We start from the raw sequence: 51,076 nt of genomic DNA, 5'->3' as shown, positions 1-51,076 counted from the left end.
GCCCCGGTCGGGTTCACGCACCCCTTGTGCTTATCGGCCACACCCCTAAATACTTACATCCGGTCCCGCCCCCCGCTTGCTGCGACGCCCGGGGCCCCGCCGACGGCCCTCGGGCCGTCGCCAGGGCCGGGTCAGGACAGCGGCTGCACCCAGACGTCGCGGAAGCGGACCTTGTTGCCGTGGTCCTGCAGCCGGATGGCGCCCGCGGCGGCCGACTCGGGGTCGCCCGCGCCCGTGGGACCGTCCACGGGGTACGCCTCGCCCTTCGTCTCCGTGCTGCCGCCCCAGGTGGTGATCGCGAGGCGGCCGTCGGGCAGCCAGTCCATCGCGGACACCTGCGGCTCGAGGCCCTTGGGCCGCAGGTCGGTCAGCTGGTACCCGGGGTTGACGTCGGTGAGCGGCAGTCCGTCGCCGGGGGTGTCGTACGTCCCCTCGCACTCCTTGCGGCCGGGCGCCGTCACCCGTACGACACCGGCGTCCGTACTGAGCACGGAGTGGGGCACGGTGGTGAACCCGGCTGCTCCCGGCGGCTTCCACTGGAGCGTGACCTGCTGGTCGCCGCCCGCGTCGAAGTGGTCGATGCGCAGCGGGCGGTATCCGGCGTCGAGGGTGATCTCGCCGTCCTTGGGCTCGGCGCCGTGCAGTCCGTCGTGGTCGATGACCCGCTGCCCGCCGAGGGTGAGCCGGGAGCCGTCGTCGCTGATCAGCCGGAAGCCGTAGGTGCCCGCCTCGGGCACGTTCAGGTTGCCGGTGAGCTGCGAGACGAAGTTGTCGCTGAACCCGAAGCCGTCGGTGGACGTCCAGTCGGCCGTCGGGATCAGCTTGTCGACGTTGGGGGTCTGTGCGGGCTTGAGGTCGCACAGCTTCTTCAGCGGGGTCTGGACGTCGAACACCCGCAGGGTGACGCCGGGTTCCTGCGGCGGCAGGTCCGCGAACGGCCGCGGATCGTCCCGCGCGGCCGCCGCGGGGGTGAGCAGTCCGCCGCAGAGGAGTCCGGTGAGCAGCAGACCGGTGGATCTTCGGGCGCCGCGGTGGGACGGGCCGTAGGGGCGGGACGGGCCCGGCAACGGCGTGGGGCGTGGCTTCACTCTTCCTCCTGCGTGGTTCCGGCATGGGTTACGCAGATTTCCGTGGCAGAGCGACGCTCAGCGTAGAGACGGCGCCGGAGCGCGTCCATGCTTTGTCCTCGGAAAGGAAGAACTGTCTGCCGGGGCCGCCCTACGGCACGCGCGCGACGCCGACGTAGAAGCCGCTCAACTCCTCGGCGGGCGCGGGCGATTCCTTGTACCACCTGGTCGCCGTGACCAGCCCCGGGTCAAGGAGTTCCAGGCCCTCGAAGAACGGCTCGACCTCGGCGCGCGTCCGCATCCGCAACGGGATCTCGCCCTTGCGGTACGTGGCGGTCACCGACTTCACGAGGTGCGGGTGCTCATCGGTGGTGCCGTGGGAGAACATGAGGTAGCTGCCCGAGGGCAGCGCGTCGACGAGCGTCCTGGTCAGGCCGTAGGGGTCTTCCTCGTCGGTGATGAAGTGCATCAGCGCGATCATCGAAAGGGCGATGGGCCGCTCGAAGTCCAGGAACGTACGGGCGTGTTCGAGGATCGCCCCGGGCTGTCGTACGTCGGCCTCGATGTAGTCGGTGCCGCCTTCGGGGCTGCTGACGAGCAGCGCCTCCGCGTGCCGCAGCACGATGGGGTCGTTGTCGGCGTAGGCGATCCGCGCGGACGGCACGATGCCCTGCACGATCTGGTGCAGATTCGGCTCCGTCGGGATGCCCGTGCCGATGTCGAGGAACTGGTCGATGCCGTTGCCCGCGAGCCAGGCCGCCGCGCGGTGCATGAACGCCCGGTTGCGCATGGCGTTCAGGCGCGCTTCCGGCGGCAGCTTCTCGGCCACATCCTGGTCGACCGGATAGTTGTCCTTGCCGCCGAGGAGCCAGTCGTAGACGCGCGCCGGGTGCGCCCTGCTCGTGTCGATGCGGCTTCCGGAGGACGTAGACGTCATGCATGACTCCAGCGTGTGCGAGATCGCTGACGCGAGTGAGGCGGCAGAGGGCCCCGTGATTATGTCATTGGCCATACCGTCGCGCAGAGTAGCGGTCGGCGGGGAGCGGACGGCGGCGCGCTGTTCCGGGCGGCGGCCGAGACCGCCCGGAACCCTCACGACGCCAGGCCCGCACCGTGGAGCAACATCCCGCCCTACCGGGAGAGTTCGGCCAGCACGTCCATGCGCGTCAGCTTCTCCGGATTGCGCACCACATAGAGGCGGGTGATCCGCCCGTCCGCCACCTCGACGCTCAGCGCGGCCGGTACCCCGTCGAACGCGACCAGACCCGCGGGCTCGCCGTTGAGCCACACCGTCGTCGTCTCCAGCGCGTCCACCACCTGCTGGGCGCGCGCGAGCATCGGTGCCACCACGTCGGCCCCGTGGACCGGTGCCAGCACGGCGGACACGCGCCCGCCCCCGTCGGCGACCAGGACCACGTCCGGGGCCAGGACCTCCATCAGGTCCTGCAGCGTCCCCGTGCGCAACGCCGCCAGGAAGCGGTCCACCACCGCCCGCTGCTCCGCCCGGCTCACCCGCACCCGCGGCCGCCTGGCCGCCACGTGCTCGCGGGCCCGCCGGCCGATCTGCCGCACCGCGGCCGGGGACTTCCCGATGGCCTCGGCGATCTCCCCGTACGGCATCTCGAAGACCTCGCGGAGCACGAACACGGCCCGCTCCACCGGCCCGAGCGTCTCGAGCACGGTCAGCATCGCGATCGACACGCTCTCCGCGAGCTCGATGTCCTCGGCGACATCGGGGCTGGTGAGGAGCGGCTCGGGCAGCCACTCGCCCACGTAGTCCTCGCGGCTGCGCGCCAGCGTGCGCAGCCGGTTGAGGGACTGGCGGGTGACGGCGCGGACGAGATACGCCCGCGCCTCACGCACCTGGGAGCGGTCGACGTCGGCCCAGCGCAGCCAGGTCTCCTGGAGCACGTCCTCCGCGTCGGCCGCGGAGCCGAGCATTTCGTAGGCGACGGTGAACAGCAGGCTGCGATGGGTGACGAACGGATCATCGGTCATCACGTCATGAGACTCGTGCGGCATGCGGTCAGGCAACCTCGGCCGCGGCGGGACGCTCGGCCAGCGGGATCGTGCAGGACTCGGAGTAGCCCTGCGACGTGATCCCGTGCGCCGTGTTGACCCGGGCCGCGAGGTTGGCGAACCCGATGAACACGGTCAGCTCGACCAGTCCTGCCGGGCCGAGCTGCGTGAGCAGGCTCGCCGACAGCTCGTCCGAGACGGTCGGCGGCGTGCTCGACATGGCCTCGGCGTACTCCATCACCTCGCGCTCCAGCGGGGTGAACACATCGGAGGCACGCCAGTTCGGCACCTGGCTCGCCTTCGCCAGGTCGAGGTTCTGGTTCGACGCGGCGAAGTAGTTGATGTCCAGGCACCAGCTGCAGCCGATCAGCGACGCCACCGTCATGTGCGCGAACGTCTTGAGCCCCTCGTCGACGGCATCCCACTCCGCCACCTTCGCCGCGAACTCCTGGTTGGAGGTGGCGACGGCGGGGTTGTGGAACACCACCTCGAAGGGCTCGGGCACGGCACCGAGCTGCTTGATCAGGGCCTCCTTCATCTCGGCGGGAAGTTCGGCCTTGGGGATACGCGGTGTCATCGTGTGCTCCTTCGTCAGTGGCCTTCCGGCCTGTACGACATGAAGACACCGCCGCACCCCGGGATGTGACACCTCCCGTCCGGGAAGTGGCATCTCCCGTCCCATCCGCCCGGCGCACCGTGAGTTCCGCGATCCCCGGATGCTCCTTGGCCCCCTCCACGCCGCGCACCGTCACCCGCACGTACCGGGCGAGCCGGGTGTCACCGGGCCGCGCGCGGTGCCGTTCCAGGTGGGGGTGACCTTCTGGACGCGGACGGGCCTGGCGAGGTCCGTCGTCAGGTGGCCGCGCGGGCCGTCCGGGACCCAGGCCGTGGCCGTGCTGCCGTCGAGGGCGGCGCCCCAGACGTGAGTGGGGCGAAGGCACGGGGCCGGGGCACCAGAAGGCGCCCCGGCCCCGGGAGTCACCCGGTCGTCACGACCCGGGCAGTTCGCCGCGGACCGTGCGGGCGGCGGCGACCAGGTTCGCCAGGGACGCACGGGTCTCGGGCCAGCCGCGGGTCTTCAGGCCGCAGTCGGGGTTGACCCAGAGGCGCTGGGCGGGAATGGCCTCAAGTCCCTTGCGGAGCAGGGCGGCCGCCTCGTCCGCGTCGGGCACGCGCGGGGAGTGGATGTCGTAGACGCCGGGCCCGGCCTCGCGCGGATAGCCGTGCTCGGCCAGCTCGCGGGCGACCTGCATGTGGGAGCGGGCGGCCTCCAGGCTGATGACGTCGGCGTCGAGGTCGTCGATGGCCTGGACGATGTCGCCGAACTCGGCGTAGCACATGTGGGTGTGGATCTGGGTGTCGGGCCGGACGCCGCTGGTGGTGAGGCGGAAGGACTCCGTGGCCCAGTCCAGGTAGGCGGCGTGGTCCGCGGCGCGCAGCGGCAGGGTTTCGCGCAGGGCGGGCTCGTCGACCTGGATGACCGAAGTGCCCGCCGCCTCCAGGTCGTTGACCTCGTCGCGCAGGGCGAGGGCGACCTGGCGCGCGGTGTCGCCGAGCGGCTGGTCGTCGCGGACGAAGGACCAGGCGAGCATGGTGACGGGGCCGGTGAGCATGCCCTTGACCGGCCGGTCGGTGAGCGAGTTGGCGTACGACGTCCAGCGCACCGTCATCGGTTCGGGGCGCGAGATGTCCCCGGCCAGGACCGGCGGGCGCACATAGCGGGTGCCGTACGACTGGACCCAGCCGTGCTGGGTGGCGAGATAGCCGGTGAGCTGTTCGGCGAAGTACTGGACCATGTCGTTGCGTTCGGGCTCGCCGTGCACGAGGACGTCGATCCCGGTCTGCTCCTGGAAGGAGATGACCTCGCGGATCTCGTCCTTGATCCGCTCCTCGTACCCGGCGGTGTCGATGCGGCCCGCGCGTACGTCGGCGCGCGCGGTGCGCAGCTCGGTGGTCTGCGGGAAGGAGCCGATGGTGGTCGTGGGCAGCAGCGGCAGCTTGAGGTGCGAGCGCTGGGCGGCGGCCCGCTCCTCGTAGGGCTGCGAGCGGCGTCCTTCGGCGTCGGTGACGGCGGCGGCGCGGGCGCGTACGGCCGGGTCGTGGGTGATCGCGGAGCCGGTGCGCGACGCCAGGTCGGCGCGGTTGGCGGCGAGTTCGGCGGCGATGGTGTCGGTGCCCTGGGCGAGACCGCGCGCCAGGGCGACGATCTCGGTGGTCTTCTGCCGGGCGAAGGCCAGCCAGCGCAGGATCTGCGGGTCGATGTCCCGTTCGGCCGTGGCGTCGATCGGCACGTGCAGGAGGGAGCAGGAGGCGGCGACGTCGACCCGGTCGGCGAGCCCGAGGAGCGTGCCCAGGGTGGCCAGGGACTTCTCCAGGTCGTTGATCCAGATGTTGCGGCCGTTGACCACACCGGCGACGAGCCGCTTGCCGGGCAGGCCGCCGACGGCGGCGAGGTCGTCGAGGTTCGCGGCCGCCGCGTCGGTGAAGTCGAGGGCCAGGCCGTCGATCGGGGCCTTCGCGAGGACGGGCAGGGCGTCGCCGAGCCGGTCGAAGTAGGAGGCGACGAGGAGCTTGGGGCGGTCGGTGAGGGCGCCGAGTTCGCGGTAGGCGCGGGCGGCGGCGTTGAGTTCGGCCGGGGTGCGGTCCTGCACCAGGGCCGGCTCGTCGAGCTGCACCCAGGCGGCACCGGCGGCGCGCAGGTCGGCGAGCACCTCCGCGTACACGGGCAGCAGCCGGTCGAGGAGGGTCAGCGGCTCGAAGTCGGCGGCCACACCGGGCGCGGGCTTGGCGAGCAGCAGATACGTGACGGGGCCGACGAGGACCGGGCGGGCCGAGAGGCCGAGGGCGAGGGCCTCCGTCAGCTCGCCGACCTGCTTGGTGGAGTCGGCGGTGAAGACGGTATCGGGACCCAGTTCGGGCACCAGGTAGTGGTAGTTGGTGTCGAACCACTTGGTCATCTCCAGCGGCGCCACGTCCTGGGTGCCGCGCGCCATCGCGAAGTACCCGTCCAGGGTGTCGGCGTCGACGGCCGCCCGGTGCCGGGCGGGGACGGCGCCGACCATGACACTGGTGTCCAGGACATGGTCGTAGTACGAGAAGTCACCGGTCGGCACCTCGTGGATGCCGGTGTCGGCCAGGTGCCGCCAGGTGGAGCGGCGCAGGTCCGCCGCGGTCTCCCGGAGGGCGTCCGCGGTGACGCGGCCCTTCCAGTAGCCCTCGATGGCCTTCTTCAGTTCGCGGTTCTGGCCCTGGCGGGGGTAGCCGTACACGGTGGCCCGTGCTGCCGCGGCTGCGGACTTCGCTGTCACGGAAATCTCCTTCGCGAGATGACTCCTGAGCATCCCGGGACGGGACGCGGACGCGAAGGGGTGACGAACCGGACGGGCCGAACTCGCGCCGATGACGCCGTTCTCCGTCTGGTGTGTACGCCGACCCGCCCACGAGGTCACCGGGATGTCCGCACGTGATCGGTCACGTACGGGCAACGGGCAGGTCTTCGGACTCGTGGGCGCGTCTGCCGGGGCAGATTCCTACTGGCCGTCGCTTCCCGGATCCGGCGGATCCAGTGCGTATGACGGCGGTCGTTCCCACTCACCGCTGCGGGGCAGTCCCGGATTCCCACCGGGTTCCCTCTTGCGACGCGCCTGCCTGGCGGGCAGGGCGAACCAGCTGCACGGGCCACCCTAGAGGCCGGGCCACCGTCTTGGGCAGCCTTGATCACATTCCGGGACGGTGAGATGGGACACGGACCGGGCCAACTGCGCAGCCGCCGCGGCCCGTCGGGGCCGGAGGACCGGGCCGGGGTGGACTTACTAGGACGTCCAACTATATGGTCCTGGGCAAGGCCCGCGGTGTCAGGGAAGCCGGTGTGAATCCGGCGCGGTCCCGCCACTGTGACCGGGGAGTGCGTTCTCGCCGAACAACGCGCCACCGAAGGACGTCGTGTCCGTCGGGAAGGCGGGGGAGCGTGCGTCGATCCGGGAGTCAGGATACCGGCCGCGGGGTGTTCCGTGTTGTCCACGAGGATGGAGCAGACACGCATGGCACCGGTCCGAACCCACGACCCAGGTGATCCGGCGGAGCGAGCGGCGGCACCCGCCACCTCTTAGGACGACGTACGCCAACTCACCGGCCCCGCACGGGATCCCGGCCGCGGCGTACGCCGACCACATGCTCCGCGACGGCTCTTCGGCCTTCGCGTCCCGCGGCCCCGACCCGAACGCGCCCCACAGGGCGCCGTTCGCCGGTGCGCCGTGCCATCCCCGGATCCCCACCTGACGAGAGCAGGCTCACCGTGGTCCGTGAACTCACCCATTTCATCGGCGGCAAGCACACCTCAGGCACGTCGGGCCTCTTCGGCGACGTGTACGACCCCAACACCGGTTCCGTACAGGCCCGCGTACCGCTCGCGGGCCGGGTCGACACCGAGGCGGCGATCGCCGACGCCGTCGCCGCCCAGCGGGAGTGGGGCGCATGGAACCCGCAGCGCAGGGCCCGCGTCCTGCTGCGCTTCCTCCAACTCGTCGACCAGGAACGCGAATCCCTGGCGCGGCTCCTCTCGGCCGAGCACGGCAAGACGGTGGCCGACGCGCACGGCGACCTGCAACGCGGCCTGGAGGTGGTGGAGTTCGCCGCCGGGATCCCGCACCTGCTCAAGGGCGAGTTCACGGACAACGCGGGCACCGGCATCGATGTGCACTCGCTGCGCTCCCCGATCGGCGTGGTCGCCGGGATCACCCCGTTCAACTTCCCCGCGATGATCCCGCTGTGGAAGGCCGCGCCCGCCCTGGCCTGCGGCAACGCATTCATCCTGAAGCCCTCGGAGCGCGACCCCTCCGTGCCGCTGCGGCTGGCCGAACTGTTCCTGGAGGCAGGACTTCCGCCCGGTGTCCTCAATGTCGTCAACGGCGGCAAGGACGCGGTCGACACCCTCCTGGAGGACCCGCGGGTCGGCGCGCTCGGCTTCGTCGGCTCCACACCGATCGCCGCGCACATCTATGCCACCGCCGCCGCCCACGGCAAGCGCGCCCAGTGCTTCGGCGGCGCCAAGAACCACATGATCGTGATGCCGGACGCCGACCTCGACCAGGCCGTCGACGCCCTCATCGGCGCCGGATACGGCTCGGCGGGCGAGCGCTGCATGGCGATCTCGGTGGCCGTGCCGGTCGGCGAGGAGACCGCGGACCGGCTCGTCGCCGCGCTCAAGGAGCGCATCGGCGCGCTCCGCATCGGCCGTTCCGACGACGCGGGCGCCGACTTCGGCCCGCTGGTCAGCAAGGACGCCCTGGACCGGGTCCGCAGGTATGTGGACATCGGCGTCAACGAAGGGGCCGAACTCGTCGTCGACGGACGGAACTTCACCCTGCCGGGACACGAGAACGGCTACTTCGCCGGAGCCTCCCTCTTCGACCGGGTGAGCCCCCGCATGCGGATCTACCGCGAGGAGATCTTCGGCCCCGTCCTGTGCGTCGTACGCGCCGCCGACTACGAGTCGGCCCTGCGCCTGCCCAGCGAGCACCCGTACGGAAACGGCGTGGCCATCTTCACCAGGGACGGCGACACCGCACGCGACTTCACCCGCCGCGTCGACACCGGCATGGTCGGCGTGAACGTGCCCATCCCGGTCCCGGTGGCCTACCACACCTTCGGCGGCTGGAAGCGGTCCGGATTCGGCGACCTCAACCAGCACGGCCCGGACGCGATCCGCTTCTACACCCGCACGAAGACCGTCACCTCGCGCTGGCCCTCCGGGGTCAGGGAAGGCGCGAACTTCACCATCCCCACCATGGGATGAGCGCCATGACCACCACATCGCTCACCGAGGACCAGCAGGCCCTGGTCGAGACCACCCTGGACTTCGCCGAGGACCACCTGGCCCCGCACGCCGTGCGCTGGGACCAGGACAAGCACTTCCCGGTCGACGTGCTGCGCAAGGCGGCCGGGCTCGGGCTCGGCGGCGTCTATGTGCGCGAGGACGCGGGCGGCAGCGGCCTCACCCGGGCCGACGGGGTCCTCGTCTTCGAGGCCCTGGCCACCGGCTGCCCGTCCATCGCGGGCTACCTCTCCATCCACAACATGGTCGCCTGGATGATCGACACATACGGCGACGAGGACCAGCGGTCCCGGTGGCTGCCCCGCCTGTGCGCCATGGAGGACCTCGGCAGCTACTGCCTCACCGAACCGGGGGCCGGATCCGACGCCGGAGCCCTGCGCACCACCGCGGTGCGCGACGGCGACCACTACGTACTCGACGGGGTGAAGCAGTTCATCTCCGGCGCGGGCGCCGCGCAGGTGTACGTCGTCATGGCGCGCACCGACGGATCGGGACCCGACGGGGTCTCCGCCTTCCTGGTCGAACGGGACGACCCGGGCCTGTCGTTCGGGGCGAACGAGAAGAAGATGGGCTGGAACGCCCAGCCCACCCGCCAGGTGGTCCTCGACGGCGTCCGGATCCCCGCCGACCGGCTGCTCGGCGGGCCGGGCGACGGCTTCCGGATCGCCATGAACGGCCTGAACGGCGGCAGGCTCGGCATCGCCGCCTGCTCGCTCGGCGGCGCCCGCAGCGCCCTCGACCGCAGTCTCGCCCACCTCGCGGAGCGGGAGGCGTTCGGCGCCCGGCTGCTCGACGCGCAGGCCCTGCAGTTCCGGCTCGCCGACATGGCGACCGAACTCGCCGCCGCCCGCGCCCTGGTGCACCAGGCGGCGCAGGCCCTGGACCGCGGCGATTCCGGCGCGCCGCACCTGTGCGCGATGGCCAAGCGGTTCGCCACCGACACCGGCTACGCCGTCGCCGACCGTGCCCTGCAACTGCACGGCGGATACGGCTACTTGAGCGAGTACGGCATCGAGAAGATCGTCCGGGACCTGCGGGTCCACCAGATCCTGGAAGGAACCAACGAGATCATGCGTGTCATCGTGGCCCGCGGCCTGACGGAGGCGTTCCGATGACCGCCCCCGACGACCAGGTGCTGCTCAGGACCGAGGGCCGCGCGGCCCACATCACGCTCAACCGGCCGCGGGCGCTCAACGCCCTCACCCACGCCATGGTGCGCCGCATCGACGAGGCGCTGACCGTCTGGGAGCACGATCCGGCCGTGCGGACCGTGATCATCACCGGCGCGGGGGAGCGCGGGCTGTGCGCGGGCGGCGACATCCGCTCCATCCACGAGGACGCACGGGCGGGCGGCGGCGCGGCCTCGGCCGCCTTCTGGCGCGACGAGTACCGCCTGAACGCCCGCATCGCCCGCTATCCGAAGCCGTACGTCGCGGTCATGGACGGCATCGTGATGGGCGGCGGCGTCGGTGTGTCCGCGCACGGCGACGTCCGCATCGTCACCGAACGCTCCCGGATCGCCATGCCGGAGACCGGCATCGGCTTCGTGCCCGACGTGGGCGGCACCTATCTGCTCGCGCTCGCCCCCGGAGAACTGGGCACCCACCTGGCCCTGACCGGCACCGGGATCGGCGCCGCGGACGCCCTGCTGTGCGGACTCGCCGACCACTTCGTGCCGCACGACGACCTGCCCGCGCTCCTCGCCGACCTCGCCGAGCGGCCGGTCTGGGACGCGCTCAAGGAGTACGTGCGTCAGCCGCCGCCCGGTGAACTGGCGGGCCGGCGCGCCTGGATCGACGCCTGCTACGGCGCCGACACGGTGGAGGAGATCGTCGCCAGGCTCCGCGCCCATGGTGCGCGCGACGCCGAGGCCGCCTCCGACACCCTCGCCGCCAAGTCGCCCACCGCCCTGAAGGTCACGCTCACCGCACTGCGCAGGGCGCCGGGGCTCGGCCCGTTGGAGCGCGTCCTGGAGCAGGAGTACCGGATCTCCTGCGCCGCACTCTCCTCGTACGACCTGGTCGAGGGGATCCGCGCGCAGGTGATCGACAAGGACCGCAGCCCCCGCTGGACACCGGCCACCCTGGCAGAGGTCGACGGCGCGGACGTGGAGCGGTACTTCGGACCGCCCGCCGGGGGCGACATCCAGCTGGCGACGACCCCGCAGGAGGTGGCGTGGTGAACGGCACGCGCACGATCGCATTCATCGGCCTCGGCCACATGGGCGCCCCGATGGCCCGCAACCTCGTCGGGGCCGGACACCGGGTCATCGGCTACGACCTGCTGCCCCCACTGCTCGCCGGTGCCGTCGAGGCCGGGGTGGAGGCCGCGGGATCGGCGGCGGACGCGGCCGCCGCGGCGGACGTGGTGATCACCATGCTGCCCGCGGGACGGCATGTCCTCGGGCTCTACAAGGACGAGGGACTGCTGGCCGCGGCCCGCCCCGGCACGCTGTTCATCGACTGCTCGACCATCGACGTGGCCGACGCGCGCGGCGCCCACGAGGCCGCGGCCGGCGCCGGGATGCGCGCCCTGGACGCGCCGGTCTCCGGGGGAGTGGTCGGCGCGGAGGCCGGCACGCTCACGTTCATGGCGGGCGGCGGCGAGGCCGAGTTCGCCGAGGCGGAGGCGCTCCTCGCGGTCATGGGCAAGAAGGCGGTGCACTGCGGCGGGCCAGGCGCCGGGCAGGCCGCGAAGATCTGCAACAACATGATCCTCGGCATCTCGATGCTCGCGGTGAGCGAGGCGTTCGTCCTCGGCGAGAGCCTCGGCCTGTCCCACCAGGCCCTCTTCGACGTGGCCTCCACCGCGTCCGGCCAGTGCTGGGCGCTGACCGTCAACTGCCCGGTGCCGGGCCCCGTCCCGGCGAGCCCCGCCAACCGCGACCACCGCCCGGGCTTCGCGGCCCCGCTGATGGCCAAGGACCTGGGTCTCGCGGCGAGCGCGGCGCGCGCCGGGGGCGTCCAGGCCGAACTCGGCCTCAAGGCAGCCGAGTTGTACGCCGCCTACGCCGAAGGGGCCGGGAAGGACCGGGACTTCTCGGGGATCGTCACCACCCTCAGGGAGCAGTCCGCGTCGACCGCGGCGGGTGACCCGGGCGGCGCATGACGCGAGGCCGTCGCCGCGGTTCTACGATGAGGGCATGCCAGAGCGCGACATGACCTCACCTGCGACCGATGGGCATCAGCGTGCCGCGGGCAGGGAGCAGTTGGAGACCGCGGCGACGGTCTTCGCACTCCTTGCCGACCCGACGCGGCTGTATCTGCTGTGGCTCCTCGCCCAGGGCGAGGCCGATGTCACCGAGCTGGCGGCGGCCGGTGAGGCGGCCCGGCCCGCCGTCAGCCAGCATCTGGCCAAACTGCGCCTCGCCGGTCTGGTGCAGGCCCGCAAGGACGGGCGCCGCATGGTCTATTCGCTGCGCGACGGACATCTGCGCCGACTGGTCACCGAGGCGCTCAACCACGCGGACCACCAGGTCACGGGCAAGCCCTGGCATCCCTGAGCGGCCGTCAGGAGGAAGGCGGCCCGGACGCTTCACGCCAAACGTGTGCGCACGTGCGCACACGTCATCTATCGTGAGCGTGTCCGGGCCGCCGACCCAGGAGACGCCGTCATGCTCGTGCTGCTCCGCAACCGCACCTACCGCCACCTGTTCACCGCCCATGTGATCGCCCTGGTGGGCACGGGACTCGGGACGGTGGCGCTGAGCCTGCTCGCATACGACCTGGCGGGCGCGGACGCGTCCGCCGTCCTCGGCACCGCACTGGCGATCAAGATGGTCGCCTATGTGGGCATCGCCCCGGTGGTCGGCGCCTTCGCCGACCGGATCCCGCGCCGGGCCCTGCTCGTGGCGATGGACCTCACCCGCGCCGCCGTCGCGCTCGCCCTGCCGTTCGTGGACCAGGTCTGGCAGATCTACGTCCTGATCTTCCTGCTGCAGGCCGCGTCGGCGGTCTTCACGCCCACCTTCCAGGCCACCATCCCCGAGATCCTGCCCGCCGAGCGCGACTACACCCGGGCCCTCTCCCTGTCCCGGCTCGCCTACGAACTGGAGAGCCTGCTCAGCCCGGCCCTCGCCGCCGGACTGCTCGCCCTGATCACCTACAACTGGCTGTTCACCGGCACGGTCATCGGCTTCCTGGCCTCCGCCGCACTCGTCGTCCCCGTCGCCCTGCCCGCCCCCGCCCCGGTCGAACGCGGCGGCGGCATCTACGCCAAGGCGACGTTCGGCACCCGCCTCTACTGGTCCACGCCCCGGCTGCGGGCCCTGCTCGCCCTCGACCTCGCGGCGGCCGCAGGGGGCTCCCTCGTCATCGTCAACACCGTGGTGCTCGTCCGCGACCGGCTGGGGCGCGGCGCGGGCGACGTATCACTGGCGCTCGGCGCGTTCGGGGCCGGGTCCATGGTCGTCGCCCTGCTGCTGCCGCGCGTCCTGGAACGGTACGGCGACCGGGCGGTCATGCGGCCCGCGGGCTTCGTGCTCGCCGCGGCCCTCGGCCTGTTCACCGCGGGCCTCGCGTCCGGCACCGTCACTTGGGCCGGCCTGCTGGCGGCCTGGGCGGTCCTCGGCGCGGGCACCTCCATGGTCCTGACCCCGGCGGGCCGGCTGATCCGGCGCTCGGCCGCGCCCGCCGACCTGCCGGCCGCCTTCGCCGCCCAGTTCGCCCTGACCCACAGCTGCTGGCTGCTCACCTACCCGCTCGCGGGCGGCCTCGCCTCCGCCGCCGGAATGACGACGGCCGCCGCGGCGCTCACCACGCTCGCGCTCGGGTCCGCCGTCGTGGCCGTACGCCTGTGGCCCACCAGCGACCCGGGGGACCGGCCGATCTGCCAGGCGGATCGCACACCGGGGCTCGCGGACGCGGGGCCTTCCGCGGTGCACCCCCCATGAGCCTGAGCATCCGCAACCAGTTCGGGTGCGCCCCGAAGGGGCGCGGGGAACTGCGCGACCAGCCACGGCGCACCCGCAGATGCGGACCGTATGTCCCGCGGAGCGCCTAGCCCTTCACACGCTCCGCGTCGGCGGTCCGGGTCGCGCCGCTCGAAGCGACGACCCGGCCCGTGCGCGGACCCGAGAGCGCCGCGACGGAGACCGCCGCAAGCGCGAGCACGACACCCGCGACGGTGGCTGCCGTGACCCGGGTGTCGCCGTGCGGCAGCAGCAGGTCGAGGGCGAGTGAGCCGACCAACTGGCCGGTGATCGTGCACAGTCCGAGCACCAGGACGCCGAGCTTCTGCACGGTGGCGACCGCGATGGTGATGAAGGCGATGCCGACCAGACCGCCCAGGTAGAGGTACGGCTCGCTGGGCAGACCGGAAGGGACACCGGCCGCCGCGGCATGCACCAGGAAGATCACGCCCAACGCGGTGGTACCGGCCGCGAAGTTGAAGAACGTCCCCGCGTACGCGGAGCCCGCGGCGTTCTTCACATGGCCGTTGACCGCCTGCTGCCAGCTCACGCACACGCCCGCGACCAGCGGGAGCAGCAGCATCACGTAAGGGAATCCGCCGCCGAGTTTGTCGGCCATCGACAGGCCGACCGCCGCGAGCACGAGCACCGCGCCGACGACCCTGCGCCGTGAGGGCCGCTGGGGTCCGGCGGGCCCGAGCCCCATCCGGTCGAAGAGCAGCCCGCCGCTGACCTGGCCCGCCACGATCGCGACGGTGAACAGCGCGACGCCGAGCGCCCCGACGGTCAGCCCCTGGGTGAGCACGAAGGCCGCACCCCCGAAGCCGCCGAGCATCTGCCACCACTTGAGCCGCCCGCCGCGCACGTCCGCGAGCACCAGGCCCGCACCGCGGCGCGGCTTGCGCAGGAGGAGGAGCCCGAGGGCCAGCACCACGAACCCCGAGCCGAACGAGATCACCGCGGCCGCGAAGCCGTCGTCGCCGAGACCGGCGGCCAGCTCGCCGGTGATCCGTGCCTGCAGGGATATCAGGGTGCCGGAGAACACGGCGAGGAGCAGCCAGGGGGCTGCGGCGGCAGGCATCTGCGTACGACCTCTGGATCGGTGTGGAGGGTGGGCGGGGACCGTCCCGGGCGTCCGCGGGAGGACGACAGGACCCCTACCTTTCTAACTGATCAGGCCACCGTCGGACAGGGCGGGCCGGATGCCGAGACATCCGGGACAGGCAGGGCCCCGGTGCAGGTCACGGTCACGCGAGGTCGAGCAGCTGCTCGTAGAACCCGCCGAAGCCGCGCTGCTCGTCGACGAAGTGGAGCTCAAGGATCCAGTGGCAGACGCGGCCCGCGCGGTCGGTGCGGCGCAGCGGGGTGTCGTTCTCCGGGGTGATGTAGGACTCGGCCTTGGCCCCTTCGTTGGTCTCGTGCGGGAACTCCCCGACGAGATGCCCCGCGTGCCAGATGCCGAGGGTCCAGCCCGCCTCCGCGGCGAGCCGCTCGACCTCGGCGTGCAGCTGCTTGCCGGTGATGTCCGGATCGGCGGCGAACGCGGCGCGCCCGGCGTCGAAGACGCGCGGCAGGTCGGTGAGGAGCCGGTGCTTGTGCGGGTCGTCGCCGAACACGTAGGTGCGGCCGAAGTCCGCCTCGTACTCCTCGAAGATCGGCCCGAAGTCGGCGAAGGCGACGTCGTCCTCGCTGATGATCCGGTCCGGCGGGTTCTCCCGGTAGGGCAGCAGGCTGTTGGGGCCGGAGCGGATGATCCGCTTGTGCCAGTGCTTGGTCGTGCCGAACATGTCGTTCGCCAGATCGCGGATGCGGTCGCTCGCCTCCCGCTCACCGACACCGGGCGCGACCAGACCGCGCGCCTCCACCTCGGCGAACAGCGCGACCGCCTTCTCCTGCGCCGCCACCAGACCCGCGACGCGCCGCGCCTCGTCGGTCCCTGCCGTTGTGTCCGTCATGCCGAGAACCCCCACTCCCCGCTGTCGTACGGTGGCCCGCACCATATGGATGGCCACTGCATCTGCCACCCTAACCGACTCAAGATCCGCGCACGCACCCGCCATTGGCCGCCCATGGCCTTGCAACTGACAGCACTCTCCTGTGCCATCGACGCACCGGTGGACCGAAGGGGCGGGCGGGCCGCCGCTCGGCGCCGGGACCTGGAGGAACTGTGCTGCGACAGCTGGAGTATCTGGTGGCGCTGGCCAGGGAGCGGCACTTCGGGCGGGCCGCCGCCGCGTGCTTCGTCTCGCAGCCGTCGCTGTCGGCCGGGATACGCAAGCTGGAGGCCGAGCTCGGCGTACCCGTCATCCGGCGCGGGAGCCGCTTCCAGGGCCTGACGCCCGAAGGCGAGCACGTCCTTGCCTGGGCGCACCGCACCCTCGCCGAACGCGACGCCCTGCATCAGGAACTGGCCTCGCTGCGCGGCGAGTTGACCGGCACGCTGCGGATCGGCGCCATCCCGACCGCGCTCACCGTCACCTCGCTGCTCACCGCGCCGTTCTGCGAACGCCATCCGGCCGCGAAGGTGAACCTGGAGTCCCTGTCCTCGCGTGACATCAGCCGCCGCCTCGCCGACTTCGAGATCGATGCGGCGGTGACCTATCTGGACGACGAGGCACTGCGCGACATGCGCAGGCTGCCGCTGTACGAGGAGCGGTACGTGCTCCTCACCCCCGCCGACGGGCCGCACGCCGAGGACGCCGAGGTGGGCTGGGCGCAGGCGGCGGCGCTGCCGCTGTGCCTGCTCTCGCCGCGCATGCGCAACCGCCGCATCCTGGACGAGAACTTCGCCGCCGACGGCGCGTGCGCCACCGCCGCGGTGGAGACGGACACCGTCGCCGGTCTCTACGCGCACCTCGCCGCGGGCCGCTGGTCGAGCGTGATCTCGCACGCCTGGCTGCACATGTTCGCCACCCCGCCCGGCATGCGCGTGGTCCGGCTCTCCGGGCCCGACCACGGCCCGCGCGTCGGCCTGGCCTTCGTGGCACGGGACCCGCAACCCGCCATGGTGCGCGCCCTGTTGACGGCCGCACGGAAGGCCGGGGTGCACGACACCCTGGACACCCTGCTCCACGCCCACCTGGACTCATAGCCCACGGCTTGCCGCGGATAGAAGAGTTCACTTTGACCACGGGCGTGCCGGACGCGGACCGTGAGGGGCGTCCCGCACGCCCGCCCTCCCGAACGAGGAGCCGTGACCATGGCCAAGGTGCTCTGCGTCCTGTACGACGACCCCACCGACGGATATCCCACCGCCTGCGCCCGCGACGACCTGCCCCGCATCGACTCCTACCCCGACGGCCAGTCGGCGCCCACGCCCAGAGGGACCGACTTCACCCCCGGCCACCTCCTGGGCAGCGTCTCCGGCGAACTCGGCCTGCGCGCCTTCCTGGAGAGCCGCGGGCACACCCTCGTCGTCACGTCCGACAAGGACGGCGCGGACTCGGTCTTCGGCCGCGAACTGGCCGACGCCGACGTGGTCGTCTCGCAGCCCTTCTGGCCCGCCTATCTGACCGCCGAACGCCTCGCCGCGGCCAAGAACCTCAAGCTCGCGGTGACCGCGGGCATCGGCTCCGACCACGTCGACCTCGACGCCGCGATCGCGCACGGCGTGACCGTCGCCGAAGTGACGTACTGCAACAGCATCAGCGTCGCCGAGCACGTCGTGATGATGACGCTCTCGCTGGTGCGCGACTATCTCCCCGCGCACCGGGTGGCCCGCGAGGGCGGCTGGCACATCGCCGACTGCGTCGCCCGCTCGTACGACCTGGAGGGCATGCACGTCGGGACGGTCGCGGCGGGACGCATCGGCATCGCCGTCCTGCGCCGCCTCGCCCCCTTCGACGTCACGCTGCACTACACCGACCGGCACCGGCTGCCCGCCGCCCTGGAGGAGGAACTGGGCCTGGTCTTCCACGAGTCGGCGGCCGACATGGTCCCGCACTGCGACGTCGTCACCGTCAACGCACCGCTCCACCCGGAGACGGAGCACCTCTTCGACGCCGACCTGCTCGCCACCATGAAGCGCGGCGCCTACCTCATCAACACCGCCCGGGCGCGGATCGTCGACCAGGACGCGGTGCGACACGCCCTGGAGAGCGGCCGGTTGGCCGGGTACGCGGGCGACGTCTGGTATCCGCAGCCCGCGCCGCCCGACCACCCGTGGCGCACCATGCCGCACCACGGGATGACCCCGCACATCTCGGGATCCTCACTCTCCGCCCAGGCCCGCTACGCCGCGGGCACCCGCGAGATCCTGGAGTGCTGGCTCGACGGCACGCCCATCCGCGACGCGTATCTGATCGTCTCCGGCGGCGCCCTCGCGGGCACCGGCGCCCACTCCTACGCCGTTCAGACGCGGTCGTGAACCCCGGGTGACCGGCCGGCGGGGACCAGCGGCAGCTGCTGTTCCAGCTCGTCGAGTCCCGCTCGCAGGGTGGCGATGCGGTCCTGGAGCGTCGCCTGCTCGACCGCCGATCCCGGCTCCGGCAGCTGCTCGGGACCGGATGACGCGTTGAACGTTTCTTCGGACTCCCGTGCCTGGTCCAGGGAGTTGATGACGACACCGATCAGCATGTTCACCAGGAGGAACGAGCTGACCAGGACGTACGACGCGTAGTACATGAAGGACCAGGGGGAGATCACCAGGCCCGCGTGGACCAGGTCACCGAGTCCGTCGAGCGTCATGAGGACGAAGAGGGTGATCACCGCGCGGCCCAGTGAGCCGTAGCGCTCCGGGTCGGCCGTGGCGAAGCAGGTCCAGCCGATCATGGCGTACAGGTAGAGGACCAGCGAACCGACCAGCAGGAAGCTCGCCATGCCCGGCAGGCTCTTGCCGATCGCGTTGAGGATGATGCGCAGCTGCGGCAGGAAGCGTGCCGTGCGGATCACCCGGGCCAGCCGGAGCAGCCGCAGCACGGTGGAGTCCTGGCCGATGCCGGGCGCGAAGGCGCACAGCACGACCAGGGCGTCGAAGATGTTCCACGGATTGCGGAAGAACTCCGCCGGGTGGTCCGCGTGCGCCAGGGCCCTGAGCAGGATCTCGACGCCGAAGAGCGCGAGCAGCAGGTGCTCCACGATGCCGAGGGGGGTGGCCCAGCGGTCCGCGAACCCGGCGTAGGTCTCCACCCCCAGGAGCATCGCGTTGAGGGTGATCGCGCACACGGCCGTGTGGGAGAACCACGGAGCCTCGGTCAGGGGGCGCACCCGTTGTGCCACCAAGTGCCGCCGACCGGACAGGGTTTCGACGCCGGACGTCATTTCTGGATGTCACTCCTCGCGTAGTGCGGCCGAGTTCCTAGGTTCCGCGATCACATATCCGAGGAACGTGCGGCACACACCAGAAGGATCACTGAGCCCTTCTTGCGGGGGACGGGGTGAACAGATGCGCCAGCTCGTCCGGAGTGCGGGGCCCGTCGCCCGTGGCGGGCAGCAGGCCCTGGCCCTTGAGGAGTTCCCGGACGGCGACGCCCCACGGCAGCCGCAGCCCGGCCCGCGCGAGGAGTTCCCGGTCGGCGAGCAGGTCCGCGACCGGGCCCGTGCGGACGCCCGCCGGAGTGAGCAGCGCCGCGTCGTCGGCCCAGCGCAGGGCCAGGTCCACGTCGTGGGTGGCCATGACCACGGTCGTCCCGGCGTCCCGCAGCCGCCGCAGCGTGCCGAGGAGGCGTTCCTGGCCGTCGGGGTCGAGCCCCGCGGTCGGCTCGTCGAGGATGAGGACGCGGGGGCGCATCGCGACGGCGCCCGCGATGGCGGTGCGCTTGCGCTGGCCGTAGGAGAGCAGATGGGTGGGGCGGTCGGACAGGGCGGTGATGTCGAGCGCGGCGAGCGCCTCGGCGACGCGGGTGCGGACCTCCTCGTCGGACAGGCCGAGGTTCAACGGGCCGAAGGACACGTCCTGTTCGACCGAGGCGGCGAACAGCTGGTCGTCCGGGTCCTGCACGACCAGCTGGACGGTGGTGCGCAGCCGGGTCAGGCCCTTGCGGTCGTACGTCACGGGGGTGCCCCCGAGCGTCAACGCGCCCGCGGCCGGGCGCAGTCCGCCGCTGAGCAGCCGCATGAGGGTCGTCTTGCCGCTGCCGTTGCGCCCGAGCAGCGCGAGGGCCCTGCCCCCGGCGACGTCGAAGTCGAGGCCGCTGAGCACGGTGGGCCCCTCCTCGTAGGCGTAGGAGACACCGCGCAGCGCGACCAAGGAGTCGCCCGGCTCGCTCATGGCAGGAACCTTTCCAGGACGAGGGTGAGGGCCGTCAGGGCCGCGAGGAGGACCGCGCTCGCGGTCACGAAGCGCCCGGAGACCCGGGCTTCGGGCACGAGCACCCGCAGGGTGCCGTCGTAGCCGCGCCCGGCGAGCCCGGCCTGCAGCCGGCCCGCCCGGTCGAAGGCCCGCACGAACGCGGTCGCGCCGAGACCGCCCAGGGAACGCCAGGTGGCGGCCCGGGTGGTGTGGCCGAGCCGGGCGGCCTGCGCCTGCCGGATCCGGCCCATGGAGTCCAGGAGCAGAAAGCTCATCCGGTACGTCACGAGCGCCACGTCCACGACCGGCGCGGGCACACCGGCCCGCACCAGTCGGGGCAGCAGGTCCGACATCGGCGTCGTGAACGCGAAGAGCAGCACACCGAGTGAGGCCGCCGAGGTGCGCAGGAGCAGACCGCCCGCGCGCGCCGCGCCGCCGTCGGCGGGCGTGATGAACCCGTCGGGCCCGCCGACCTGGACGAGCAGGGTCAGGGCGCCGGTGACGCAGAAGCCGAGCGGGACGCGGTAGGCGCGCCAGAGTTTGCGCGGGGGCACACCCGCGGGGCCCAGGAGCACGGCGAGCGCGGCGGCCAGCACGAGGGCCGCGCCCGGCCAGGGCGGCAGGGAGATGGCGAGGACGGTGAGGCCGAGCCCGAGCACGGCCTTGTCCACGGGGTGACGGCGGCGCCAGCGGCTGCTGTGCGCCGCCGCATCGATGGGCAGCACTCCGGGTCAGACCTGTCCGGACTCGGGCCGGGCCGCGTCGGCCCCGGCGTCGGTGGCCTGCGCCAGGGCGCGCTCCTCGCCCTGGCGGCGCCCCTTGCGCAGCCCGAAGTAGTACGCGAGCACGCCCGCGCCGATGGCCGCCTGGAGGGCGAACAGCGCCGACTCGACCTCTCCGGAAGGCGGTTCGTACAGCGGCGAGAACCAGGGCTTGTAGTCCGGTTCGAGTTCGGTGATCGCACTCTCGGCCTGGGCGTCGGCCCCCGCGAACGGCTCTTCCTTGTCGTCGCCGAGCCCGAGGATCAAGGGCAGTGCCGCGAGCGCGGCGACGATGACGAGCAGCAGCGTGTTGATCTTCGCGTTCCGGCTCATCGGGCACCGGCCTCCGTCTCGGTCTGCTCCGTCGTACCCGTCGGCTGTGTGCTGCGCGGCAGTACGCCGAGCCGCGTCAGTTCCCCCTTGCTGGACTGCGTGAGCAGCCGCATCACCACGACCGTGAGCAGGCCCTCGCTGACGGCCAGCGGGATCTGCGTGACGGCGAAGATGCCGCCGAACTTGCCCAGGGCGCCGATGAATCCGCTGCTGGGGTCCGGGAACGCCAGGGCCAGCTGGACGCTGGTGACGCAGTACGTGGACAGGTCGGCGACGAAGGCGCCGCAGAACACGGCGACCATCAGCGGCACGTCGTACCGCTTGAGGAGCCGGTAGACGGCGTATCCCGCCCAGGGGCCGACGATCGCCATGGAGAAGACGTTGGCGCCGAGCGTGGTGAGCCCGCCGTGGGCGAGCAGCAGCGCCTGGAACAGCAGGGTGATGGTGCCGAGCACCGTCATGATCGGCGGCCGGAACAGGATGGCGCCGAGCCCCGTGCCCGTGGGGTGCGAGCAACTGCCCGTCACGGAAGGGATCTTCAGCGCGGACAGGACGAATGTGAAGGCCCCGGAGGCGCCGAGGAGCAGGGTGCTCTCCGGGTGTTCCCTGACCTCACGGGTCAGGGAGCGGACTCCGTGGACGACGAACGGCGCGGACGCTACGCCCCAGGCGATCGCGTGCGCCGGGGGAAGGAAACCCTCGGCTATGTGCATGGCTCGGCAGACCCTCTCCAGCACCTCGTGGATGGACAACGCGCCCTGGCCGGTCTCCTGGCTGACGGGTCGTACCGACCGGACTCCGCCTTCCCGGGTGCGTGCGCACCCAGTGGCTGCCGCGAGGGCTGGAGCCGGACTTCCCGATCACAGTGGCGAGGGCCGCACCGGCATCACACCGGATTTCCCGTTCACCAAGGCGTGGTGACAGTAATGCGCAATGATCAAACTGACAACCTGCACGTGGGGGGCGGTGCGGCGGTGCGCACGCGCGCACACCCTCGCGCGTCCGCACGGCGTACGCCCCGCGCGCCTTGGTGCCCCGTCCGGTCGTGGACCTTTCCGCGGCGCGGTGGATCTCGCATCCTGATGCCATGCGTCAGGGTGCGGCGGCGGCCGGTAGCGCGGTCTTCTTGGTGGTGGCGCCGGGGGTGGTGACGGGCCTGGTGCCGTGGTGGCTCTCGGACGGCTGGTCGGACGGGGGATCGTGGCCCTGGGCGGTGCGCGCGGCGGGCTGGATCGTGTGCGTCGGCTCGGCGGCGCTCCTCGTGCACTCCTTCGGCCGCTTCGTGGTGCAGGGCCTCGGCACGCCCGCGCCGGTGGCGCCCACCGCGCATCTGGTGATCACCGGCGCCTACCGCTATGTGCGCAACCCGATGTACGTGGCGGTGGTGGCGCTCATCCTCGCCCAGGGCCTGGTGCTCGCGCGCCCGCTGCTGCTCGGGTACGGCCTGGTGGCCTGGGCGGTGATGGCGACGTTCGTCCGCACCTATGAAGAGCCCACGCTGCGACGGCAGTTCGGGGCGGAGTACGAGGTGTACCGCGGGGTGGTGCGGGGCTGGATCCCCGGCCTTCGGGCGTACGACCCGGAACGTCCGGCGGAGCGGCCCTAGTTCGGCGAGGCGAGCAGCCACCTCGTCGTGCGTTCGTTGACGTCGGCACGGCTGCGGTCGCCGTTGTCGGCGAACAGGAAGCGGTCGGCGATGTACAGCGAGAAGGTGATCAGGCAGCGCGCCTCGACCTCGGTCTCGTCGGCGCAGAAGGCGCGGTACAGCGAACGCAGGTAGTCCATGTGGCGGTTGTCGACGCGTCGTACGCGTGCGGCGACCGCCGGGTCGCGCCGGGCCCAGTCGCGGATCGCCAGGTCGGTCGTGATGTCGGTGTCGAGCCCTTCGCCCGTGTCGACGATCGCGAACAGATGGCGCAGCCGGTCCTTCGCGTCGCCGCCCTGCTGCTCGACGCGGGCTTCCACTTCTTCGGTGACCTCGCGTTCCCAGCGGTCGAGCATCTCGTCGAGCAGGGTGCGCCGGTCGGCGAAGTATCCGTAGAAGCCTCCCTTGGAGACGCCAAGTGCCTTGGCCAGCGCCTCGATCTGCACGGCGTCGGGGCCGCCTCTCGCGAGCGCGTGCAGTCCTTCGTCGATCCACTTGTGACGTGGGGTGCGGGCCACCGCCATGTGCCGCTCCGTTCCGCTTCTCCGCCGGGACACCCATCTGTACGGCATCGTATAGATGGCTGCTAGGGTCCGATCCATACGACCCCGTATAGATGAGGGGTCGACGGAGCTGGAGGCACTGGATCATGGTCCGTACTGTTGTCCCCGTCGTGTTGGCGGCCGTCCTCGCGATCATCGGCCTGCTCCACTTCATCTGGGTGTTCACGCCCTGGCCGATGGCGGACGCGATGACGTTCACCAGGACGATCGCCGGCAGCGACGACGGCGAGATGCCGTCGGGACCGCTCACCGCCCTGGTGGGCCTCGCGCTGTTCGCCGGCGCCCTGCTCACCCTCATGGTCAACGGGTCCGTCCCGGGGATCGGCCCCGAGTGGCTGCGCCTCGCGGGCATGTACGGCCTGACGGCGGTGCTGCTCGTGCGCGGTCTGGGCGGGTACTTCATGAACTCCGGGGCCGCCGAGGAGTTCCAGCGGTGGAACTCGGCCGTGTACTCGCCCCTGTGCGTGGCACTCGCCGCCCTGGCCGGCACCGTCGCGGTGGCCGCGAGCAGGCGCTGAGCGCTCCGCGGGACGTGCGGTCCGGTCAGACGTTGTCCGACAGCGCCGCGATACCCGCGACGAGTCCGACGAGGGCGAGGATCGCCAGGGCGCAGACGAACAGCACGAGCCAGCCGGTGAGGATGCCCGCGAGGGCGAGCCCGCGTCCCTCGCCGGCGAGGCGGCGGCCACGGAAGCGGCCGACGTGCCCCGTGACGACGGCGATCAGGGCGCAGACGACGGCCAGGGCGATGAAGACGGGCGGGTTGAGCAGGGCGATGCCGGTCGCGAAGTTGCCGAGGAACGCGACGCCGCCGAGGGCGAAGAAGGCACTGACCTTCGCGGCACGGTTGCGCCCCGCCGGTGCCGGCGCGGCGTCCTGGGTCCCGCCGTCCCGCGTCCCCGCCGGTGTGCTGCTCACTGCCGTTCCCCCTGACCCGTCCAGGGGTGTCCTTGGTGCTCTTCGGTGATTGTCGCCCGACCGGGGATGCTACGCGGATCCGGATGATCGACGATCATCGGCATCTACAAACCTGTAGAGTTCGGGCATTCGACGCGGCCCGGCGGCCTGTGATGCCGTGTGACAGTCATGTGGCGGGCGAGATCAGGAGGTTCCCGGGTGGGTGGAAACGGCGCAGGCCGACGCGGACAGGGCCGGGGCGGCACGAGGAGAGGCCCCGGAAGCGGATCCACCCGGCTGACGCGGCGGGGCCGGATCCTGTTCTGGGTCGCGGCCACGTTCTCCGCCCTCATCCTCGCGGTGGCCGGGGTCGGCGCGTGGGTCTACACGGACCTCGACAACAACATCCACGCCGCGGACGTCGACAACAAGCTGGGCGGCGACCGCCCCGCCAACCTCAGCCCGGGCTCGAAGAACATCCTCGTCGTCGGCTCGGACAGCCGCGACGGCGCCAACGCCAAGTACGGCAAGAACCTCACGACCATGCAGTCGGACACGCTGATGGTCGTGCACATCCCGGCCGACCGGGAGTGGGCCACCGTCGTCTCCTTCCCGCGCGACTCCTGGGTGCAGATCCCCGCCTGCGAGAAGGGCGACGGCAGCACGTCGGCCGCCCATCACTTCAAGATCAACGAGGCGTTCTCGATCGGCGGCAGCACCGGCGAGGTCGCGGGCGCGGCGGCCTGCACCATCAAGACGGTCGAGGCGCGCACGGGCCTGCGCATCGACCACTTCATGTCCGTCGACTTCCAGGGCTTCAAGGGCATGGTCAACGCCCTTGACGGGATCGAGGTCTGCCCCGAGCAGCCGATCCACGACAAGAAGGCCCACCTCGACATGGAAGCCGGCTGCCAGACCGTCGACGACGAGAAGGCGCTGGGCTACGTCCGCACGCGCTACAGCGTCGGCGACGGCTCGGACATCGGACGCATCGGCCGCCAGCAGGAGTTCATGGAGGCCCTGGCCGAGAAGGCCCAGTCCAAGCTCACCAGCCCCAAGTCCCTGTACGGCTTCCTGCAGTCGGCCACCAAGTCGCTCACCACGGACAAGTCCCTGGCCGGTATCAAGCCCCTCTACGGGCTCGCCTCCGAGCTCAAGGGCATCCCGGAGGACCGGCTGACCTTCCTGACCGTGCCGAACTACCCGCGCCAGGCCGACGTGCCCACCGACAAGGCGAACGTCATGTGGCAATTCCCGCAGGCCGCCGACCTGTTCACATCCCTCGCCAAGGACCGGGAGGTCGGCAAGGGTGAGAAGAAGGACCTGGAGAAGGCCGCGAAGGCACCCGTGTACGCCTCGAAGGTGGGCGTGCGCGTCCTCAACGGCACCGGTGCATCAGGGCGCGCGGCCGCGGTCGCGAAGGAACTGCGCGATGCGGGCTTCACGGTCACCGGGACCGGCAACGCGCCCGCCGAGGCGGACAAGACCGGGATCACGTACCCGCAGGGCGCGAAGAGCCGGGCCAGGGTGCTCGCGTCCCGCCTGCCGGGCACCCGCGCCGTCCCGGCCGCCGACGCCGAGCCCGGCGCGGTGACCCTCACGGTGGGGAAGGACTTCGACGGGCTCCGGTGACCTCGGACGGGCCGCGGGGGCGTTAATCGCTCGCTCCCGCCCGGGGTTTGCGCTGAACTGGACGGAGTGCCACTGCGCCGCCGGACCGGGCGTCGCACCGCCACCGCACCAGTCAGGCTCATCTCTCCCAGGAGTAGCCGCGATGTCCGCTGCCGCGTCACAGCCGTCCGAGTCCGGGTCCGCTCCGGTGGTCCGCACCGCTGCCGGAGCGCTGCGCGGCAGCCGTGCGGGGGGAGTGGCGGTCTTCCGGGGGATTCCGTACGCCGAACCGCCCGTCGGCGCGCGGCGGTTCGGCCCGCCGCGGCCGGTGCGCCGGTGGGACGGGGTGCGCGATGCCGTCCGGTTCGGGCCGCCCCCGCCGCAGGCCGGGGTGTTCGGGATGGACGCGCTCGCGGGGGAGTCGCCGGGTGACGACTGGCTGACGGTCAACGTCTGGACGCCCGATCCCGGCGCGGGCGCGGGGCTGCCGGTGATGGTGTGGATCCAGGGCGGCGCGTATGTGATCGGCATGTCGGGGCTGCCCGAGTACGACGGCGGGCGGCTGGCCCGCGAGGGCGGCGTCGTCGTGGTGACCTTCAACTACCGTCTGGGACTTGAGGGGTTCGCGTGGATCGAGGGCGCACCGGCCAACCGCGGACTGCTCGACCAGGTCGCCGCCCTGGAGTGGGTCCGTGACCACATCCGGGCCTTCGGCGGGGACCCGGCGCGGGTCACGGTCTTCGGACAGTCGGCGGGCGGCGGTTCGGTCGCCGCGCTGCTCGCGATGGGGCACGGGGGCGGGCTCTTCCGCAGGGCCGTCGCGCAGAGCGTGCAGGGCACGTTCTTCACGCCGGAACTCGCCGCCGACGTCACCGCCGCCTGCGCCACCGATCTCGCGCTGCGGCCCACGGCGGCCGATCTGGCGGACGTGGACCCGATTCTGCTGGCCGCCGCAGGGGACGCCGTCACCGCCAAGCTCGGGCAGTGGGTGGGGCGTTGGGGGCGGCCCGCGCACCGGACGATCCCCTTCGCGCCGGTCGTCGACGGCGACGTCCTGACCGCCACCCCGTGGCAGGCGCTCGCCGACGGCGCGGGCCGGGACGTCGACCTCCTCGTCGGCCACACGCGGGACGAACAGCGGCTGTTCACCGCGGTCGAGGGGATGCTCGGCCAGGTGACCGAGGAGCAGGCGGCGACCGCTCTGCGGATCCTCGCGCCCGGCCCCGACGGGGCACGCCGCTACCGGGACGCGTTTCCGGCCGCGGGCCCTGAGGAACTGTACGAACTGGTCAACTCCGACTGGCTGTTCCGCATGCCGTCCCTCCGCCTCGCGCAGGCGCAGACCGACGCCGGGGGCCGCGCCCACCTGTACGAGCTGACCTGGTCCGCACCGGGCATGGACGGCGCGTTCGGTGCCTGCCACGGCCTCGACGTGCCGCTCGTCTTCGGCAATCTGGCACACGGCCAGACCGCCGCGCTCCTCGGCGAGCAACCCTCCCCGGACGCGGAGGAACTGTCCGCGCAATTCCGTGGCGCCTGGACGGCGTTCGCGACCCACGGCGACCCGGGCTGGCCCGCGTACGACACGGCACGACGCCCGACCCGGCTCTTCGACACCCACCCGACGGTCGCCCCCTACCCGGAGGAGACGTCCGGGCTGCTCTGGCAGGACCACGCCTTCGCACCGCTGCCGTTGGCCGACGGCTAGCGGCGGGCCGGGAATCAGGAAGGACCGATACCGCCAAAGGGCTGGCGAGTGGGCCGTGGAGGGATATCTTCGGAACCCAGAGCCATGGCCGGGCGGAATCCGACCCGGGCAGGGTCCATGGGGGCGACGGCGCCGTCGGACGCGGCGGCGGTCGTCGCGTGCTCGGGAGGACTCGCTCCCCTCAACAGCCTCCCGAGCGGGTGCCCGCCGTGGAGTGGGGGCGCGGGAATCCCCCACGCGCACGCGGCGGATGTGGCAGGAGCCGTGATGTCGGCGCCACGGCTCCAGCGGGTCATGCTCCGTGCGCCGCCGACCGGCCGGTCTTGGCCGCTCCCTTCCGGTGCCGCGCGAGATGCCCCTTGAGGGTGAAGCCCGGTGCGGCCGCTTCGTCCGGGCCCAACGGGATGCATCTGCCGAGGAGTTGGCGGGACGCGAGGTGGTCGCCGGGGCGGTTGACGGACTCGACGGCGCGCAGGTGTCCGCCGTCGAAGAGGAGCACGGAGAACGCGTCGGGCGGGTCGCCGAGCATCACCTCGCCGTCATGACCCTCGTCAAGTCCCGCTATCTGTACGGTGGTGGAGAACTGGTCGCTCCAGAACCAGGGCAGTTCGTCGTACGCGTGAGAGGCCCCGGTCAGCCGTCCTGCGACGAGCCGGGCGTGGCCGACGGCGTTCTGCACCGACTCGAGCCGCAGCGGATTCCCGGAGCGCACCTGAGGGAACGTCGCGCAGTCGCCGATGGCGGAGATGTGCGGATCGCCGGTCAGGAGGCGGGAGTCGACGGTGATGCCGCCGTCCACCGGGAGTCCCGCCACGGTGGCCAGGTCCGTGCGCGGGGTGACGCCGACGCCGGTCAGGACCAGATCGGCGGGGATCCTTCGGCCGTCGTCCAGCTCCACCGCCACCACCGCGCCGCGGCCGTTGCCGTGCACGGCGGCGACACCGTGACCGAACAGGAGGCGGGTGCCCGCGTTCCGGTGCAGCCGGGTGACGTGCTCGGCGGTCCGCGCCGACACGGCCCGGGCCAGTGGCCGGTCCAACGCCTCGACGACCGTCACCTCGCAGCCCGACTCCCGTGCCACCGCGGCGAATTCGAGCCCGATGAACCCGGCACCCACCACCACCGCGCGCCGGGCGGCGGCCAGCGAGGCCCGGAGTGCGGTGGCGTCCCGCGCGGTGCGCAGGGTGTGCACCCCGCGCAGTCCGGCGCCCGGCACGTCGAGCGTGCGCGGCCGCGCGCCGGTGGCCAGGACCAGATGGCCGTAGTCGTACGTGGAGCCGTCGGTGAGGCGGACCGTGCGGGCGCCCCGGTCGATCGCCGTCACGGTGCCCGCGACCAGGTCGATGGAGTGGCGTACGTAGTAGGTGGCGGGCCGCAGCCACAGCTGTGCGCCGCCCTCCAGATAGGCGTCGTCCTTGAGGAACTGCTTGGACAGCGGCGGACGTTCGTAGGGGAGTGCGTCCTCGGCGCTGATGAGCGTGATGCGCCCGGTGTAGCCGTACTCGCGCAGGGAAGCCGCGGTCTGATAGCCGCCCTGTCCGGCCCCCACCACGACGACGGAATCGGGTGACGTCGTGCCGTGCGTCATCAGTTCTGCCGTTCCGGAAGGTGGACGACGAGGCCGTCCAGGTCGTCGGTCACCTGGAGCTGGCAGCTCAGACGGCTGTTGGGCCGGCGGGGGCTCGCGGTGAAGTCGAGCAGGTCGTCCTCGTCGGGCCCGGTCGCGGCCAGCCTGCCGATGGTCGACTCGTCCACGTAGACGTGGCAGGTGGCGCACTGGGCGTTGCCGCCGCACTGGGCGACGATGCCGTCGACGTCGTTGAAGACGGCGCCGCGCATGACGCTCGTGCCGATCGGCACCTCGATGTTCCAGGTGGTCTCGTCGGCGGTCACATACGTGATTCTGGGCATGACGGAACTCCTCGATGGTGTCCGGAGGTTCGGGCGCGCGAGGGCGCGCCGCGGCACGGACGCCGGGCAAGTGGATGCAGGAAAGATGCGGGGGGACCAGTGGGTGCGCGGGGCGCCGTGGCCGGCCGGTGGGGGACGCGACACCCCTGCCGACTCGCCTTCACACACCGGCCGTTGCGACACGCGACGTCGTGGGCCAGGGGTATGGCGGCGTTTCGGAACGTACCAGAGGAGTCCGGTGGTGCGCCAGGACGGAGCTACGGGGCGTCGTGGTCGCGCCCGCGCCGCGGGTCGGGCAGGCGGTGGGTCATCAGCGGCCTGCTGGTGATGAACTCCCGCAGCCTCAGGGCGGCTTCGGACAGGTAGGCGTCGCGGTTCCACACCAGGGTGAGCACCCGGCTGCAGCCGGGCGCGTCCACATGCACCCAGGCCACCGGGACGGGCGTCTCCGTGCCGGCCTGCCGGGACATCGCCGGGATGAGGCCGATGCCGAGACCCGCGCTGATCATGTTCTGGCTCGCGGCCGGTTCGTTGCCCTCGCAGGACAGCACCGGCGTGAGCCCCTCGGCGGCGAACAGCTTGTCGAGCAGGGCGCGTTGCCAGTGGCCGCGGCGCGTGCTGACGAAGGGCTCGTCGGCGATCTCGGGAATCGTCACGCTCTCCCGGCCGTCGAGCCAGTGCCCGAACGGCACCGCGAGCAGCACCTCCTCGCGGGCGAGCTCGATCGATTCGAGGTTCGCGCCGGTCAGCGGCTGCGACGCGACACAGAAGTCGACCTCGCCCGCCCGCAGCTGACGGTCCATCTCCTCGGCGTCCGACTGGTAGAGGCGCACGTCGGCGCGGGGGTAGGCGGCCCGGAAGCTGCCGAGCAGCGGGCTGATCGTCAGGAGCGTCTCGGAGGCGATGCCGACCCGGCCGAGTCCCGTGTCGCGGGCGTCGCGCAGCGCCCTGCGGCCGTCGTCGAGTTCGCTCAGGGCGCGGTCGACGTGGCGCAGGAAGATCGCGCCGTACTGGTTGAGCCGGATGCGGCGGCCCTCGCGGTCGAAGAGCGGGGTGCCGAGGTCGGCTTCCAGGCGGGCGATGGTGCGGCTGAGCGAGGGCTGGGCGACGCGCAGCTCCTGCGCGGCGCGGCTGATGTGCTCGTAACGGGCGACTGCCTGGAAGTAGCGCAACTGCAGAAGATCCACGATCCACCTTCACTCATGCCTGTCAGGGCATCTTCACATGGCGAAACCGGTCTTGGAAATGCATAAGCGGTTCTCTCTACGGTCGTCATCGAGGCCACCGCGCAGATGACGGTCAACGGCGCCCGGCACCTGCACACGCGACGCGGTGGCCTCCCCTCCGTCCGATCCCGCACCCGACGTCCAGGAAGGTCGCACCATGAGCGCTGCGGATCTGGCCCGACTCCAGTTCGCGGCCACGACCGGCATCCACTGGCTGTTCGTGATCCTCACCATGGGACTCGTCCCTCTCGTGGCGGTCATGCACACCAGAGCCGCGTTCACCCGTGATCCCGCCAAGAGAGCCATCCGGGAGCGCATGACCCGCTTCTGGGGACAGCTCTACGTCATCAACTACGCGGTCGGCATCGTCACCGGCCTGGTCATGGAGTTCCAGTTCGGACTCAGCTGGAGCGGCCTGAGCAAGTTCGCGGGCAATGTCTTCGGCGCGCCCCTCGCCCTCGAAACCCTCATCGCCTTCTTCGCCGAGTCCACCTTCCTCGGCATGTGGATATTCGGCTGGGGCCGCATGCGCAGGGGCGTGCACGTCACGCTCATCTGGCTGGTCGCCCTGACCGCGTACGCCTCCGGCTACTGGATCATGATCGCCAACGGCTTCATGCAGCACCCCGTCGGCTACGAAGTGCGCGACGGCGCCGCCTACTTGACCGACTTCGGCGCGCTGCTCACCAACTCGAGCGCCCTGGTCGCGCTCTTCCACGTCACGCTCGCCGCGCTCACGACCGGCGGCGTCTTCGTCGCGGGGATCAGCGCCTGGCACTTCCTGCGGGGCACCAAGGAGACCGAGCTGTTCCGCGGCTCCCTGCGCCTGGGACTGTGGGTGGCCACGGTCACTTCCTTCTTCGTCGTCATCGTCGGCGAGATGCAGCGGCCCGTGATCGAGCGGACCCAGCCCATGAAGGACGCGGTCCTGGAGAACAGCGGCGTCGCCGAACTGCAGGCGCAGCTCGTCAAGGAGCACGGGCCCGGCGACTACGTGCCCTGGCAGGACACGATCCGGTTCTCGATGGACGCCATGACGCTCATCGGCAACACCGTGTCCACCATCACCCTCGTCGCCGTCGTCCTGCTGTGGAAGGACCGGCTGATCCGCTGGCGCTGGGCCTCATGGATCCTCGTCGCGACGGTCCCGTTCCCCTTCGTCGCCTCCGTGGGCGGCTGGGTCGTCCGCGAGGTCGGCCGCCAACCCTGGCTCGTCTATGGCGAGTTGACCGTCGACGACGCGCTCTCCCACGTCAGTACGGCCGCGCTCGCCGTGTCCTGCACCGTCTTCATCGCCATCTTCCTCGCGCTGGCCGTGACGAACTGGACCCTGATCACCCGCTTCGCCCTGCGCGGCCCCGACGCCACCCAGCTGGGCGCCACGGAACCGCTCCCCGCCGAGACCGAACCGGTCGGCGCCACCGCCGTGTAACTCCCCCTCCGTCACAGAAAGGTGAGCGAGATGAGTCTGGAGACCCTCTGGCTGGCCCTCCTCGGCCTGCTCCTCGCCGGGTACTTCGTGCTCGGCGGCTACGACTACGGCGTACAGATGCTGCACCCCTACCTCGGCGACCCCAAGGACCGGAAGGAGGCGCGCACACCCGGGCCCGAGGCCGACCGCAACGCCGCCCTCGACGCCATCGCGCCGTTCTTCCTCGGCAACGAAGTCTGGCTCGTCGCCTTCACCGGCGTCCTGTTCGGTGCCTTCCCGCACCTGGAAGGCACCCTCCTGTCCGGCCTCTACCCCCTGATCGTGGCGATCCTCGTCGGCCTGGTCCTCGGCAACGCGGCGATCCAGCTGCGCGGCCGCGCCCGCGGCGCCCGCGGCAGACGGTGCTGGGACGCCCTCATCGTGTTCGGCGGCGCGCTGCCCGCCCTGTGCTGGGGACTCGTCATCGGCCTGCTGCTCCACGGGGTGCCCCGCAGGTCCGACGGAAGCTTCCACATCGGATTCGGCGACGTGTTCACCCCCTTCGTGCTGGCCTGCGGCGTGACCACCGCACTGCTCTTCGCCGCGCACGGCGCATACTTCGTCGCCCTGCGCTCGGCCCCCGAACTCGCCACCCGGGCACGCCGAATGGGGGAGCAGCTGCTGACCGGCGCCGCCGCCGTGGGCACGCTCGCGCTGCTCCTGACGCTCTTCGGCGCGGGCGCCTCGATGACGAACCGCGCGACCTCGGCGGTCATCACCGCCCTGCTCGCCGCGGCGCTCGCCGGGGCCCACTGGTCCTCCTCGCGCGGACACCGCGTCCGGGCGTTCGCGGCCACCTGCTGCGCGACCGCGCTGCCCGTGCTGCTCGTGGGGGCGGGCCACTACCCGTACCTCCTGATCAGCCCGGCGGGCACCGGCCTGACCATCGACCACGCCGTCACCGACGGCGCCACGCTGAAGATCCTCAGCGTGTTCGGGGTCCTGGTGGTCCCGGTCATCCTCGCCTACCAGTCATGGAGCTGGTGGGCGTTCAGGGGGCGGACGGGCCGACGTCACCCCAGCTACTTCTGACCAGCCGCTGCCGAGAGGGCCCCACGATGAAACCCGTCGAACGCCGCCTGCTGCGCGAACTGCCGGTGCTGCGGCGCCACATGACGTACTCCACGGTGCTCGCGCTCGTCGGCGCGGGGCTCGTCGTCGCCCAGGCGGTGCTGCTGGCGACACTGCTCGCGGACGGCTTCGCCGGACAGCCGCCCCGCGGGGCGCCACTGGCCGCGCTGGCCGCCGTCATGGCGCTGCGCGCGCTCCTGGCCTGGGCCCGCGGCGGGCTCGCGCAGCGCGCCGCGGCCGACGCCAAACGCGCACTGCGCGAGCGGATCACCGGCCGCCTCGCGCACACGGGACCGCTGCGCCTCGCGGCCCGCAGACACGGTGAGACGGCCACGCTGCTCACCCGCGGACTCGACGCCATCGACCCGTACGTCGTCGGCTACCTGCCCACGCTGACGGCCACCGCGGTGGTGCCGCTCACGATCGTCGGCTGGCTCCTGTGGACCGACTGGACCTCGGCGCTGATCATCCTCGTGACGCTGCCGCTGATCCCCGTGTTCGGCGCCCTCGTCGGCATGCACACCGCCCAACGCACCGCACGGCAATGGCAGTTGCTCTCCCGGCTCGGCGGGCACTTCCTCGACGTGGTGGCCGGTCTGCCGACCCTGCGCGCGTTCGGCCGTGAACGGCACCAGGCCCGGGTGGTGGGCGAGATGGCCGACGCCCACCGCCGGGCCACCCTGCGGACGCTGCGCGTGGCGTTCCTCTCCTCCTTCGTCCTGGAGACGGTCGCCACCCTCTCCGTCGCGCTGGTCGCCGTCCCGGTTGGGCTGCGGCTGCTGCACGGCGGCGTGGACCTGCGCACGGCGCTCGTCGTCCTCTTCCTCGCCCCCGAGGCGTATCTGCCGCTGCGCGCGGCGGGCGCGGCCTTCCACGACAGCGCCGAGGGCATCGCGGTTGCCGAACGGGTCTTCGCCCTCGTCGACGACCCGGCGGACCCGCGCCGCCCCGGCGCTCCCAAGGACACCCCCGCCGCGACCCCCGACGCCCGCACGGCCCAGCTGCGCCTGGACGAGGTCACCGTCCAGTACCCGGGCCGCCCCGAGCCCGCCCTGCACCGTGTCTCCCTCACCGTCCGCCCCGGCGAACACGTGGCCCTGGTCGGCCCGAGCGGCGCGGGCAAGTCCACGCTCCTCGCCCTGCTCCTCGGCTTCGCCACCCCCGCCTCCGGCCGGGTCGAGGTCGACGGCACCGACCTCGCCGCCCTCGACCCCGACGACTGGCGCGCCCAGGTGGCGTGGGTGCCGCAGCGTCCGCACCTGTTCGCGGCGTCCGTCGCCGACAACATCCGCCTCGGACGGCCGGGCGCGAGCGACGCCGAGGTGCGCCGCGCGGCCCGCGCCGCGTCGGCCGACCTCTTCGTGGCCGAGCTGCCCCGGGCGTACGACACGGTGCTCGGCGAACACGGCGCCGGGCTCTCCGCGGGCCAGCGCCAACGGATCGCGCTGGCCCGCGCGTTCCTCAAGGACGCCCCCGTCCTGCTCCTCGACGAACCGACCGCCCACCTCGACCCCGAGAGCGAAGCCGCCGTCACCCGCGCCACCGTCGGCCTGATGCGCGGCCGCACCGCGCTCGTGGTCGCCCACCGCACGAGCCTGCTGCCGCACGCCGACCGGATCATCACGGTCCGCGCGGGCGGCCGCACCCTCCCCGAACCGGCGCCCGCGGAAAGCCTGGTGACCTCATGACCTCCCGCACCGCATCCCTCGCCGCGCCCGCCCGGCCGTGCCCCACCGTCCGGCTGCTGCGCCACCTCCTTCCGTACTGGCGCAGGCTGCTGCCCGCCGCACTCGCCGCGGCCTGCAGCGACCTCGCCGGTGCCGCGCTGATGGCCACCGCCGCCTGGCTGATCACCCGCGCCGCCGAACAGCCGCCGCTCGCCTCGGTGAGCCTCGCGATCGTCGCCGTACGCGCGCTGGCCCTGGGGCGGGGCGCGCTGCGCTACACCGACCGGCTGCTCGGCCACGACGGGGTGCTGCGGGCCGTCGCGGGATTCCGCACCCGGGTGTACGAGGCGCTGGTGCCGCTCGCCCCCGCGGGCACCCCCGCCTTCCGCGGCGGCGACCTGCTCACCCGCCTCGTCGACGACGTCGACGCCGCACAGAACCTGCTCCTGCGGGTCCTGATCCCGGCCGCTGCCGCCTGCGCGGTCGCCGCGGCCGCCACCGGCACGGCCCTGGCGCTGCTGCCGCAGGCGGGCGTCCTGCTCGGTGCCCTCCTCGCCGTGGCGGGGCTCCTCGTGCCCGCCCTGGTGCTCGCACTGTCCCGCCGCACGGGGCGTACGGAGAAGGAGGCACGGGCCGAACTCGCCGCCGTCACCGTGGACTTGACGCAGGGCGCGGCGGATCTCGCCGCGTACGGCGCCCGGGGCCGCACCCACGAGCGGGCCCGGCGTGCCGCGTCCCGGATCGCCGCGCTCGAACGCCGCGGCGCCCTGACCACGTCGCTCGCCTCCGCCGTGGTGCTGCTGCTCCAGGCCGGGGCGACGGCCGCCGTCACCTGGCTCGCGCTGCGCGCGCACGCGGCCGGTGAACTGCCGGCCGTGCACCTCACGGTCCTCGCGGTGCTCGCCCTCGTCTCCTTCGAGGCGCTCGCACCGCTGCCCGCCGCTGCCCGCCACCTCGTCCAAGTGCGGGCCTCCGCACGCCGGCTGTCCGACGTCCTCGACACACCGCACCCGGTCACCGACCCGCCCGCCCCGGTCCCGCTGCCCGCCGAAGGACCCGTCGGCGTGGAGATCACCGGGCTGCGGGTGCGCCACCACCCCGACGCGCCGCCCGCCCTCGACGGGGCGAGCCTGCGGCTGCCGCCCGGCCGCAGGGTCGTGCTCGTCGGCGCCAGCGGCTCGGGAAAGTCGACGCTGATCGCGGCGCTCATGCGGTTCGTGCCCTACGAGGCGGGGAGCATCCGGGTCGGCGGGCGTGAACTCGCCGACAGCGCGGGGGCCGACGCCCGCCGCCTGATCACCGGCATGACCCAGGACGCGCACGTCTTCCACACCACGCTCCGCGCGAATCTGCTCCTGGCCCGCCCCGACGCCAGCGACGCCGAGCTGCGCGAAGCGGCCCGCAGGGCGCGGATCCTGGAGTGGATCGAGGCGCTGCCCGACGGCTGGGACACCCTCGTCGGCGGGGACGGCGCCACCATGTCGGGCGGCCAGCGCCAACGGCTGCTCCTGGCCCGCGCGTTGCTCGCCGACCCGCCCGTGCTCGTCCTCGACGAACCCACCGAGGGACTCGACCCGGACACCGCGGCCGCCGTGCTCGCCGACATCCTCGACGCGACCCGCGGCCGCACCACGCTCCTGGTCACCCATGAGCACTCGGGCCTGGCCGCCGCCGACGCGATCGTGACCCTGGACCGGGGCCGGACCGCCCGCACGTCCCCCGTGGCGTGCGTCAGCCCAGCAGGAAGCGGTCGATCTCTTCCGGGGTCCGCGGTGTGAGACCGGCCGGTGTGAGCGCGAGGACCGCACGCCGGTGGTTGCGGATCTCCAGGGTGCTGTCGGCGGTGGCCTGCGGCAGCAGCCGCAGGGCCCGGTCCAGCATCGGCCGCGGATACACCTTGAACGTCTTCTCGCGCACGGACGTACGCCCGCCGAGTTCCGCGAAGCCGCCCTCGCCGCGCAGGTCGAACTTCAGGTCGAGGACGGGGCGGGCGGCCCGGTCCCAGGTGGTCGACGGCAGCGCGTCACGCCCCTTGATCCGCGCCTCGACCAGCGTCTCGGTGTCCTCGTCGGCGATCTCGCAGCCGTGGATGGGGAACGCGCCCGCGAGCCGACCGCCGTACCGCATGCCGTGCAGGGAAGGGGCGCAGAACAACACGTGGTCGAAGCCGCCGACGGGCGAGGGCAGCGCCGCCTTGTGGTGCGACCCGCCGTCGAAGGCCAGGCCCATCCGGGGCCGGACGAAGCCGAGGAACGCCGACACCAGCTCGGGCGTGTGCCCCGGCTGCTTCACGACGAAGGTCAGACCCCGCCGCTCGTCCTCGCCGATGACGAGGTAGTCGTAGAAGGGACCGGGGCCCGGGCCCGCCGGGGCGTCATGGAACTTCACGTACGTCCCCGGGTGTCCGGCCACGTCCTCGTATCCGCGCCAGAAGAAGTCCCAGGCCCCCGCGTACCGCTCGCCCTCCCGCGCCCGCATCACGTCGAGCAGCGGCGCGTCCGCCAGTGGGTCGGGGGCCTGTGCGGCCGCCGCGACGGCCGGGTCCCGCGCGACCTCGGCGTACCCCTGCCGCAGCTTCTCACTGATCTTCCTGCGGAAGTGCCGCACGGCGTGCGCCTCGTCGTCGAGCGTCGTGCTCGATCCCTGGGTGCGCCCGCCGACCCGGCCCCAGGCCAGGTGGCAGCGGATGCCCGCCCGGCTGATCCGCCAGTGCCGCACCACCGCGCCGTCGCTCTTCTCGAAATACCGCGTCTCCGACATAATCCGGCCACCCTCCCGTCGCCCGGGCGCGCCGCGCTGTCCCGTCGGCTGAGGATAGGCTGTTGATCTTTCGCTTCTGGAGGTGCAGGGTTCGTGGAGTTCCGGCTGCTCGGATCGGTGTCCGTGGCCACCGAGGCCGGTGACCTGCCGCTCGGCCCCGTCAAGCGGCGCAGCCTGCTCGCCGCGCTGCTGCTGCGGCCCAACGTCCCCGTCCCGGTCGACCAGCTCACCGCGGCCCTGTGGGACGACGAACCGCCGCTGCGGGCCCGCAGCGTCATCCAAGGGCATGTGTCGCACCTGCGGACGCTCCTGGAGACGACGGACGCCCGGATGTACGGCGTGCAGCTCGCCACCGAGGGCGCGGCGTACGCGCTGCGCATGCCGGAGACCCTCCTGGACGCCCACCGCTTCGAGGAACTGGTCACCCTCGCCCGCGGACAGCGCTCGGCGGGCGACGCCGTCGTCATGCACCAGGAAGCCCTCGCCCTGTGGCAGGGGCCCGCCCTGACCGGCGTCTACCCCAGCCCGCCCCTGCAGGCCGCCGCACACGCCCTGGAGGAGCTGCGGCTCGCCGCCGTCGAACAACTCGCCCTGGGATACGGCAAGTTGGGCGAGCACGCCAGGGCCGCCACCGTGCTGCGCGCCGAGGCCAGCGCCCATCCGCTGCGCGAATCCCTGTCCGCCGCACTCGTGACGGCCCTGCGGCGCGCGGGCCGCCGCTCCGAAGCGCTCGACTGGTTCCACCGCACCCGGCGCCTGCTCGCCGACGAGCTGGGCGTCGACCCCGGCCGCGAACTCGCCGAGGCCTACGCGCTGGCCCTGCGCGGCCAGCACGACGACGATGACGAGGACGCCGCACAGCGCGAGACGGCCGAGACCGTGCTCTCCGCCGCACCCGCGTCCGCCGTGTCCGCCGGCCCCGTCGACCTGCTGCCGCGCGCACCGCGCGGATTCCACGGGCGCGCCGCCGAACTCGCCGCACTCTCCAGGGCGGCCTCCGGCGAGGCGCCCGTATGCCTGGTCACCGGGCCCGCGGGCGTCGGCAAGAGCGCCCTCGTGGTGCACTGGGCGCACCACGAACGCGAACGGTTCCCCGACGGCAGGCTCCACGTCGATCTGCGCGGCTTCAGCGAGACGGGCGAGCCCGAACTGCTCGACGTGCTGCGCGAGTTCCTGCTCGCCCTGGGCGTGGCACCGCGCCGGATACCGGAGACGGTGAACAGCGCAGCCGCCCTGTTCCGCACGCTCACCGCCGAGCGCCGCATCCTCGTCGTACTCGACAACGTGCGCGCCTCCGAACAGGCGAGACCGCTGCTGCCCGGCGGCGCGGACTGCGTCACCGTCGTCACCAGCCGCCACCGGCTGCGCGGCCTGATCGCCTCCGACGCCGCCCGGCCCGTGCCGCTCGACGTCCTGGGCGAGGAGGACAGCACGGCCCTGCTCGCCGCCGTCCTCGGCCCCGAGCGGGTGCACGTCGAACCGATCGCCGCCCGCCGCCTCGCCAGGCTCTGCGACGGCCTGCCGCTCGCCCTGCGGGTCGCCGCCGCCCGGCTCGCCGACCAGCCGCACTGGACGCTCGCCGCGATGGCGGACGAACTCTCGGACGCGACGCGCAGACTCGGCCTCCTCGACGCGGAGGACACCGGCGTGCGCGCCGCACTCCAGCTGTCCCTGGACCGCCTCCCGCCGGGCGCCGCACACCACTTCGCGCACCTCGGCCGCCACCCCGGCACCCATGTCGACCGGCGCACGGCCGCCGCCCTCGCGGGCACCACCCCGGTCGCCGCGGAGGCCGCACTCGACCAGCTCGCCGCCGCGCACCTGCTCACCCACAGCGCGCCGGGCCGCTGGACGCTGCACGACCTCGTCCGCCTCTACGCCCGGGGCCTGGACGCCGACCCCGACGCCCTGCCGCGCGTGCTCGACCACTACATCGCCACCGGGCTCGCGGCCGCGCAGGCCGCCGAGCAGGACGGCGAACCGTGCTTCGGACTGCCCGAGGGGTTCCATATGCCCGTGGAGGTACGGGAGTTCGCGGACCGGGACACGGCCATGTGCTGGTACGCGGCCGAACGCGAGGACGTGATCCTCGCGGCGGGCGCGGCTGACGCCGCCGGGCTGCACGACAGGACGTGGCGGCTCGTCCTCGCCCTGTGGCCGCTCATGGTGTGGCGCGTCCTCGACGGCTGGACGCCGCTCCTGTACACGGCACTCGCCGCGGCGCGGGCCGACGACGACCGCCACGCCCAGTCACGGGTCCTCGCCCTGCTCGGCTGGGTCCTGACCGAGGAGGGCCGCACCGCCGAGGCGCTCCCGCACCTGGAGGCCGCCCCGAAACTGGCCGCCCAGGCGGGCGACCCGAGCGGCGAGGCCACCGCGCTCATCAACCTCTCCCTCGCGCAGGCCGCCCTCGGCGACCTGGACGAGGCGGCCGAGGGCTGCCTGCGCGCGGTGGACCTCTCCCGCACGACGGGCGAGCGCCACACCGAACGCCTCGCCCTCTACCACCTGACCCGGCACCAACTCGACGCCGGACAGTGGCAGTCGGCGCTCGCCACCGCGACGGCGGCCAGCGCACTCCAGCCGCCGGACGCCCCGGCATCGGCCCGGGTGCTGCTGCTCGCGGCGGCCGGTGAGGCGCTCGTCGGCCTCGGCGACGAGATCGAGGGCATCCGCTGCCTCGACGAGGCGGCCCGCGAGGCGGAGGCCGCCGGATACGACGACGGCGCGGTGCGGGCGCTCGGCGCGCTGCTCAAGGTGTCGGACGACGAGGGCTACCGCATGCGGCGCGACGCGGCGCGGGCCCGGCTCGCCACCGGGGCGTGAGGGGCGCGGGGCGGGGTGCGGCGCGGCTTCGTACGGGGAGTTCGCGCTGTCGTACGCGGTGACTTCCGGGCCTGACGCGACGGCACGAGGGAGCCTCACGGGGCGTCAGCGGAACGTCAGCCGCGCGTGATCGCAACGCCAGCAGATCCTGCCAAGGTGGGCACACCGCGACAAACCGCCGCGGCGACCGCACCGCCCAATCGGGGAGTACCACCATGCGCACGCACCGCATCCGCACCGCCGCCCTCACCGCGGCCACCGCCACCCTCACCCTCGGCCTGACCGGCATCGTCACCGTCGGCGAGGCCGGGGCGTCGCAGGGCGCGAGCCCGGCCAAGCCGACCGCCACGCGTGCGTGCAACGGCGACGAGATGTCGTACTCCGTGGTGCACCGCTTCGCCGGACAGCAGGGGGAGCACCTGCTCATCTCCGCGACGAACGCCGACGCCACGCCGTGCTGGGTCACCTCCTACCCGTCCGTGATGCTCGGTGACACGGTCGACGTGCTGCCCCACGCCGCCAAGGACGCCCCGGGCGGCAGCGCCCGCATCACCGTGCGGCCCGGCGCCAAGGTGTACTCCGCGGTGAGCCTCTTCCGCGACTCGGCCAGGACCCACACCTCCGGCGACCTGAGCATCGCCCTGCGCGACCGGACCGGTGACACCGGGCCCGGCACCGACCAGGCCGCCTTCGACGGCAAGGGTGTCCCCTCCAAGTTCACGTGGACCAGCGCGGACGTCACGAACTGGAACCCGACCAAGCCGTACGACTTCTAAGCACTCGGCGGGACGTCGGGCCCCGGCAGCCGCGCCTGGCCCGGCCGGGCGCGGAGCCCGTCGAGGACGATCGTCAGGCAGCGGCGCCACGGCCCGCCCGGGTGCCCGTCCGGCTGCTCGCCGGGCAGCGCCATGACGGCGTCGATCATCGCGACGACGGGCGTGATGTCCGCGGCGGTGACCCCGTCGCGCAGCGCGCCCTGGTCGCGCGCCCGCTCCACGAGGCGCTCGCAGTGCGCGGTGATCTCCTGACGCGCCCGGGCGGGACCGGTGTCCTCGACGGTGCCCTGGCGCATCAGTTCGCGCAGGCCGCGGTTGACCGAGGCCCGCGCAAGGGCCTGCTCCAGGAAGTCGGCCAGGGCGGCGAAGGCGTCGGCCGCGTCCAGCGCCTCGCGTGCCAGCGCCGCGATCTCGTCGAGTTCCGCGCCGAAGACGGCCTCCGCGAGTGCCTGCTTGTCGGCGAACTTGCGGTAGACGGTGCCGACTCCGAGCCCCGCGTGGTGGGCGACGTCGTTGAGCGTGGCCTGCAGCCCGCGCGCGGCGAAGACTTCACGGCCCGCCTGGAGGATGCGCCGCCGGTTGGCCTCGGCGTCCCGCCGCAGGGGACGCGCCGGTGCCGTGGCGGGGGGCCTGTCTCCCCTCGTACCGCCTGTGGAGGCGCTGTCCATTGGAGGCTCCTTCTTCGTCCGTGACCGGATCGACCGGCTACAGAGTAACCGGATAAAGGCTATCCGCTTCGTGCTACGGTCCCTCCCGTAAGCGGATAAGAGATATCCGCATAGTGCTTCCGGGCTGTCGCGCGGCGCATCGGCCGCACGGCCCGGAGGGGAGGAGAGCCGGCATGCGGACCGTGGTCATCACCGGAGGAACCGACGGAATCGGCAAGGGACTTGCCCTGCGCCACCTGCGCCAAGGGGACCGCGTGCTCGCCGTCGGCAGCACGCCCGCCAAGGGGGAGGCCCTGCTGGCGGAGGCGGCGGCCCTCTCGGCCGGTGAGCGGATCACCTTCCTGCGGGCCGACCTCACCTCGGTCGCGGCGGCCCGGGAACTCGTCGCCACGATCGAGAGCCGCTGCCCCTCCGTGGACGCACTCGTCCTGTGCGCACAGCGCTACCGCCTCTTCGGCCCGCGCACCCTCACCGCCGACGGCTTCGAGCACAGCTTCGCGCTCGCCTACCTGAGCCGGTACGTACTCGGTCACGGGCTGCGCGGGGCCCTGGAGTCCGCGCCGCGACCGGTCGTCATGAACGTCGGCACCCCCGGCGTCCCACTGGGCCGCATCCACTGGGACGACCTGCAGCTGACGCGCCGCTACAGCGGCACCAAGGCCACCCTGCAGTCCTTCCGCGCCAACGACCTGCTCGGCGTGGCCTTCCCCGTCGTGCACGCCGACACCCCGATCCGCTACCTCGCCTACCACCCCGGCGTCGTGGCGACCGGCATGCCCACCCACCTGCCACAGCCGCTGCGCTCCCTCACCAAGGCGTCCTTCGCCCTCTTCGCCACCCCGGTGGCCAAGGCCGTGGACCCGATGACACGCCTCCTCGACGACCCGCCGGGCCCGGGCTTCACGGCCTACCACACAGAACGCCAACTCCCGCTGAAGGGACCGGCGTTCGACGAGGAGGCCGCGCTGCGCCTGCACCGCCTCACGCAGGACCTGCTGGCCCGGCTGGGGGAGACGCGGCCGAGGTCGACGTAAGAGCCGACGTAAGAGCCGACGTAAGAGTCGGCGTAAGAGTCGGCGTAAGAAAAGAGATCTCCCCGGTCACACTTCCCCGCCGGGATCCGTCAGGGCAGTGAAAGCGATACGAAAGCCCGAAGGAGACGGCAATGGAAACGCGTTCGATCACGGCGGAGATCCCGACGGTTCCGCGGATGTCCGACGACCCCACGCAGCTGGTCCCCGAGGTGAAGGAGGTGTCGGCGGCCCTGCTCAAGGTCGTGGGCAACGGTGCGGTGCCGCGCGCCACGATCAGCCTGGTCCACCTGCGCGCGGGCCAGATCGTCGGCAGCACCTATCTGACCGTTCTGCACACCGGCTTCCTGCGTGCGGCGGGGCAGTCGGAGGAGCGCATCACCTCGGTGTCCTCCTGGCAGGACTCGCCGTACTTCACCGGTGCCGAGCGGGCCGCGCTCGCCCTCGTCGAGGCGGTACTCCGGCCGTCCACGGGCGGTGAGCGGGTCTCCGGCGAGCTGTACGACGAGGTGGCCGCGCACTACGAGCCCAAGGCGTTCGCCACCCTGCTGTTCGCGATCGGCCAGATCAACTTCTTCATCCCCCTGGCCCTGACCGCGAAGCCGGTGCCCGGCCGGTCGTTCGACGAACCGTGGAACTGACACGTCCAAGGCGGTGACGCGCCCAAGGCGGTGACACGCCCGCGGCGCACACGGGGGACGGCTCGTCCGTCGTCATGACGAAGGCCCCTTCTCGCATCCCGCGAGAAGGGGCCGCGCCGTTCGCTACGCCTCGCCCCAGGTGACGGGGAGCTTGTGCACCCCGAAGATGTTCATCCCGGTGCGCAGCGGCACCTCGTCGGCCGGGATCGCAAGACGCAACGTGGGGAACCGGGTGACCAGGGCGGGGAAGGCGGCCCGCATCTCGACGCGCGCCAGCTGCTGGCCCAGGCACTGGTGGATGCCGTGTCCGAAGCCCAGTTGGCCGGTCGCCGTGCGGCGCAGGTCGAGCACGTCGGGGTCGGGGTACTTCAGCGGGTCGCGGTTGGCGGTCTCGTGCGCCACGATGACCGTCTCGCCCGCCTTGATCAGCTCCCCGCCGAGCTCCACGTCCTCCAGGGCGGACCGCCCCCCGATCTGGGCGATCGTCAGATAGCGCATGAGCTCCTCGACGGCCTGGTCGGCGATGCCCGGATCGGCGCGCAGGGCCTCGAACTGCTCCGGGTTGCTGAGCAGCGCGAAGGTGCCGTACGCGATCATGTTGGCGGTGGTGTCGAGGCCCGCGCCCAGCAGGAACCCGGCGAGGCCGGTGAGTTCCTCGTCGGTGAGATCACTGGTCGTCAGGTCGCTGAGCAGATCGTCGGTGGGGGCGGCGCGCTTGGCGAGGACCAGCTGATGGAGGTACTCCTCCATCGCCGTCATGGCGGCGGCCCTCTCCTCCATGGTGGAGCTGTGGAGCATGATCGTCTCGGTGTTCTGCTGGAAGAACTCGTGCTCCGTGTAGGGCACGCCGAGGAGTTCGCAGATCGTGAGGGCGGGGATGGGCTGCGCGTACGCCTTCACCAGGTCCACCGTCGGCCCCTGCCGCTCCATGGCATCGAGGTGCTCGGTGGTGATCTGCTCGACGCGCTCGCTGAGCAGATTCATCCGGCGGACGGTGAACTTGCCTGCCAGCAGCCTCCGGTAGCGGGTGTGCTCGGGCGCGTCCATCCCGGTCATGTCGCCGATCGGCGCCGGTGGCATCTCGCCGGTGTATCCGGTCTCCATCGGCAGGTGGAGGAGTTCGTACCGGGAGGAGAACCGGGAGTCGGACAGGACCGCGCGGACCAGGGCGTGGCTGGTGGCCAGCCAGCCCACGTGCCCGTCGGGGAAGCTCAGCCGCGTGAGGGGGCGTTCCTCGCGCAGCCGCGTCAGCTCGGTGGGCGGGTCGAAGGGGCAGCCCGAGGGGCGCTCGACGGGCAGCCGGACCGGCTCCGCGGCTAACACCGCCTCATCGAGTGCCTTGGTGTGCGCGGGTGTCGACGATTCGTGCGGCATGGGGTCCTCCGGTGCGGGGCGACGTGCCATGGAAGATGCGCTGGTACGCGACGGTCGGGCGCCGTCGTGTACGGCGCCCAACACGCGGTGCCAGCATGGCACATGGGTAACGCCATGGCGAGCCAATCTGGCTCACCATGGCGTCATCTCGCCGTTCCGGCGATTCAGCTCTGCCCGGCCTTGCTGCCGTGGTTCGCCTTCTTCTTGCGACGGGCCTTCTTCTTGCGGGCTCGCTTGGACATGGGACAACTCCTGTACAGAGAAGGGGTGGACGCGGTGCCGCGGCGCGGAACCGCAGGAGAGGCAGTCAGGCCGCGGTGCGGCCCACGAGCAGATCGGCGAGCTTGTTGAGGCGCTTCACGGTGCGGTCCTCGGTCGCGGCGGCCGCCGGGGCGACGCGCTCGGCGCGGTCGTAGTAGGCGCCGTTGACGATCTCGACCGCCGGGTCGCACAGCCGCGCCACGTTGGCCGCGCCCTCGGTGGGCGTGACGCCTTCGTTGGCGTACAGCGGGAGCAGTGCCGTGGTGCACACGCCGGGGTGCACGGAGACCGCGGTGACCCGCGGGTCGGCGGCGAACACCGTCAGGGCCAGCTGCGACTGCGCGTACGCGGCGAGCCGCGAGTAGCGGCGGGCGCGGTTGGGGTCGCTCCACTGGATGGACGCGGTGCGGTGCAGCGACGAGGAGACGTTGACGACACGGCCGCCCGGGTCGCTGGTGAGCGCGGGCTCAAGCAGGCACGTGAGCAGGTAGTGCGCGAGGAAGTTGACCTGGAAGGCGATCTCGTTGCCGTCGGCGGTGACGGTGTGCCGCTCGGGGGCGGCCATACCGGCGTTGTTGACCAGGACGTCCAGGTGCGGGTGCTCCCGGACGATCCGGTCCGCGAGGGCCTCGACCTCCTCGAGGTGCGTGAAGTCGGCGGAGCAGGCCCAGAGTTGGTCCACGCCCACGCCGGTGGTGGCGACGAGGCGGTCGGCGGCGGCGCCGGCCTCCTCGGCGGTGCGGCCGTGCAGCAGCACGGTGGCGCCACGCTCGGCGAGCTGCCGCGCGGTCTCGTAGCCGATGCCGGAGGTGGCGCCGGTGACCAGGATGGTGCGGGCGGACAGGCTTGATTCAGACATGGGACATCCATGGGTGCGGGTACGCAGACGGAACCGGCGTACGACATGTGGGTATGGAGAGGTACGACGAAGGGGCGCCGTGTCAGGTCACGGCGCCCCGGAACTCATCGGGAAGCAGGCGTCAGCGGCGGGCGGACGCTTCCGTCAGAGGGCAGCGGGGCATACGACGGGGCGCCCGATGAGGGGGCCGGTCGAGGAGGAGCCACGCGCTGTTCACACGTCATATCGAAGCCGGGGGCGCGCCGCCGGGCAAGCGGGGTCGCCGGTTCCATACGCCGCTCTGACGGACGGCCGCGACGGGCGGCCCGGGCGCGCTGTCCTGCCGCGACCTGCGGAGGGCTCAGGCGGACCCCGTCGCATCGCGGCCGAAGAGCGGGCGCCGCACCAGTCCCGCGTAGACGGCGGAAGCGACGACCATGCCGACCGGAAGTGCCAGGTCCGCGCCGCCCAGGGCATGCGCCACCGGCCCGGTGTAGAGGGTGTTGACGCACAGCGCCGCCGCGGTGACGCCCGCGACGAGGGCCAGGGCCCCGGCCCGGTGCAAGCCGCCCGTGTACCAGAAGGGGCTCTCCGGGGACTCGTCGGTGAGCGCGAGGCCGTCGTAACGGTTGCGGCGCAGCGCGATGTCGGTGGCGTACAGGGCCATGGCGGGACCGAGCAGGACGACGGTGAGCTGGAGGACATTGCTGACGGTGTCGAGGAAGTTGGACACGAGCAGCGCGTACAGGGTCAGCGCGACCGCCACGGTGCCGTCGAAGAGCACGCTGACCGACCGCCGGATGCGCAGCCCCACGGCCTGCAGGGCGAGCCCCGCGCTGTAGGCGGTCATCGCGTTGATGGCGATCGTGCCGAGCACCAGGGCCAGCAGGAACAGGGGCGTGAACCAGCCGGGCAGGAGCCCTTCGAGCGCGGTCTGCGGATCGGTCATGTCGACCGTGGTCGCGGCGAACGCGCCCAGCGAGCAGACGACAGTGCTCGGCAGGAAGGCACCGAGCGCCGTCCACCCGGCGACCGCCTTGGCGGACGTCGTGCGGGGGAGATAGCGGGAGAAGTCCGCGCTGGTGGTGTACGACAGCGGGCCCGCGGCGATGAGCGTGACACCGGAGATCAGGGTCACCCACAGTTCGGTGCCGGTCAGCGGTTCGGCGGGCGTGTACGAGAAGTCGGTGTGCCCGAGCACGGCGACGGCGACGACGGCGAAGACCGCGGTGAGCGCGAGGGTGATCGGCAGGTAGAGCCGCACGATCGTCGCGTGCCCGTAGACGCTGATGGTCAGGGTGAGCGCGGCGACGACCACCACGACGGCCACCTGGACGCCGGTGTTCGCCGGGATGCCCGCCTTCTCGACCAGGGCGAAGGCGGCGGTCGCGGCGGCCGAGAGATTGAGGGCGAAGTAGCAGACCGAGATCATCCAGCCGGTGACCGCGTTGTTCACGCGGTTGCCGAGCACGCCGTATATCGCCCGGGTGATCACTTCGCTCGGTGTGCCCGACGCGGGGCCGGAGATCGCGAGCACTCCCGTGAGCAGCCAGAACAGATTGCCCACCACGATCACGGCGATCGCCTGCCACAGGCTCAGGCCCATGAGGACGAGCGCGCCGCCGATCACCAGGCTCAGGTAGTTGACGTTCGCCGCGGCCCAGACGGAGAACAGCTCCCGGGGGCGGCCGTGGCGTTCCCCGTCGGGAATGTGGTCGATGCCGTGGGCCTCGATGCGACCCGCGCGGTCCACGGTCGGTTCCGTCGCGCCGAGCGCGGTCCGCCGGCCGGGATGTGGGTCGGGAATCGTGGACGCCATGAGGCCCTCCGGATGCTGGGAAACCCGCCTGCTTGCTTATTGGTCGCACACTCAATAGCGTTGTGGTCATGTCGTCAAGCGTTCAGCGCAAGCGAATTCGGAAATCTCCGGCCGCCCGACGTGCGGAAATCGTCGCGGCGGCCGCCTCGGTCGCCCTGACCGAGGGGCTCGAGTGCGTCACCCTGCGGCGGATCGCCGAGGAACTCGACGTACGGCCGGGGCTGATCAGTCACTACTTCCCCGCGGCGGACGACCTCGTGGCGGAGGCGTTCGGCAGCGCGGCGAGCGGCGAACTCGACACGCTCCTGCCGGCCGAACGGCCCGACGGCACCCCGACCTCGCATCTGACGCGGCTCTTCGCGCATACGACGGGGGATTCGTACGACGGCATCAGCCGCCTCTGGATCAACGCGCGACACCTCAGCCGCTACCGCCCCGTCCTCCGCGACCGGGTGGCCGTTCAGGAGGCCGCCTGGCGCGGCCGGCTCGCCGGGCTCATCCGCGAGGGCGTCGAGCGGCACGAATTCCGCACGGACGACCCGGAGGTGACGGCCATTCAGATCCTGGTCGTCCTCGACGGGCTCGGTGTCCATGCCAGCACCGACATCAGCAATCGCCCTCCGGCGGTGGCGCGGATGGCCGTGGCCACGGCGGAGCGCGAACTGGGGCTCACGGAGGGCGTGTTGGGCTGACCCTCCTCCCTCCGCGCCCGTCCACGCCCTGGCAACCCGCGGCGTCCGCGCTCCGGCGACCCGGGCGTCTCAGACACACCTGTACGTACACCCCGTCCCAAGGAGCTCCTGTGCCGCGCACCCCGCTTGTCCTGCTCTCCGCCCGCCTCCTCGACCCGGTCACCGGAGCGTTCCTGCCGCAGACCGCGCTGGCCGTGTCCGAGGGGCGGATCCGTGCGCTGGGGGACGACCGGGAGATCCGGGCGCTCGCCGACGCGTCGACGACCGTGATCGACCTGAAGGGGGCCGTGGTGACCCCCGGCCTTGTCGACGGGCATCTCCATCCCGTCTCCGGCGCCGAGTTGACCCAGGGGCTCGATCTTTCGGGCTGCGCCGACCTGGACGCGGTGCGCGACGCGCTGGCCCGGGAGGTCCGTGGCCTCGCGCCGGGGGAGTGGCTGCACGGCTGGGGGCTCGACCCCAACGTCTTCGGGGACCGTCCCCTCGGCTCCGCCGCCCTCGGCCCGGTGCTCGACGGGGTGCCCGCGCTCCTCCAGCTCTTCGACGCCCACTCGATGGTGGCAAGCCCGCGCGCCCTCGAACTCGCGGGGGTCGACGGGCCGCGCACCTTCGACCAGGCCGCCGAAGTCGTCTGCGACACGGCGGGACGTCCCACCGGGCTGCTCCTGGAGGAGGCCGCCTGCGAACTGGTGGAACGCGCGGCGCCGCAGCCCACCCGCGCCGAACGCCGCGACCGGCTCGCCGCGGCCCTGCGCGGGATGGCCGCCGCCGGACTCACCGGCGGCCACGCCATGGACGCCAACGGCGAAAGCCTCGCGCTGTACGCCGAGTTGGACGAGGCGGGCGAGTTGCCGGTGCGGCTGCGCGTCGCTCCCTGGTGCCAGCCGGGCACGGACGCCGACGCGCTGCGCGCGCTCATCGAGCGGCAGGGCACGGGCGGCACCCTGTGGCGGACGGCGGGCGTCAAGCTCTTCATGGACGGCACCATCGACAACGGCACGGCCTGGCTCGAACACCCCGACTGCCACGGCGAGTCCACGCACGCCTTCTGGCCCGACCCCGCCGCCTACACGCGCGTCGTCGGCGAACTCCACAGGGCCGGGGTGCCCACCGCCACGCACGCCATCGGCGACGCCGCCGTACGGCATGTGCTCGACTCGGTCGAGAAGGCCCTGTCCGGCGGGCGGGGCGGGGTCCGGCACCGCGTCGAGCACATCGAGACGGTGCCCGACGACACGCTGCGCCGCTTCGCCGAACTCGACGTCGTCGCCTCGATGCAGCCCACGCACTGCTGCGACTTCACCCGGGCCGACCACACCGACAACTGGTCGCGCAGGCTCGGCGAGGAGCGGGCCGCGCGCGCCTGGCGCTGCCGCGACCTGTGGGACTCCGGCGCCACCGTCGTCCTCGGCTCGGACTGGCCCATCGCCCCCTACCCGCCGCTGGGCGTCATGGCGGGCGCCCGCCACCGCCGCCCGAGCCGCGATCTCGGCCAGGACCCGCACGGCCCCGAGCAGGCGCTCACCGCCCTGGAGGCGCTGCAGGGCATGACCGTCAGCGCGGCCCGTGCGGCGGGCGACGAGCACGAGGCGGGACGGCTCGCCGTCGGGTGCCGCGCCGATCTGACGGTCCTCGCGGAGGGCCCGCTGAGCACCGCTGCCACGGACCTGCCGGACGTGCCGGTCCTCCTGACGGTCCTCGACGGCCGCCCCACCCACCGCGACGAAAGCCTGTGAACTGCCGCTGTGCTCAGGGTGGTTGCTGGCCGGGTAATTGACGCTGTGCTCAGGGTGGTTGCTGCCCGGGTAACTGACGCCGCACGCAGGGTGGTTGCTGTCCGGGACCCTGGTGCCCCTCAGCGCTTGTTGCCCGCGAGCAGCCATTCGATGTAGTCGCGGACGGCTCGTCCGGTGTCGTACGTGGGGCGGTAGCCCGTGTCTTGCTGGAGGCGGCCTATGTCGAGGGCCATGGGCGCGGTGTCGCCTCCGGTGGGCAGGTCGACCGACGCGTCGGGGACCACCTCCTTGATCGCTTCGATGATCTGTCCATTGGTCGTGGCCCGGCCGGAACCGACGTTGTACGTACGGTGGTTCAGCTTCTCCGCGAGCTGGAGAAGGGCGATCGCACGCCCGGTGTCCTTCACATAGCTGAGGTCGACCCCGTCCTCGGTGCGGGCCGGGTACACGAGGTGGGAGAGGTCGGGGGCGGTGCCGTGGGCGGCGGCGTGGACGAGGGCGGGCGCGGCGAAGAACGGATCGGGGTGGCCGAGCGGGCCCCAGGTGCCGGATATGCGGTAGTCGACGATGTCGATGCCGGTGGTGTCGGCGAGGAATCCGCCGAGCAGCTCGCCGACCTTCTTGAACGTGGGGATCGAGACGGGCGAGTCCATCGGCAGCGGGGTGTCCTCGTGGAACGGTCCGTCGTTCCGCGCGCCGGAGTAGACCCCGATCGTGCTGGCCAGGCCGAGGC

At 72.4% G+C, this 51,076-nt stretch carries 44 protein-coding genes, 1 pseudogene and 3 riboswitches (1 of these 48 running past the window's edge); of the genes and pseudogenes, 22 read left to right on the top strand and 23 right to left on the bottom strand.

Annotated elements, in window-relative coordinates; translation table 11 throughout:
- Positions 1 to 203: 203 nt before the first annotated feature.
- From ACFWZ2_RS03420 to metE, 5 genes and pseudogenes are all read right to left on the bottom strand, one after another.
- Positions 204 to 1,088, bottom strand: a pseudogene (locus tag ACFWZ2_RS03420) (PA14 domain-containing protein); the annotation flags it as partial.
- Positions 1,089 to 1,218: 130 nt separating this feature from the next.
- Entirely contained in the window at positions 1,219 to 2,004 is a 786-nt protein-coding gene (locus tag ACFWZ2_RS03415) for an SAM-dependent methyltransferase (protein ID WP_384541110.1), read from the bottom strand.
- A gap of 194 nt (positions 2,005 to 2,198) precedes the next feature.
- A complete protein-coding gene (locus tag ACFWZ2_RS03410; RefSeq protein ID WP_384541108.1) occupies positions 2,199 to 3,065 on the bottom strand; it encodes an RNA polymerase sigma-70 factor in 867 nt (288 codons plus the stop codon).
- 28 nt (positions 3,066 to 3,093) lie between these two features.
- On the bottom strand, positions 3,094 to 3,663 hold the full coding sequence (locus tag ACFWZ2_RS03405) for a carboxymuconolactone decarboxylase family protein (protein WP_384541105.1): 570 nt from the start codon (positions 3,661 to 3,663) through the stop codon (positions 3,094 to 3,096).
- A 412-nt stretch (positions 3,664 to 4,075) separates the two neighbouring features.
- Positions 4,076 to 6,394, bottom strand: coding sequence for a 5-methyltetrahydropteroyltriglutamate--homocysteine S-methyltransferase (metE, locus tag ACFWZ2_RS03400; RefSeq protein ID WP_384541102.1), 2,319 nt, complete (start codon positions 6,392 to 6,394; stop codon positions 4,076 to 4,078).
- A 161-nt stretch (positions 6,395 to 6,555) separates the two neighbouring features.
- Positions 6,556 to 6,771, bottom strand: a riboswitch (cobalamin riboswitch).
- Positions 6,772 to 6,899: 128 nt separating this feature from the next.
- A riboswitch (cobalamin riboswitch) is annotated at positions 6,900 to 7,102 on the top strand.
- 278 nt (positions 7,103 to 7,380) lie between these two features.
- Here metE and ACFWZ2_RS03395 point away from each other — a divergent pair.
- The 6 genes from ACFWZ2_RS03395 to ACFWZ2_RS03370 all read left to right on the top strand — a co-directional run bounded on the left by ACFWZ2_RS03395 (position 7,381) and on the right by ACFWZ2_RS03370 (position 13,810).
- Positions 7,381 to 8,880: a CoA-acylating methylmalonate-semialdehyde dehydrogenase gene (locus ACFWZ2_RS03395; RefSeq protein WP_384541270.1), complete on the top strand. Its 1,500-nt coding sequence runs from the start codon at positions 7,381 to 7,383 to the stop codon at positions 8,878 to 8,880.
- A 5-nt stretch (positions 8,881 to 8,885) separates the two neighbouring features.
- A complete protein-coding gene (locus tag ACFWZ2_RS03390; RefSeq protein WP_384541100.1) occupies positions 8,886 to 10,034 on the top strand; it encodes an acyl-CoA dehydrogenase family protein in 1,149 nt (382 codons plus the stop codon).
- Complete coding sequence (locus ACFWZ2_RS03385) at positions 10,031 to 11,101, top strand: enoyl-CoA hydratase/isomerase family protein (RefSeq protein ID WP_384541097.1); 1,071 nt, start codon at positions 10,031 to 10,033, stop codon at positions 11,099 to 11,101. The genes ACFWZ2_RS03390 and ACFWZ2_RS03385 overlap by 4 nt, the downstream gene beginning before the upstream one ends.
- On the top strand, positions 11,098 to 12,027 hold the full coding sequence (gene mmsB, locus ACFWZ2_RS03380; RefSeq protein ID WP_384541267.1) for a 3-hydroxyisobutyrate dehydrogenase: 930 nt from the start codon (positions 11,098 to 11,100) through the stop codon (positions 12,025 to 12,027). Before ACFWZ2_RS03385 ends, mmsB begins: the two co-directional genes overlap by 4 nt.
- A 34-nt stretch (positions 12,028 to 12,061) precedes the next feature.
- Complete coding sequence (locus ACFWZ2_RS03375; RefSeq protein WP_384541095.1) at positions 12,062 to 12,421, top strand: ArsR/SmtB family transcription factor; 360 nt, start codon at positions 12,062 to 12,064, stop codon at positions 12,419 to 12,421.
- A 111-nt stretch (positions 12,422 to 12,532) separates the two neighbouring features.
- A complete protein-coding gene (locus tag ACFWZ2_RS03370) occupies positions 12,533 to 13,810 on the top strand; it encodes an MFS transporter (protein WP_384541092.1) in 1,278 nt (425 codons plus the stop codon).
- A 106-nt stretch (positions 13,811 to 13,916) separates the two neighbouring features.
- On the opposite strand, the gene ACFWZ2_RS03365 is transcribed toward ACFWZ2_RS03370, so the two are convergent.
- A complete protein-coding gene (locus ACFWZ2_RS03365; protein WP_384541090.1) occupies positions 13,917 to 14,909 on the bottom strand; it encodes a DMT family transporter in 993 nt (330 codons plus the stop codon).
- A gap of 166 nt (positions 14,910 to 15,075) precedes the next feature.
- Positions 15,076 to 15,783, bottom strand: a complete 708-nt coding sequence (locus ACFWZ2_RS03360) for a M24 family metallopeptidase (RefSeq protein ID WP_384541087.1) — start codon at positions 15,781 to 15,783, stop codon at positions 15,076 to 15,078.
- A gap of 212 nt (positions 15,784 to 15,995) precedes the next feature.
- Here ACFWZ2_RS03360 and ACFWZ2_RS03355 point away from each other — a divergent pair, with 212 nt between their 5' ends.
- Both ACFWZ2_RS03355 and ACFWZ2_RS03350 read left to right on the top strand, forming a co-directional pair.
- Positions 15,996 to 16,919, top strand: a complete 924-nt coding sequence (locus tag ACFWZ2_RS03355; protein WP_384541084.1) for a LysR family transcriptional regulator — start codon at positions 15,996 to 15,998, stop codon at positions 16,917 to 16,919.
- Positions 16,920 to 17,027: 108 nt separating this feature from the next.
- On the top strand, positions 17,028 to 18,194 hold the full coding sequence (locus tag ACFWZ2_RS03350) for an NAD-dependent formate dehydrogenase (RefSeq protein WP_384541082.1): 1,167 nt from the start codon (positions 17,028 to 17,030) through the stop codon (positions 18,192 to 18,194).
- Here the strand turns inward: ACFWZ2_RS03350 and ACFWZ2_RS03345 are convergent.
- The 5 genes from ACFWZ2_RS03345 to ACFWZ2_RS03325 all read right to left on the bottom strand — a co-directional run bounded on the left by ACFWZ2_RS03345 (position 18,179) and on the right by ACFWZ2_RS03325 (position 21,864).
- Complete coding sequence (locus ACFWZ2_RS03345) at positions 18,179 to 19,087, bottom strand: ion transporter (protein WP_384541080.1); 909 nt, start codon at positions 19,085 to 19,087, stop codon at positions 18,179 to 18,181. The two genes, ACFWZ2_RS03350 and ACFWZ2_RS03345, sit on opposite strands and share 16 nt — an antisense overlap.
- Before the next feature lie 88 nt (positions 19,088 to 19,175).
- The gene (locus ACFWZ2_RS03340) at positions 19,176 to 20,036 is read right to left on the bottom strand and encodes an energy-coupling factor ABC transporter ATP-binding protein (RefSeq protein ID WP_384541078.1); all 861 of its coding nucleotides are present in this window, start codon (positions 20,034 to 20,036) and stop codon (positions 19,176 to 19,178) included.
- Positions 20,033 to 20,782, bottom strand: a complete 750-nt coding sequence (cbiQ, locus tag ACFWZ2_RS03335; RefSeq protein ID WP_384541075.1) for a cobalt ECF transporter T component CbiQ — start codon at positions 20,780 to 20,782, stop codon at positions 20,033 to 20,035. Before cbiQ ends, ACFWZ2_RS03340 begins: the two co-directional genes overlap by 4 nt.
- A gap of 6 nt (positions 20,783 to 20,788) precedes the next feature.
- Positions 20,789 to 21,151: an energy-coupling factor ABC transporter substrate-binding protein gene (locus ACFWZ2_RS03330; RefSeq protein ID WP_384541072.1), complete on the bottom strand. Its 363-nt coding sequence runs from the start codon at positions 21,149 to 21,151 to the stop codon at positions 20,789 to 20,791.
- A complete protein-coding gene (locus ACFWZ2_RS03325; RefSeq protein WP_384541070.1) occupies positions 21,148 to 21,864 on the bottom strand; it encodes an energy-coupling factor ABC transporter permease in 717 nt (238 codons plus the stop codon). The genes ACFWZ2_RS03330 and ACFWZ2_RS03325 overlap by 4 nt, the downstream gene beginning before the upstream one ends.
- 29 nt (positions 21,865 to 21,893) lie before the next feature.
- Positions 21,894 to 22,091, bottom strand: a riboswitch (cobalamin riboswitch).
- 147 nt (positions 22,092 to 22,238) lie between these two features.
- On the opposite strand from ACFWZ2_RS03325, the gene ACFWZ2_RS03320 reads away from it, so the two are divergent.
- The gene (locus ACFWZ2_RS03320) at positions 22,239 to 22,757 is read left to right on the top strand and encodes a methyltransferase family protein (protein ID WP_384541067.1); all 519 of its coding nucleotides are present in this window, start codon (positions 22,239 to 22,241) and stop codon (positions 22,755 to 22,757) included.
- Here the strand turns inward: ACFWZ2_RS03320 and ACFWZ2_RS03315 are convergent.
- On the bottom strand, positions 22,754 to 23,320 hold the full coding sequence (locus ACFWZ2_RS03315; protein ID WP_384541065.1) for a TetR/AcrR family transcriptional regulator: 567 nt from the start codon (positions 23,318 to 23,320) through the stop codon (positions 22,754 to 22,756). The genes ACFWZ2_RS03320 and ACFWZ2_RS03315 overlap by 4 nt on opposite strands.
- A 125-nt stretch (positions 23,321 to 23,445) precedes the next feature.
- On the opposite strand from ACFWZ2_RS03315, the gene ACFWZ2_RS03310 reads away from it, so the two are divergent.
- Entirely contained in the window at positions 23,446 to 23,877 is a 432-nt protein-coding gene (locus ACFWZ2_RS03310; protein ID WP_384541063.1) for a DUF3995 domain-containing protein, read from the top strand.
- 25 nt (positions 23,878 to 23,902) lie between these two features.
- Here ACFWZ2_RS03310 and ACFWZ2_RS03305 read toward each other — a convergent pair whose 3' ends face one another.
- Entirely contained in the window at positions 23,903 to 24,277 is a 375-nt protein-coding gene (locus ACFWZ2_RS03305) for a DUF4190 domain-containing protein (protein ID WP_384541060.1), read from the bottom strand.
- A gap of 198 nt (positions 24,278 to 24,475) precedes the next feature.
- Between ACFWZ2_RS03305 and ACFWZ2_RS03300 the strand changes: the two genes are divergently transcribed.
- Complete coding sequence (locus tag ACFWZ2_RS03300) at positions 24,476 to 25,888, top strand: LCP family protein (RefSeq protein WP_384541058.1); 1,413 nt, start codon at positions 24,476 to 24,478, stop codon at positions 25,886 to 25,888.
- Positions 25,889 to 26,030: 142 nt separating this feature from the next.
- Entirely contained in the window at positions 26,031 to 27,575 is a 1,545-nt protein-coding gene (locus tag ACFWZ2_RS03295) for a carboxylesterase/lipase family protein (protein WP_384541056.1), read from the top strand.
- Between the two features lie 292 nt (positions 27,576 to 27,867).
- Here the strand turns inward: ACFWZ2_RS03295 and ACFWZ2_RS03290 are convergent, their stop codons facing one another.
- The 3 genes from ACFWZ2_RS03290 to ACFWZ2_RS03280 all read right to left on the bottom strand — a co-directional run bounded on the left by ACFWZ2_RS03290 (position 27,868) and on the right by ACFWZ2_RS03280 (position 30,673).
- Entirely contained in the window at positions 27,868 to 29,163 is a 1,296-nt protein-coding gene (locus ACFWZ2_RS03290; RefSeq protein WP_384541054.1) for an NAD(P)/FAD-dependent oxidoreductase, read from the bottom strand.
- Complete coding sequence (locus ACFWZ2_RS03285) at positions 29,163 to 29,486, bottom strand: 2Fe-2S iron-sulfur cluster-binding protein (RefSeq protein WP_384541050.1); 324 nt, start codon at positions 29,484 to 29,486, stop codon at positions 29,163 to 29,165. The genes ACFWZ2_RS03290 and ACFWZ2_RS03285 overlap by 1 nt, the downstream gene beginning before the upstream one ends.
- 257 nt (positions 29,487 to 29,743) lie before the next feature.
- Positions 29,744 to 30,673 carry a LysR family transcriptional regulator gene (locus ACFWZ2_RS03280; protein ID WP_384541046.1) on the bottom strand — a complete coding sequence of 310 codons (930 nt, stop codon included), beginning with the start codon at positions 30,671 to 30,673 and terminating at the stop codon, positions 29,744 to 29,746.
- A gap of 196 nt (positions 30,674 to 30,869) precedes the next feature.
- On the opposite strand from ACFWZ2_RS03280, the gene ACFWZ2_RS03275 reads away from it, so the two are divergent.
- The 4 genes from ACFWZ2_RS03275 to cydC are packed head-to-tail and all read left to right on the top strand — an operon-like array spanning position 30,870 to position 36,699.
- Complete coding sequence (locus ACFWZ2_RS03275) at positions 30,870 to 32,144, top strand: cytochrome ubiquinol oxidase subunit I (protein WP_384541043.1); 1,275 nt, start codon at positions 30,870 to 30,872, stop codon at positions 32,142 to 32,144.
- Positions 32,145 to 32,174: 30 nt separating this feature from the next.
- Positions 32,175 to 33,215, top strand: a complete 1,041-nt coding sequence (cydB, locus tag ACFWZ2_RS03270) for a cytochrome d ubiquinol oxidase subunit II (RefSeq protein WP_384541039.1) — start codon at positions 32,175 to 32,177, stop codon at positions 33,213 to 33,215.
- A 26-nt stretch (positions 33,216 to 33,241) separates the two neighbouring features.
- Positions 33,242 to 34,942: a thiol reductant ABC exporter subunit CydD gene (gene cydD, locus ACFWZ2_RS03265; protein WP_384541035.1), complete on the top strand. Its 1,701-nt coding sequence runs from the start codon at positions 33,242 to 33,244 to the stop codon at positions 34,940 to 34,942.
- Entirely contained in the window at positions 34,939 to 36,699 is a 1,761-nt protein-coding gene (gene cydC, locus ACFWZ2_RS03260; RefSeq protein WP_384541031.1) for a thiol reductant ABC exporter subunit CydC, read from the top strand. Before cydD ends, cydC begins: the two co-directional genes overlap by 4 nt.
- On the opposite strand, the gene ACFWZ2_RS03255 is transcribed toward cydC, so the two are convergent.
- On the bottom strand, positions 36,653 to 37,681 hold the full coding sequence (locus ACFWZ2_RS03255; protein ID WP_384541027.1) for a WGR domain-containing protein: 1,029 nt from the start codon (positions 37,679 to 37,681) through the stop codon (positions 36,653 to 36,655). The two genes, cydC and ACFWZ2_RS03255, sit on opposite strands and share 47 nt — an antisense overlap.
- 93 nt (positions 37,682 to 37,774) lie before the next feature.
- Here ACFWZ2_RS03255 and ACFWZ2_RS03250 point away from each other — a divergent pair, with 93 nt between their 5' ends.
- Together ACFWZ2_RS03250 and ACFWZ2_RS03245 are read left to right on the top strand one after the other, a co-directional pair.
- Positions 37,775 to 40,507 (top strand): BTAD domain-containing putative transcriptional regulator, encoded by a 2,733-nt coding sequence (locus ACFWZ2_RS03250; RefSeq protein ID WP_384541024.1) that lies wholly within the window; start codon positions 37,775 to 37,777, stop codon positions 40,505 to 40,507.
- Between the two features lie 215 nt (positions 40,508 to 40,722).
- The gene (locus tag ACFWZ2_RS03245; RefSeq protein WP_384541021.1) at positions 40,723 to 41,283 is read left to right on the top strand and encodes a DUF4232 domain-containing protein; all 561 of its coding nucleotides are present in this window, start codon (positions 40,723 to 40,725) and stop codon (positions 41,281 to 41,283) included.
- On the opposite strand, the gene ACFWZ2_RS03240 is transcribed toward ACFWZ2_RS03245, so the two are convergent.
- On the bottom strand, positions 41,280 to 41,951 hold the full coding sequence (locus ACFWZ2_RS03240) for a TetR/AcrR family transcriptional regulator (protein WP_384541018.1): 672 nt from the start codon (positions 41,949 to 41,951) through the stop codon (positions 41,280 to 41,282). The two genes, ACFWZ2_RS03245 and ACFWZ2_RS03240, sit on opposite strands and share 4 nt — an antisense overlap.
- A 173-nt stretch (positions 41,952 to 42,124) precedes the next feature.
- On the opposite strand from ACFWZ2_RS03240, the gene ACFWZ2_RS03235 reads away from it, so the two are divergent.
- On the top strand, positions 42,125 to 42,985 hold the full coding sequence (locus tag ACFWZ2_RS03235; protein ID WP_384541015.1) for an SDR family NAD(P)-dependent oxidoreductase: 861 nt from the start codon (positions 42,125 to 42,127) through the stop codon (positions 42,983 to 42,985).
- A gap of 131 nt (positions 42,986 to 43,116) precedes the next feature.
- On the top strand, positions 43,117 to 43,623 hold the full coding sequence (locus ACFWZ2_RS03230; protein ID WP_384541012.1) for a carboxymuconolactone decarboxylase family protein: 507 nt from the start codon (positions 43,117 to 43,119) through the stop codon (positions 43,621 to 43,623).
- Positions 43,624 to 43,746: 123 nt separating this feature from the next.
- Here the strand turns inward: ACFWZ2_RS03230 and ACFWZ2_RS03225 are convergent, their stop codons facing one another.
- The 3 genes from ACFWZ2_RS03225 to ACFWZ2_RS03215 form a co-directional block, all read right to left on the bottom strand.
- Positions 43,747 to 44,997: a cytochrome P450 gene (locus tag ACFWZ2_RS03225; RefSeq protein WP_384541009.1), complete on the bottom strand. Its 1,251-nt coding sequence runs from the start codon at positions 44,995 to 44,997 to the stop codon at positions 43,747 to 43,749.
- Positions 44,998 to 45,304: 307 nt separating this feature from the next.
- A complete protein-coding gene (locus tag ACFWZ2_RS03220; protein WP_384541005.1) occupies positions 45,305 to 46,117 on the bottom strand; it encodes an SDR family NAD(P)-dependent oxidoreductase in 813 nt (270 codons plus the stop codon).
- Between the two features lie 340 nt (positions 46,118 to 46,457).
- Positions 46,458 to 47,915, bottom strand: a complete 1,458-nt coding sequence (locus ACFWZ2_RS03215) for a purine-cytosine permease family protein (RefSeq protein WP_384541002.1) — start codon at positions 47,913 to 47,915, stop codon at positions 46,458 to 46,460.
- A gap of 68 nt (positions 47,916 to 47,983) precedes the next feature.
- On the opposite strand from ACFWZ2_RS03215, the gene ACFWZ2_RS03210 reads away from it, so the two are divergent.
- Together ACFWZ2_RS03210 and ACFWZ2_RS03205 are read left to right on the top strand one after the other, a co-directional pair.
- Complete coding sequence (locus ACFWZ2_RS03210) at positions 47,984 to 48,607, top strand: TetR/AcrR family transcriptional regulator (RefSeq protein ID WP_384540999.1); 624 nt, start codon at positions 47,984 to 47,986, stop codon at positions 48,605 to 48,607.
- A gap of 110 nt (positions 48,608 to 48,717) precedes the next feature.
- A complete protein-coding gene (locus tag ACFWZ2_RS03205) occupies positions 48,718 to 50,343 on the top strand; it encodes an amidohydrolase (protein ID WP_384540996.1) in 1,626 nt (541 codons plus the stop codon).
- 119 nt (positions 50,344 to 50,462) lie between these two features.
- Here ACFWZ2_RS03205 and ACFWZ2_RS03200 read toward each other — a convergent pair whose 3' ends face one another.
- Positions 50,463 to 51,076 carry the 3' portion of an NAD-dependent epimerase/dehydratase family protein gene (locus ACFWZ2_RS03200; RefSeq protein WP_384540993.1) on the bottom strand. The gene runs 331 nt beyond the window's last position, so the window shows 614 of its 945 coding nt (coding positions 332-945); its start codon lies off the right edge, out of view — the gene reads right to left on this strand; its stop codon occupies positions 50,463 to 50,465.

The sequence above is a fragment of the Streptomyces sp. NPDC059002 genome, assembly GCF_042740435.1.
In the GTDB taxonomy this organism is placed as follows: domain Bacteria; phylum Actinomycetota; class Actinomycetes; order Streptomycetales; family Streptomycetaceae; genus Streptomyces.
This window is presented reverse-complemented; position numbering and strand designations above follow the sequence as displayed.

Excerpts from the sequence above, each read along its gene's own strand:
- ACFWZ2_RS03415 (WP_384541110.1), bottom strand. The coding sequence starts at position 2,004 with ATGACGTCTACGTCCTCCGGAAGCCGCATCGACACGAGCAGGGCGCAC.
- ACFWZ2_RS03410 (WP_384541108.1), bottom strand. The coding sequence starts at position 3,065 with ATGACCGATGATCCGTTCGTCACCCATCGCAGCCTGCTGTTCACCGTC.
- ACFWZ2_RS03405 (WP_384541105.1), bottom strand. The coding sequence starts at position 3,663 with ATGACACCGCGTATCCCCAAGGCCGAACTTCCCGCCGAGATGAAGGAG.
- ACFWZ2_RS03390 (WP_384541100.1), top strand. The coding sequence starts at position 8,886 with ATGACCACCACATCGCTCACCGAGGACCAGCAGGCCCTGGTCGAGACC.
- ACFWZ2_RS03385 (WP_384541097.1), top strand. The coding sequence starts at position 10,031 with ATGACCGCCCCCGACGACCAGGTGCTGCTCAGGACCGAGGGCCGCGCG.
- ACFWZ2_RS03375 (WP_384541095.1), top strand. The coding sequence starts at position 12,062 with ATGCCAGAGCGCGACATGACCTCACCTGCGACCGATGGGCATCAGCGT.
- ACFWZ2_RS03370 (WP_384541092.1), top strand. The coding sequence starts at position 12,533 with ATGCTCGTGCTGCTCCGCAACCGCACCTACCGCCACCTGTTCACCGCC.
- ACFWZ2_RS03365 (WP_384541090.1), bottom strand. The coding sequence starts at position 14,909 with ATGCCTGCCGCCGCAGCCCCCTGGCTGCTCCTCGCCGTGTTCTCCGGC.
- ACFWZ2_RS03360 (WP_384541087.1), bottom strand. The coding sequence starts at position 15,783 with ATGACGGACACAACGGCAGGGACCGACGAGGCGCGGCGCGTCGCGGGT.
- ACFWZ2_RS03350 (WP_384541082.1), top strand. The coding sequence starts at position 17,028 with ATGGCCAAGGTGCTCTGCGTCCTGTACGACGACCCCACCGACGGATAT.
- ACFWZ2_RS03345 (WP_384541080.1), bottom strand. The coding sequence starts at position 19,087 with ATGACGTCCGGCGTCGAAACCCTGTCCGGTCGGCGGCACTTGGTGGCA.
- ACFWZ2_RS03340 (WP_384541078.1), bottom strand. The coding sequence starts at position 20,036 with ATGAGCGAGCCGGGCGACTCCTTGGTCGCGCTGCGCGGTGTCTCCTAC.
- ACFWZ2_RS03330 (WP_384541072.1), bottom strand. The coding sequence starts at position 21,151 with ATGAGCCGGAACGCGAAGATCAACACGCTGCTGCTCGTCATCGTCGCC.
- ACFWZ2_RS03325 (WP_384541070.1), bottom strand. The coding sequence starts at position 21,864 with ATGCACATAGCCGAGGGTTTCCTTCCCCCGGCGCACGCGATCGCCTGG.
- ACFWZ2_RS03320 (WP_384541067.1), top strand. The coding sequence starts at position 22,239 with ATGCGTCAGGGTGCGGCGGCGGCCGGTAGCGCGGTCTTCTTGGTGGTG.
- ACFWZ2_RS03315 (WP_384541065.1), bottom strand. The coding sequence starts at position 23,320 with ATGGCGGTGGCCCGCACCCCACGTCACAAGTGGATCGACGAAGGACTG.
- ACFWZ2_RS03310 (WP_384541063.1), top strand. The coding sequence starts at position 23,446 with ATGGTCCGTACTGTTGTCCCCGTCGTGTTGGCGGCCGTCCTCGCGATC.
- ACFWZ2_RS03295 (WP_384541056.1), top strand. The coding sequence starts at position 26,031 with ATGTCCGCTGCCGCGTCACAGCCGTCCGAGTCCGGGTCCGCTCCGGTG.
- ACFWZ2_RS03290 (WP_384541054.1), bottom strand. The coding sequence starts at position 29,163 with ATGACGCACGGCACGACGTCACCCGATTCCGTCGTCGTGGTGGGGGCC.
- ACFWZ2_RS03285 (WP_384541050.1), bottom strand. The coding sequence starts at position 29,486 with ATGCCCAGAATCACGTATGTGACCGCCGACGAGACCACCTGGAACATC.
- ACFWZ2_RS03275 (WP_384541043.1), top strand. The coding sequence starts at position 30,870 with ATGAGCGCTGCGGATCTGGCCCGACTCCAGTTCGCGGCCACGACCGGC.
- cydB (WP_384541039.1), top strand. The coding sequence starts at position 32,175 with ATGAGTCTGGAGACCCTCTGGCTGGCCCTCCTCGGCCTGCTCCTCGCC.
- cydD (WP_384541035.1), top strand. The coding sequence starts at position 33,242 with ATGAAACCCGTCGAACGCCGCCTGCTGCGCGAACTGCCGGTGCTGCGG.
- cydC (WP_384541031.1), top strand. The coding sequence starts at position 34,939 with ATGACCTCCCGCACCGCATCCCTCGCCGCGCCCGCCCGGCCGTGCCCC.
- ACFWZ2_RS03255 (WP_384541027.1), bottom strand. The coding sequence starts at position 37,681 with ATGTCGGAGACGCGGTATTTCGAGAAGAGCGACGGCGCGGTGGTGCGG.
- ACFWZ2_RS03245 (WP_384541021.1), top strand. The coding sequence starts at position 40,723 with ATGCGCACGCACCGCATCCGCACCGCCGCCCTCACCGCGGCCACCGCC.
- ACFWZ2_RS03240 (WP_384541018.1), bottom strand. The coding sequence starts at position 41,951 with ATGGACAGCGCCTCCACAGGCGGTACGAGGGGAGACAGGCCCCCCGCC.
- ACFWZ2_RS03235 (WP_384541015.1), top strand. The coding sequence starts at position 42,125 with ATGCGGACCGTGGTCATCACCGGAGGAACCGACGGAATCGGCAAGGGA.
- ACFWZ2_RS03230 (WP_384541012.1), top strand. The coding sequence starts at position 43,117 with ATGGAAACGCGTTCGATCACGGCGGAGATCCCGACGGTTCCGCGGATG.
- ACFWZ2_RS03225 (WP_384541009.1), bottom strand. The coding sequence starts at position 44,997 with ATGCCGCACGAATCGTCGACACCCGCGCACACCAAGGCACTCGATGAG.
- ACFWZ2_RS03220 (WP_384541005.1), bottom strand. The coding sequence starts at position 46,117 with ATGTCTGAATCAAGCCTGTCCGCCCGCACCATCCTGGTCACCGGCGCC.
- ACFWZ2_RS03215 (WP_384541002.1), bottom strand. The coding sequence starts at position 47,915 with ATGGCGTCCACGATTCCCGACCCACATCCCGGCCGGCGGACCGCGCTC.
- ACFWZ2_RS03210 (WP_384540999.1), top strand. The coding sequence starts at position 47,984 with ATGTCGTCAAGCGTTCAGCGCAAGCGAATTCGGAAATCTCCGGCCGCC.